The sequence below is a fragment of the Clostridium sp. 1001283B150210_160208_E6 genome (genome assembly GCF_015669365.1).
GTDB lineage: Bacteria > Bacillota > Clostridia > Clostridiales > Clostridiaceae > Clostridium > Clostridium paraputrificum.
This window is the reverse complement of sequence record NZ_JADPAA010000006.1, coordinates 96758-154428: the sequence shown is the minus strand read 5'-3', so window position 1 is coordinate 154428 and position 57671 is coordinate 96758. Positions and strand designations below refer to the sequence as shown.

The window sequence follows — 57671 nt, the reverse complement described above, 5'->3', positions numbered from 1 at the left end:
TTACTATACTGTAGTTATTGCACTTTTAGCTTCAACCATTGCTACAATAATAGGAACTATTACAGCTATAGGTATACACAATATGAAAAAAGGATTTGGTAAGAACTTCTTACTTAATATTAATTATCTACCTGTATTAAACCCTGATATAGTTACAGGTATAGCTTTAATGTCACTATTTATATTTATAAAATTAGATTTTGGATTTACAACAATGCTTTTAGCACATATTACTTTTAATATACCTTATGTAATACTTTCAGTACTTCCAAAATTAAAACAGCTTCCTGCAAATACAACAGAGGCTGCTTTGGATTTAGGAGCTACTCCTTTTTATGCTTTAAGAAAAATCATAATTCCTCAAATAAAACCTGGAATAATGGCAGGATTCTTAATGGCATTTACAATGTCTATAGATGATTTTGTAATCTCATTCTTTACTACAGGTCCTGGAGTTTCAAATCTATCTATAGAAATTTACTCTATGGCAAGAAGGGGTATTAAACCAGAAATTAATGCTTTATCTACATTAATGTTTATTACTGTTTTAGCTTTATTGCTTATAGTTAACAAAAAATCTTCTAGAGGTGATAGTATTGAAAATGCATAAAAAATTAATTGCCCTAATATCAGCTACTATTCTTATATCTAGCTCCTTAATAGGTTGTGTAGGCAGTAAAAGTGAGTCTAATAAAGTAATTAATGTATTTAACTGTGGTGACTATATAGATGAAGAATTAATTACAAAATTTGAAGAAGAAACTGGGTACAAAGTTGAATATTCTACATACGATACTAACGAAATCATGTACTCTAAGATTAAATCAGGAAGTAATAAGTACGATTTAGTTTTTCCTTCTGACTATATGATTGAAAAAATGATTAACGAAGGTATGGCAGAAAAGATTAACTTTGATAATGTACCAAATTATAAATATATAGATGAAAAATTTAAGAACCTATCATATGACCCTAATAATGAATATTCAGTTCCTTATATGTGGGGAACTATAGGAATCATATATAATCCTGAAGTTGTAAAAGAAGAAGTTAAGAGCTGGGATATACTATGGGATAAAAAATATGATAAAGAAATAATAATGTTTAACTCTGTTAGAGATACTATGGCTATTGCATTAAGTAAACTTGGTTATTCAATGAATTCAACTAATCCAGAAGAAATAAAGCAAGCTGCAGATATACTTATCGAACAAAAGCCAATAGTTAAGGCATGGTTTGTTGATCAAGTTAAAGATGCTATGATTAATGACGAAGCAGCACTTGCAACTGTATGGTCAGGTGATGCTAATTACATAATAAGTGAAAATCCAAAACTAGAATATGTTGTACCAGAAGAAGGTTCTAATAAGTGGTTTGATGCTATGGTAATTCCTAAAGATGCTCCTAATAAAGAAGGTGCTGAAGCATTTATAAACTTCTTAACTGATCCAGAAAACTCATTACAAAATGTTGATTATATTCAATACTATACTCCTAACTGGAAAACATATGAAATGTTAGATGATGAAGTTAAAGAATCTTATCCTACTGATGAAACCCTTGATAAATGTGAAGTATTTAAAGATTTAGATAGAGATTCTTTAAAGATATATGATGATGAATGGATAAGAATAGGTAGTACATCTACTAATAATAGCACTTCTCCTTCCCTATTAGGCTTTTTAGGTATGGGATTAGTTCTAGGAATATTTATATTACTTATTCTTTATCTATTAAAAAAGTTTAAGAAATAAAAGTGGTGGGGATATTTATTTTACTTGTTCATCAAAACTAATATCCTCTCACTCCTACTAAAGGAAACTATAAAAAATAAGCTGTGTAATGTTACAATATTACACAGCTTATTTTTTTATATTAACTTACTAATACGCTTTCTACAACCTCTGGAAACCATATTGCCAATTCCCTATTTGCACTTTCTACAGAATCAGATGCATGTACACAATTTTCTGATTTACTTGTAGCAAATGCCTTTCTAATAGTTCCCTCTTCTGCTTCATTAGGATTTGTTGCTCCATTGATTTTTCTAACGCTTTCTATAGCATTATCTCCTTCAACAATAAGAGCACACAAAGGACTTCTAGTTATAAACTTTATTAATCCTTCATAAAAAGGCTTTCCTTTATGTTCAGCATAATGCTTTTCTGCTAATTCTTCAGTTGCTCTTTCCATTTTTAAAGCAACAATCTTTAGCCCTGCCTTTTCATAATAACTAATTACCTCACCAATTATATCTTTCTCCACTGCATCTGGCTTAATTAAAACCAAACTCTTTTCTAACATTTTGAATTACCTCCTCATTTTCACAATACCCAAAGAAATTATATCTTGTTTTCTGAAAATTTGCAATATTTTTTGTATTTCGTTAATTTTATGTTGTATGATATAATCTTTCTAAATGAATAATTAAGATTTGGAGGATAATTTTATGATTAGATGCTTAATTATAGTTGAAGGAAGAGTACAAGGGGTAGGCTTTAGATACTTTGCTCAAAGTAATGCTATAAAATATGACCTAACTGGATTTGCAAGAAATTTAAATAATGGAATGGTTGAAATACAAGTTCAAGGCTTGGAAGAAAATATAGCTAAATTTCTATCTATCATAAAAGAAGGAAATAGATTTATTCGTGTTGATGATTACTCCCTTAAGAAAATAAGTTTGATAGAAGATGAGAATAAATTTAAAGTAAGTTATTAAATATCCATTTTTACTTTTATTACCTTTTCTTAGGTGATATAATAATATTATGGTAATCATAGAAAGGGGAATGCATATGAAAGAAGTTGTAGCTTTAACAAAGCTGGCAGAAGATGCTATAAAAAAGAATGAGTTGAAATTGGCTAAAGTTGCCCTTGTAAAAGCTATAAAACTTAACCCAACTTCAGCTCCATCTTATATGCTTTTAGGTAATGCCTACTATTTATTAGGGGACAAGCTTAATTCTATCAAGTGTTATCTAGCAGCTATACATATACAAATAAGTACTTTTACAAAAATGCAAACTGCTACCTTTTCTACTATGTTAAATATTAAGTTTAATAATGCCCCAGAAGAAATAAGAGAATTGCTACCTTGCAAAGAAGGTATGATTATATATGAGGACTCAAGTATCCCTAGTCATATAGCACATTCATTTTTTGATATAGATCCTGTTGATAAATTAGACCCTATAGTAAAAGAGTGTTCAAAGATATATAAAAAGCATTTGCTAACTAGAAAATCTATTAAAGAAATAACCTCAACTAGTAACATATGTTATGAAGATTATTTAAATTTTGATGAGAGTCATTATATAGTTTTAGGGAGAGAATTCTTAATAGACCACTTAGACTGGGATAATATTAATTCAAAAGAAGTTTTAAAATTATACTTTTCTAATAAAAATAAGCTAAGTTTATAATTACCTTTTGGTATTTATGAAATTGTACCTTTTGTTTCTTTTAAAAAAACCCCATGTATTAAATACTGGGGTTTTTTCATAGTCATTTTTATTCATTTTTAACTGCTTCACTATCAATAATCATTAAATTATTATCCTTAATCAACTCTATTAATAAATCTGCGTAAATAGCCTCTCCTTTAGAGTTCTTTTTAGTGCTATATCCTGCATCCTCTAAGGCTTGTGCTTGCTCAATATAGTTCTTCCCATCAAATAATCCATGTTTTCTATATCTACTATTTACATTTAAAAAGTTCCCAAGATCATTAACAGACTCTTCTAAGGAATCATATGCTCTAAAATTAGCTTTTATAGTATCATTGTAATTTTCTTTAGTTGAGAAAGTGGCTATTTTCCCATTCCACCCTGCACTTGCCTTTATCCCAAAATAATTATTATACTTAGCAGATAATTCAGATTTACCCCAGTTTGATTCTAAGATAGCTTGGCTAATAGTTACTGAAGGTAAAACTCCGCTTTTCTTATAATTATCTATACTTATTGATTTCATATTTTCTATCAACTTGTCCTTTTCTTTATCAGAGTCTCCCCTAATATTTCTCAAACTAACTTCACTTAAATTTTTCAAATTCTTTTCAGCCTTTTTTCTCTCTTTATCTGTAAAGTTTTGTCCTTCTATAACCTTCTCAAAATCCTTTATGTTATTATCCTCATCATAAAACCACTTACAAATTTCCTCTATCTTCTTTTTATTTATATTATTAAAATCTATGTTTTTAATGCCATCTATAGCAGCTACTTCTTTCCAGTTTAATTGCTTTCTCCATCCGCTAAAGCTATCTACATACTCTATATAATTATTTATACTTTCTGAAGATATAAATTCTTTCTTATTAGTAAGTATATATTTTAATCCTATAAAGAATGTAACTAACAAAATAAAAGCCAATACTCTTCTTATTAAAAACTTATACTTATTTCTATTTATTTTTCTTCTTTTGTATACTTTTCTTCTTCTTTTAACCATCTTACCACCTATTTATATATGTACTATTATTATACTAACATAGGTTTCTTATTTATTTCTTTATTATTTATTAATTTTCCTAAAGAACAAAAAGGTAGGGTGGATATTTATTTTGCTTGTTCCGTCGCTGCGCTCCAAGTCACATCAAGACAAATATCCACCCCACTCCTATTAAAGGTAAGGAAATTATAAAATTATTATCCTTGACTTTATATTTTATACTTTCCTAGATTTTCATTACGCCGGCAATGCCACTTCTTCTTTTAACTGTTGAAAATAATCTTCTGTTTCTTTTATAACCACTTTTCTTAGTCCAATTAATCCTATTAAATTAGGAAAAGCCATCATTCCATTAACTATATCTGCTATTATAAATATTAAATCTAATGATAAAAATGGTCCCACTGCTACAAGTGCTATAAATATTATTCTATATGGCAATATAGATTTAACACCTAATAAGTACTCAGCACATCTTTCACCATAGTAATTCCACCCTAAAATTGTTGTAAATGCAAAGAATATTAACCCTATATTTACAATATACTTACCTATTACAGCGAAAGGTAATCCAGCTTCAAAAGCTGCTGTTGTTAAAGCTGCTCCTTCTAAGGGACTTGAATATGCTCCAGTTAAAACTATTGCAAGACCAGTCATAGTACATATAACTATAGTATCAAAGAAAGTACCTGTCATTGATATTAACCCTTGTCTAACTGGGGACTTAGTTTTAGCTGCTGCTGCTGCAATAGGTGCACTTCCAAGACCTGCTTCATTTGAAAATACTCCTCTACCTACCCCTCTTTGTAATGCTATTTGAACTGTTATACCTGCTGCTCCCCCTAATGCTGCTTGAGGATTAAATGCACTTCTTATAATAATTGATAATGCTTCTGGTATAGCGCTATAATTACAAATTAATACTAATACTGCTCCTAATATATATATTCCAGCCATAAAAGGAACAACCTTTTCTGATACCCTAGATATTCTTTTTATTCCACCTAAAGTAACTAATGCTACTAATACTGTAACTATTACAGCTGTAAGTATTAAAGGAACTTTAAATGTTATTGATGCTGCGTCAGAAATTGATTTTACTTGTCCAAATGTTCCAATACCAAAAAAAGCAACACCAATTCCTAAAACTGCAAATATCTTTGCTAACCATTTTAGCCCTAGTCCATTTTGTATATAATACATTGGACCTCCTGCCATATTACCATTTTCATCCACTTCTCTATATTTAATAGCTAATACTCCTTCAGCATATTTAGTTGCCATACCAAAGAAAGCTGCTATCCACATCCAAAATAAAGCCCCTGGGCCTCCTGCTTTTACAGCTGTAGCTACACCTACAATATTACCTGTACCTATTGTAGCTGATAATGCTGTACATAAAGCACCAAAGCTTGATACATCCCCTTCTGCCCCTTCATCATTTTCTTCTTCATCTTTTCCAAATACGTATTTTAAAGCTAGTGGTAATTTGAATATTTGAAGTAGCCTTAACCTTAAGGTTAAATATACCCCTGTACCTACTAGTAAAATTAATAATGGTGGCCCCCATATGAAGTCACTAATGTTTTGTAATAAGTCTTTTAATTGCATAAAAAAATCCTCCCTAAATTATAATTTACTGGAGGAGATTATGATAAATTGCATCACAAAAAAACATGATACAATCTCATATCCCCTGTCCTTTTACCTGAGAGTTTCAGCTATTTTAGCCTTGCTCCTTCGGTGCTCTTCTAGAGTCTCTCCAGAGGCTCGTCCAATAGCGGTCCTATAACCTGAAAGATTTTCCCTCTTCGGTGGACAAAATAAATTTGTCGCTCTCCCACTATCTTCATCCGAACTTTAATATTTTATTTTATGAAATTATTATATATTAATTTGCCATATGTTGCAAGTATATAAAACACATTTGTCCTTTCATCATAGACTGCATCAAAAAATAAACGCTACTTAAAAAAGTAGCGTTTTGTTTATTACTTATAAAGTCTATTTATAGCACTGAATACAGCTTTCATTGAAGCAGTTGTAATATTAGAATCTACACCAACACCAAAGGTTTCTTCTCCATTATCAATTCTCTTCATATTTACATAAGCTGCAGCCTTCGCTTCTGACCCTTCTCCCATTGAATGCTCTGCATAATCTAAAATACTTGTGTTTATTAATTCAGATTTAATCAAGGCTTTTTTCAATGAATCTATTGGTCCATTTCCAACAGAAGTAAACTCTTTTTCTACCCCCTTATATAAGAACCTAACAGTTACATTGGAATTAGAATCCTCTTCTGACACAGAACATTTAATTAATTTGAAAGGCTCCTCTCTATTTAAGTATTCCTCTTCAAATTTTTGCATTATTACTTGTGGAGCCACTTCTCCTCTTTCTTCTGATATTTTTTGAATTACATCAGCAAATTCTTTATGCATCTTCTTTGGCATCTTATATCCAAAGTATCTATCCATAACAAAGGCTATTCCACCCTTACCAGATTGACTATTAATCCTTACTAAAGCTTCATATTCTCTACCTAAATCACTTGGATCAATTGGAAGATAAGGCACCTCCCAATATTGTCCCTCTCTTTCCCTATACTTTGCCATCCCCTTATTAATAGCATCTTGATGTGATCCTGAGAAAGCCGTGAAAACTAGTTCTCCTGCATATGGATGCCTTATATGAACTGGTATTTTGCAACATCTTTCATATACATCTATAACTTCTTGAATATTATTTAATTCTAGGCTAGGATCCACCCCTTGAGAATACATGTTAAGCGCAATATTAACTATATCAACGTTACCTGTTCTTTCACCATTCCCAAATAAAGTACCTTCAACCCTATCAGCCCCCGCTAACAAAGCTAATTCAGCAGCAGCTACGCCAGTTCCTCTATCATTATGAGGATGCACACTTACTATTACACGTTCCCTATCCTTAAAATGAGTACACATCCATTCTATTTGATCTGCAAAAACATTTGGAGTATCCATTTCAACTGTAGATGGTAAATTAATTATAACTTTTTTATCTTTTGATGCTTCCCATACATCACAAACAGCTTCACAAACATCTAATGCATATTCTACCTCTGTTCCTGTAAAACTCTCTGGAGAATATTCTAGAATAACTTCCCCATTAAACTCTTTAACATATTCTTTTACTAACTTTGTTCCCTCTACAGCTATATTTTTTATCTCCTCTTTACTCATATTAAACACAACATCTCTTTGAAGTATAGACGTTGAATTATAAATATGAACAACAGCCTTTTTCACCCCTTCTAAGGCTTCAAAAGTTCTTTTAATTAAGTGAGGTCTTGCTTGTGTTAACACTTGTACAACAACATCATCTGGAATTAAATTATTATTAACAAGTGTCCTTAAAAAATCAAATTCTATTTGTGATGCAGAAGGAAAACCTATTTCAATTTCCTTAAACCCCAATTTAGTTAATAGGTTAAACATTTCAACCTTTTCATCTACTGTCATAGGACTTATCAAAGCCTGATTACCATCTCTTAAATCTACAGAACACCATATAGGTGCCTTTGTAACCTCTTTATTCGGCCAAGTTCTTTCCTTAAAATTAATAGTTTTAAATCTCTTATATTTGTTTACATTTAACATGTTTTAAGCCCCCTTTATTAATACTTATTGCTTTTATAAAACCTATATAAAATCACAGCGATTCTATTACCCCTTTAAGCTTTAAAATCACAATAATTATTTTCTCTACTGAACTAACCCCATCTAAAATTTCACCTCTCATATAATATTAAAACCGCGTAAATTACTCCTTATTGGAGCGATTTACGCGGTACCATCCAAAATTATACTTACTTAAAATAACGGTAGATATACCGATAAGATTTAAATTAAACCTTACAACTCATGAGCAAGTTCAAAAGTTATTCCTACGAGTTTCCCAGCAAAGCACTCGCTCTCTAAAAAGAATCTTTCCTTTCTACTACTCTCAATCAACGTTTTTCTTATTATTAACTTATTTGTAATATTACTATATTATTGATTATATGTCAATATTTCCATTTGTTTCTTATTAATGTATTTATTTTTCTAGCTCTTTTACTATGGTATAATAGCTTATGAAGTACTAATGAAAATTATTCAATGAAAAGGGTGAACTATATGATAAAGTTAATTGCAACAGATATGGATGGAACATTATTAGATGAACACGGGAAGCTACCATCTAACTTTTTTGAAGTATTAGAAAAACTAAATGATAAAAATGTTAAATTTGTAGTAGCTAGCGGAAGACCTTACCCTACTTTATATGATAACTTCAAGCCTTATTCAGATCACATTTATTACATTTGTGACAATGGTGCTTATGTAGTCGAAGATGAAGGTAAGTCTTGCATAGATATCATAAAGAAAGACTCTGTAACAGCCATTATAAAAGCTTGTGAAGATATAGAAAACATAGAGTTAATTTTATGTGGTACAAAAGGTGCATATCATAAACCATGTAGTGATGATTTCTTAAAAGAAATTGATAAATACTATATAAAAAAGCATGTAATAGAAGACTTATATTCTATTGATGATGATATTTTTAAAATTACACTTTGTGACCTTTCAGGAGCTGCCAATAATTCAAATAAAGTTTTAAATCCTCTATTTGGAGATGAATTTATGGTTGTAGTTGCCGGTGAAATATGGCTTGATATTATGAATAAGAATGTTAATAAAGGAGCTGCCTTAGAAAAAATTCAAAAGGATGAAAATATTTCTTATGAAGAAACTATGGTTTTTGGCGACTTCTACAATGATATAGAAATGCTTGGTAAAGCTAAATTTAGTTTTGTTATGGAAAATGCAAATGAAGATATGAAACAATATGGTAACTATATAGCAAAGAGTAACAGAAATTATGGAGTAATTAAAGCAATTGAAGAATATGTATTAAAATAAGCCTAGTAATCCTAGGCTTATTTTTTTAAACTATTCTATTTCTAACTTCTCCTCTATAAAAAGCATGTATATTTTCTATTAAATCCTTAAATAATCTTTCTCTAGCTTCAATACTAGCCCATGCAATATGTGGAGTTAGTACTAATCTATCCTTATTTTTAACCTTTAAAAATGGGTTATCTGCTGGCATAGGTTCTACCATAAATACATCTAAAGCTGCACCAGCTATAAGCTCTTCATCAATAGCTTTAGCCAAGTCTTCATCAACTACTATAGGTCCTCTTCCCATATTAATCAGTACAGCATCCTTCTTCATTTTGCTTATATTTTCATAATTAAATAAGCTTTGAGTATTCTCATTTAAAGGAGCATGAATTGATATAATATCACATTCTCTTAATAACTCATCTAGTTCTACTCTTCTATAATCTGAACTGTTGTTTTTTCCTGATGTTGAATAGTATACCACTTCACAACCAAAGGCATCTGCAATATGAGCCACCTTTCTTCCTATAGCTCCTAATCCTACTATGCCCCATCTCTTGCCTTCTATATCATTGTAAGGCTTATCTAAGTTAGTAAATAATCCTGATGATGAGTAAGCTCCACTCTTAACGAAATTATCATAATAAGAAATCTTGTCATATAAATGCAATAATGTTGCAAATGTATGCTGAGCTACAGTTGGTGTAGAATATCCTGCAACATTAGTTACTGCAATATTTCTCTCCTTAGCATACTCTATATCAATATTATTAAATCCTGTAGCCATCTCACAAATTAATTCTAATTTACTTGCATCTTTTAAGTTTTCTCTATTTAATACAACTTTATTGGTTAGTACTATTGCTGCATCCTTTACTCTGTCAGCTACTTCATCAGCATTTGTTTTATCAAAGTATACCAATTCACCAAATTCTTTTAACTTATCAAAGTCAACATTTCCTAAAGTGATTCCATCTAAAACAACTATTTTTTTCATGTCTATCCCTCCTTAAATCCTAATCATAATTTTATCACATTCCTCCATACTTTACATAATCGTTTTCTTGTAATAATATGATATTAGCTTAAAAGAGAGGAGATTTTCTATGTTTATTATTTGTTATAATATGCCTTTAAATAAAGTAGATGAAAAAATAGAAGTACTACAAATAAACGAAATCTATAACGCATTTTATGAAAGTCCATTAGAAATAACTACTGATGAAAATGGGTATGGATATATAGAAAAGGAAGATGAATTAACCTCATTAAAAGTTGCCTTTGATGGACCAGAGGAAGACTTAGAAAGTTTTAAAAACGAGGTTTCTAATTTAATTAATGAAACACCTATTAATGTATATGAAGAAAACTATGACTATGATGATTTTTCTTTACCTGCTATAGATATAGATGATAACTGGGTCCTTGCTTCTCCTGATGAAGAAATAGAAGGTAAAAATAAAATAAACTTTATTTCTCAAGGAGCTTTTGGTACTGGTCTACATGAAACTACTCAAGATCTTCTTAGAGTAATTCTTTCAAAGGACTTTTCTAATAAAAGAGTATTAGATATAGGAACTGGATCAGGTATACTATCCATTGCAACAGCAATTAAAGGAGCTAGTGAAGTAGTTGCTTTAGACATTAGGGATGTAAAAGATGAAGTGGAACTAAATGCTTCTTTAAATAACCTAAATAACATAAAGGTCTTTGTTGGAGATGCTCTTTCTAAGGAAGTTAACATTGAGGGTAAATTTGATTGGATATATATAAACATTGGTGGAGAAGAAACTCATATGTTTATGGACTTTATTAAGTCTCATTTAAAGGACAATGGAACCCTTCTTGTTTCTGGTTTAGTTGAGTGGAGTTTTGATAACATCAAGTCTATGGTAGAGTCTAATGGATTTAATATGATAGAAAAGCATCAAAGCAACGAATGGGTAACAGCTATTTTCAACTAAAAAAGGTGGGATAGATATTTATTTTGCTTGTTCCGTCGCAAGCTCCAAGTCACAGAAAAATATTAAAATTTTATAACTTGTCTATACATAATAAAAACTAATGGTGAAGGATAAACTTTATCCTTCACCATTTTCACTATTCATTATCAGCTTGTCTATTTTTCTTCTTCTTTTTATTATTAACTTTTTTTCCGCTTCTTTCTTCAAGCCTTCTTCTTCTTTCTTCTAATTCCCTTTGCTTCTCAGCTTCAATTCTTGCATCTTGTTTATCCATTTGCTTTACAATTGCAAAACACATAAAATAAAGAGCTACAAATAATATTGCTGCACTAATACCAGATATTATTATCGCATCTTTTACTGGAGTCCCCATTAAATTCTTATAAGTAACTGAAGTAGCAAAAATTAAGAAGGCTACAATACCACTATATTTCACTGCATTAAGTTTACTTAACCTAATATCTGTAACAAATTTTCTAACTAATTTAACCATTCCCCCACCTCATTAATTAAAAGTATAGTTATTAAATTATTATATCATATTATGTATACAATTTCATTAATGTAGGATAAAAAAGATAATAGAGAGTAACCTAGCAAATTAAAATTTTCTACGACTACAAAAATAAAGACTAGAATCCTAACTATATTCTAGCCTTTAACATAATAGATTATTTTCTTTACTTAACACTTCAGCTCTTAATCTAAGTAACTCTTTTAACTCTTCTATATCTTCTAGTGTAGCTTTATTTCTTATAAAACACCTTGCACTAGTTCTATTTTTTAAATAATTTGCATGCTCTCTATTTTTTTCTCTCCATCTTTTATCTGCCTTCCTTTGCGCTTCACTTGTTTTTCTATTGTCTCTCATTTAACTCCTCCTAAGTTTAGTATATCTGAATAAAATACATTTTTTTGTTACTTTGTTACTTTTTTATAAAACAATTATTATATACCTTTAAAACTCGGTCAACACCATTTATATATTTTTTACAATTCTTTCACAACTTAGATAACTTAACAGCATCTACAAAAAATCTATGCAAAACTCTATAAATAAATATAAATGAATAGAGATGCAACCAATAAGATTACATCTCTATTACAAAGCTTATAAATATAATAAGGGAAACTGCAAGGGAAAAATTTAACCTATTCCCTTCAAACCCTTGAAATCTCTTTTTGCGAGATAAGCCATAAGCGGGGTTCTGTCTTAAGCAATCATCTATCTAGGCTTACTGTTGCCAGCAAGCTCAAGCGACACACCCAGAGGCGGGGCGGGCAACCCCTTAAATGCCTCTCTATTCGGTCTTGCTCCAGGTGGGGTTTACATAGCCGTGATGTCTCCACCACGCTGGTGAGCTCTTACCTCGCCTTTCCACCCTTACCTATAAAAATAGGCGGTATCTCTCTGTTGCACTTTCCTTCAAGTCACCTTGACTGGACGTTATCCAGCACCCTGCCCTACGGAGCCCCGACTTTCCTCTCCTAGTTCAAAGACTAGCAGCGATTGCACGTCTCACTCGCAAGGACTATAATATCATACTCCTTATATTTTTACAAGCTGAACTTTTTTACAATTAGGGAACAAATATAAATAATAGCACTAAAAGAATTATTACAATTAGACCATATAATCCAACTCCACAAAGAAGTAATGTAGCCAAAAGTCCACATAATATAATAAACTTAAAAGGGCTACAAAAATAAAATATTGGCCAGCTTCTCCATCCTCTAGAACTTCTATTCATTCCACTTTGAAAATTTTCCCTAATATTTTTAAAAGCCTTTTTAAAATCTTTCTGTGTACTAATAATAGTTCCTCCTCAAAATTGATGAGTTCTACTATTTATATATGTTTATAACTTAAAAAAATACTTATTTTATACATATTCATAAGGGTCTTTACTGCATTTAGAGTGAATGAATTCAATAGTACTAAATTTCTCTTCTATCTTTTTCATTACCTTTAAAAATACTATCCATTCTGTAGGAAAATGTCCTGGGTCTATAATTGAAACTCCCATTTCTTTATAATCAGAAGCAAAATGATATGAAGTATCACCAGTTATTATGCAATCTGCTCCCATTCCTATAGCCTTTCCAAAGAAGTCTTGACCACTTCCATTTATTATAGCTATATTTTTCACTTTTTCTTTTCCTACTACAACCCTTAAACTGCTTATTCCAAGCTTCTCTTTAACTATATTTATAAGATTATTTAATTCTATTTCACTATCTAAGTAAACAACTCTACCTAAGCCACATTCCTCAAATCCCTTAACCTTGGAGGACTCAATAAGTTTCCCATGAGAAAAACCTAATACCTTAACAATTTCCTCATTTATCCCATCCTTAGTTGAATCTAAATTAGTATGACTTGAATATAAAGATATATCATTCTTTATAAATTCTATTATCTTCCATCCCTGAAGATCATCATTTACAATTCTACTTGGTTTTCTAAATATTAATGGATGATGAGTTATAATAAGGTCTACCCCTTCCCTTTTTCCCTCTTCAACAACATCTTTAGTACAATCTAAAGCTAACAGAACTTTTTTCACTTCCTTATCCTTAGATCCAACCATAAGTCCCACATTATCAAAGTCTTCTTTTAAGAATATTGGTGCTAACTTTTCCATTTCTTTTGATATATCTTTTACTGTTATGGTCATTTATTTCACCTCTTCAATAAATCTTTTTATTTCATTCAATTTATCTTGGACTTCTTTTTTTCTTCTTATTGCACTTTCACTATCTTCTTTTATAAAGCTTAATATTCTATTATATTTTTCTTCTTTTTCTTTTAGATACCCTATCATTAAAGGGTGCTTATCTTTTAATAGTATAGGTGAAAACTCATAATATATAGGGTCTAACTTCATATTTTCCTTACTTTTTTTCCTTACTTTAAATAGTTCATAGTAAATTCCCTCATCAAAACATAAATCCTCTTCTAAAACTTCATATCCGTTGTTATACAAGTATTCTCTAAGAACTTCTGGGTTTTGAGCTGGTTGTAATATTAAAAATTTATAAAAAGGTAACTTCTTTTTATCATGCTCTAGTATATCCCTAATTAAGTTTCCTCCCATACCTGCAATTACAACACCTTCTACCTCTTTTATATCAACTGTTTGTAATCCTCCCCCTAGCCTAACATCTATTTTCTTCGATAATCCTTCTATAGCTACATTTAATTGTGCTTTTTTAACAGGATCCTTATTTATATCAGATGCTATAGCCTTATTACAAAGCCCTTTTTTCACTGCATATATTGGGATGTATCCATGATCTGTACCAACATCTATAATACTTTCACATTTATCTATATGATTTGCTATAAACTCTAATCTTTTACTAATGTCCATGTTAAACCTCTTTCTAATAGAATATAAGTATATTTTACCCTAGGTATTAAAAAACATCTGTTTTTCAACAGATGTTTTTTTAGTATATATTAATCTAAATAATCCTTAAGCTTTTTGCTTCTTGATGGATGTCTAAGTTTTCTTAAAGCCTTAGCTTCTATCTGTCTTATTCTTTCTCTTGTTACATTAAACTCTTTACCTACTTCTTCAAGAGTTCTTGCTCTACCATCATCAAGACCAAATCTTAATCTTAATACTTTTTCTTCTCTTGGAGTTAAAGTATCTAGAACATTTATTAATTGTTCTTTTAGCATAGTAAATGCTGCAGCTTCTGCTGGTGCTGGAGCTTCATCATCAGGAATAAAATCACCTAAATGGCTATCTTCTTCTTCACCGATTGGAGTTTCTAAAGAAACTGGCTCTTGTGCTATTTTTTGAATTTCTCTTACTTTTTCAACTGGTAAATCCATAACCTTTGAAATTTCTTCTGGGAATGGATCTCTTCCTAACTCTTGAAGTAATTGTCTTTGTACTCTTATAAGCTTATTTATAGTTTCAACCATATGAACTGGTATTCTAATTGTTCTTGCTTGGTCTGCTATAGCTCTTGTAATCGCCTGTCTTATCCACCATGTAGCATATGTAGAGAATTTGAACCCTTTTCTATAATCAAACTTTTCAACAGCTTTAATAAGTCCTAAGTTACCTTCTTGAATAAGGTCTAGGAATAGCATACCTCTACCAACATATCTCTTAGCTATACTTACAACAAGTCTTAAGTTAGCTTCAGCTAACTTCTTCTTAGCATATTGATCCCCTTGTTCAATTCTTAAAGCAAGTTCTATTTCTTCTTCTGAAGATAATAGTGGCACCTTACCTATTTCTTTTAAGTACATTCTAACAGGGTCATCAATAGCAATACCTTCTGGTATTGAAAGATCTACTTCTTCTTCAACCTCTTCAGCACCATTAATATCACCTATTACTTCTATTCCCATAGATTCAAGTACCTCATAAATCTTTTCTATTTGTTCTGGTCCTAAATCTATGTTCTCTATGTCATCCATAATTTCTTTATAAGTTAATGAACCATTCTTCTTACCTTTTTCTATTAAATTCTTAACAATGGCCATCTTGTTATTTCTATCTTTTTTATCATTACCAGTCTTTTTGCTTTTTGCTTTAGTTTCTTCTGCCATTTCTTTCTTACCTCCTTTCGCCATGACCAATAACCCCTTTCTCCCTCTTAAGCTCCTCATTTAATTTGTTGAGCTCTATTGCGAGTTTTATTGATTCTTCAATCCTTCCCTTTTGTTCCAAGTCTTTTTGCTCCTTTTTTAAACATTCAATTTTTGAAGTTAATTTAAATGTTTTTATCCTATTTATATAATCTCTAATTAGCTTTCTCTCATCACTAGCTTCTAATACCCTAAGTTCCTTAATTTTCACAAACTCTTTAGATGATTCAACATCATCACAACCACTTTCTACATATGCTAATAAATTTTCAGCACCTTCTTCTTTCCCTTTAGAAATTAAAGAGAAGATTTTTTTATGAGCCCCTAGGTTAAAATCATCACTAGAAATTTGTTTTTCAATTTCTTCATAATAACCTTCCTTAAACATAAGTTTTATAAGACTTCTTTCAGCTTTTAAATAAGCAGGCTCTACATATAATTTTGTTCCAATTTCTTCCTTTTTATTCATAAAAGGCTCTTCTTTTCTGTTTTGTGCCATAGATAACAAATCATAGAGTGATTGTTCCTTCAATCCAGTGTCCTCAGATATCCTTTTTATATAAACATCCTTTTCAACTGGATTCAAATCTGCTAGTATTTCTGTAACTCTCTCCCCATATTTAATTAAAGATTGTTCATTTTTAAAATCAATTCCCTCTTCTGCCCTTTTTAGACGATAGCCTATTAATGGTGTTGCAGAATTAATCAATTTTAAGAAAGCCTCTTTCCCATTTGATCTAATAAATTCATCAGGATCCTTACCCTGTGGTATTGTAAGTACTCTAACATCAAAGCCTGCATCTCTTAAAATTTCTAACCCTCTAAGAGTTGCTGTTTGACCTGCAACATCAGCATCATATGAAATAATTACTTTGTCTGCATATCTCTTTAATAACCTTGCCTGATTAGTAGTCAATGCTGTTCCAAGTGATGCAACTACGTTAGTAATCCCATACTGATGTAGTGAAATACAATCCATATACCCTTCTACTATGATGAAGTATCTATCCTCCATCCTCTCTTTAATAGCAAAATTTAATCCATATAGATTAGTACCCTTTTGGAAAACTAAAGTTTCTGGTGAGTTTAAATACTTTGGTTTAGAATCATCTAAAACTCTACCACCAAAGCCAATTACCCTTCCCTTGATATCAAAAACCGGGAACATAACTCTATTTCTAAATCTATCATAAAAGGTACCTTTCTTTTCGCTTTTAAGAACTAATCCAGCTTCTTGCAAAGCATCTTCTTTTAAGCCCATTCTCCTTAAATGATAAATTAAGCTATTCCAGCTATCTTTAGAATACCCTAATCCAAATTTTCTTATAGTGGATTCTTTTATTCCTCTATTTAAGAAATATTCTTTTGCTTTCTTATCTTGAGATAAGTTTTTAAAAAAGAATCTCCCTGCTTCAATATTTGCTTTGTAAAGCACTTCCTTCTTTTTTGTTATTTTGCTAGGCTCTCCATCACCTAAATCTAAAGGTATATTTACCTTTTCAGCCAAATACTTTGCTGCTTCTAAAAAGTTTAGGTTTTTTTGTTTCATGACAAAAGTAAAAACATTTCCTGCCTCTCCACATGAAAAACATTTATATATTTGCTTATCTTGCGAAACTGAAAAAGATGGAGAATGGTCATTGTGAAATGGGCAAAGCCCCATATAATTACGTCCTGACCTCTTTAACCTAACAGTTTCTGAAATTATATCTACTATGTCATTTTCTTGTTTGATTCTTTCAATTAATTCTTCTGATATACGCAAGGAAGCTTTCCCCCTCCTTACAAAATTTTTTTCAACAATTTATATATTATTCGACACATTGCTTACTATTCCTTCTGATTTTAAAATTATTTTCTAACTTTTTGACTTACTTATCTTTCCTTAAATCTCAAAAAATATACTCCACTTTAATATATTACCAATTTAGGGACAAATATTTTATTAAACTGACTAAGACAATAATCATCGCTCATCCCAGCAATATAATCTGCTACCCCTCTTTTAGGCCCCTCACATTCTGCAATATTTCTATACAACTCTGGCATTTCTTCTATATGTTTCATATAATGATTTATTAATTCATTTAGAATAAACTTCGCCTTACTTCTCTCTTCTTTAAGTTCCTCAGATAAATATATATTCTTAAACATAAATGCCCTAAGCTCTCTCATAGCTTCTTCAATTTCTTTACTTAATCCAACTGAGTTAATTCCTTCTTCCAAATTCTTATTTGATGTATTAATAAAATCTAACACCAAGGTTTCAATTCTTTCAGAATGAGTTTTTCCAAGGGTTTTAAGTAATTCTTTTGGGATATCATTTTCCCACAACAAACCAGCTCTTATAGAGTCATCTATATCATGATTTATATATGCTATCTTATCACTTACCTGAACAACTCTTCCCTCCAAGGTTAATGCCCCTTTATCATCAGATGCACTTCTTAAGCCACTATGATGTAGTATACCATCTATAACCTCTTTAGTAAGGTTTAATCCCTTACCTTCATTCTCTAATTTTGTTACTACTCTTACACTTTGCTCATTGTGTCTAAATCCATTTGGCAAAAACTCATTTAAAACTTCTTCCCCATTATGGGCAAATGCTACATGACCTAAATCATGACCTAATGCAATAGCTTCTATTAAGGTTTCATTCAATCTAATTCCAACCCCTATAGTTCTAGCAATCTGAGCCACCTCTAATGTATGGGTCAATCTTGTTCTATAATGATCTCCGAAGGTTTTTATATAAACTTGAGTCTTATGCTTTAAACGTCTAAATGATTTACAATGAATAATTCTATCGCGGTCCACCATAAAACATGTTCTAACAACATCATCGCTCTCAACTTTTTCGCGACCTAATGATTTATCAGAGAAAGTTGCTTTATCAATAAATGTCAACCTTTCAAAAGTCTCGATTTTTTCCCTTATGTCCATATAAAATCACCTCCTATATATCATTCTATATTTATCTCTTAAATCCTTTATTTATTACCTGTAAATATTATTTCTTATAAGTTTTAATAATATCCAGTATTTTTATATTTTAAAAAAATATCATTAGTATATTTATAAAATCCAATTAATATGATAATAATGAGTAATTTTTAAAGGAGTGTCTCAATGAGTGATTTTGCAACCAACTTAGATGAATCTATTTTTTCAAATAGTAATATAGCTCAAAATATACTTCCATATTATGATCTTGGATATGCTGATGTAAATATGGTTAAGTTTAAAGATACAGAAAAACAAAGAGCAGTTTATAAGGTAGACGGAAAGCATGATAGTTATTGTTTAAAGAAAGTATATTTTGCAGAGGACGAGCTACTTTATGTATATTCCGCTTTAGAATGGTTACATAGGCATAACATTAATGTTCCTAATCTTTTACCTACAGTTAATAAGGGAAGATTTGTAAGATATGATGGTATGCTATTTATCCTAACTCCTTGGATTAATGGTGTGAAATGTGATTTTGATAATTTGAATCATGTCATTTCTTCAGCTGTTAAACTTGCTGAAATGCACAAGTCATCATTTGATTTTACACCAATTAAAGGAAGTGCTAACAGAATAGGATTTGATAACATTTATGTATCTACAGCAAAACATTTTGAACAATTATTACAAACATCTAATTTAGCATTTCAATATAAAGACAAGTTTTCTAGGGAGTTCTTAGAAAAATTTGATAAAAATTTAGAGCTTGCAAAGCTCTCCTTAGAAGTTTCATCTTTAATAGATGAAAAAGAACTAAGCAGATCACTATGTCATGGTGATTATGTTAATAAGAATATAATATTTGAAGAAGATGATTCTATTTGGATTATTGATTTTGATAAATGTAAGTATGATTATTGTGCTCATGATTTATCATACTTTTTAAGAAGGCTCTTAAAAAGAGATAATACAAAATGGGATTTAGAGCTAGCAACCTCTATTATAAAGGCTTATAATTCCCATAACCACCTATCTCCATCGGATTTAAAGTATATTGTTTCATATATATGCTTTCCACAAAAGTACTGGAAAATATCTAGAGATTATTATAAAAATATAAAAAAATGCAATAAAAACTCATTCTTCACATTATTACTTAAATCAAGTTCTAAAATTGATCATCATCTTGAATTCACCATGTCTATTATAAATAAAATGCAAGAAGCAGATTGGAATGCAGATAAATTAATATAATTTCCTAAATAATAAATAAGAGGATGATCAAATCATCCTCTTATATTTTTAATATCTTATTATCTTGGATTTTTAACTTGTGCTTGAGCTGCAGCTAATCTAGCTAATGGTACTCTAAATGGTGAACATGAAACATAGTTTAATCCAACATTATGGCAGAATTCTACTGATGATGGATCTCCACCATGTTCTCCACAGATTCCAAGCTTAATATCAGGTCTTGTTGCTCTACCCTTTTCAGCAGCTATCTTAACTAATTGACCTACACCTGTTTGGTCTAACTTAGCAAATGGATCTTGTTCATAGATTTTCTTATCATAGTAAGAACCTAAGAACTTAGCAGCATCGTCTCTTGAGAATCCAAATGTCATTTGAGTTAAATCATTTGTACCAAATGAGAAGAAATCTGCTTCCTTAGCTATTTCATCAGCTGTTAAAGCTGCTCTTGGAATTTCTATCATTGTACCAACATGGTAATCAATCTTAATTCCTCTTTCCTCCATAACAGCTTCTGCAGTCTTAACAACTACATCCTTAACATATTTTAATTCCTTAATTTCTCCAACTAATGGAATCATTATTTCTGGAACTATATCATAACCTTTATTTGCCTTAACATCTAAAGCAGCTTCAATTACAGCTCTTGTTTGCATTTCAGCAATTTCAGGATAAGATACTGCTAATCTACATCCTCTATGACCCATCATTGGGTTGAATTCGTGTAAATCTTCAACAGTAGCCTTTAACTCTTCAAAAGTTAATCCCATTTCCTTTGATAATTCAGCAATTTCTTCATCACTGTGAGGAACGAATTCATGTAGTGGTGGATCTAAGAATCTAATTGTTGCTGGCATTCCTTCTAATGCTTCATAGATTTCAGTGAAATCTTGTCTTTGCATTGGAAGAATCTTATCTAATGCCTTTCTTCTTTGTTCTTCGTTCTTTGCAACTATCATTTCTCTAACAGCCATAATTCTATCTTCAGCGAAGAACATATGCTCTGTTCTACATAAACCAATACCTTCTGCTCCAAATTCAACAGCTTGTACAGTATCTCTTGGAGTATCTGCATTAGTTCTAACCTTTAACTTTCTAATTTCATCTGCCCATCCCATAAATGTAGCAAAATGTCCAGTTATTTCAGGTGAAACAGTCTTAACAGCTTGAGCATAGATATTACCAGTAGAACCATCTATTGAAATATAATCATCTACTCCGTAAGTCTTATCTCCTATTGTAACAGTCTTAGCTTTTTCATCAACTTTAATTTCTCCACATCCTGCTACACAGCAAGTTCCCATACCTCTAGCAACAACTGCAGCGTGAGAAGTCATACCACCTCTTACAGTTAATATACCTTCTGCAGCAATCATACCTTCAATATCTTCTGGAGAAGTTTCAAGTCTAACTAAAACAACCTTTTCTCCCTTTTCAGCTCTTTCCTTAGATTCATCTGCAGTAAATGCTATCTTACCACAAGCTGCTCCTGGAGAAGCTGGAAGTCCTTTAGCAACTACATCTGCCTTCTTTAATTCTTCAACATCAAATGCTGGGTGAAGTAATGTATCTAATTGTTTTGGTTCAACCTTTAATATAGCTTCTTCCTTAGTTAAAGTACCATCTTCAACTAAATCAACAGCTATCTTTAAAGCAGCTTGAGCTGTTCTCTTACCATTTCTAGTTTGTAAGAAATATAATGTTCCTTCTTCAATTGTTATTTCCATATCTTGCATATCTTTATAGTGAGCTTCTAGTGTAGCAATTATATCTGTTAATTGCTTATAAATTGCTGGATCTTGCTCTTCTAATTGAGATATTGGTTGAGGTGTTCTAATTCCTGCAACAACGTCTTCACCTTGTGCATTCATTAAGTACTCACCATATATTTTATTTTCACCAGTAGCAGGGTTTCTTGAGAATATAACACCTGTTCCTGAAGTTTCTCCCTTATTACCAAATACCATTTGTTGAACGTTAACTGCTGTTCCCCAATCACCAGGTATATCATTTAATCTTCTATATACTATAGCTCTTGGATTGTCCCATGACCTAAATACAGCAGTAATTGATTCAATTAATTGAACCTTTGGATCTTGTGGGAATTCTTCTCCCTTTTCTTTCTTATATAACTCTTTGAATTGACCAACTAACTCTTTTAAATCATCTGCATTTAAATCTGTATCTAATTTTACCCCTCTTGCTTCTTTCATAGCTTCTAACTTATCTTCAAATAGTCTCTTTTCAATACCCATAACAACATCAGAGAACATTTGAATAAATCTTCTGTATGAATCATAAGCAAATCTTGGATTATTAGTTTTATTAGCTACAACCTCTACAGCTGAGTCATTTAATCCTAAGTTTAATATTGTATCCATCATACCTGGCATAGATACTCTTGCACCAGATCTAACTGATACTAATAGCGGATCCTCTTCACTACCGAATTCTTTTCCGGCTACCTTCTCTAATTCCTTAATACTTGCATAAATTTGTTCCATTACCTCTGATGAAATAACCTTTCCATCTTCGTAATATTTGTTACAAGCTTCAGTTGTAACAGTAAATCCTGTTGGAACTGGAATTCCTAGTGTAGTCATTTCTGCTAAATTAGCTCCCTTACCCCCTAGTAAGTTCTTCATTGATGCATTTCCTTCACTAAAAAGGTAAACGTACTTTTTCTCCATCTCAATACTCCTCCGTTCAATACAATTTATCTATATACTAACGGAACCTTAAATGGCCCGATAGTTGCTTATTTATTTATTCGCTCTTACCCATTTGAACGAATAATCTGGTAATATTAGTTTTTGATACTTTACCTATAATTTTGTATTGTTCTTTACCCTGCTCTACTCTAACCTTTTCAACTATTGGTATGCTGTCTATTTCATGTTCTATTATTTTTTTTGCCATATCATATGCACTATCTTCTGATGCTCCACAAACGATATTAGGCATTCTTGTCATAATTACCCCTACAGGTACCTTATGTATATCAGTACCTCCAATTGCAATCTTTAAAAAGTCTTTTCTCGACACTGCACCTACAAGGTATCCATTATTTTCTACAAATACTGTGCCTATATCATTTAAGAATAGGTATACGATTGCATCATACACCATCATAGCCTCATTAACTGTAGATGGTTTTGACATAATCTGACCTGCTTTTATATTACTTATGTAATCTAATAACAGACTACTCTTAGGCTTATCTGAATAAATATATCCTACCTTTGGCCTAGCGTCCAATATTCCTATCATAGTTAAAATTGCAAGATCTGCTCTTAATGCTGCTCTTGTAACTCCTAACTTTTCAGCTAAAGCTTCACTTGTAATAGGCTGTCCTTCTTTTACAAGCTTGATTATTTCCTCTTGCCTATCTGACAACTTCATTACAATCCCTCTTTCTGATTTAAAGGAATATATAGAGTCTTTTATGTCGACTTTTTATTTACAGTATAATTATACCACGTAATTATAGTTTGACTATACTTAATTTTCAGAAAAATCACATAAATTATTCTAATATTCCTTATTTATCATTTATTTTTTTAAAATATATCTTATTTTCTATATTTTTCTAATTATTTTTCTTCCTTTTCCTCGTCAAAATTAACTGTATAACTATAAACAGTTTCATCATCTTTATATACATTTTCCTTATAACGAGCATTATCGGAAGCATCTTCTTTAACTTCTTTTATCTTAGTTTTGATTTGATCTGCAAATACTAAGGCCTTACCCTTAACTTCATTTGCAGCCTTTGCCACATATTTATTTACAACCTCTACAGAACCATCAACCTTAGTAATTTCTATAGTTAACTTAGTTGCTACTGCTGCAATTACCCCAAAAGCAAGAATTGGAGGAATTATTACTGCTATAACTGTGGCTGCTATGCCTGCATTTACAGGAACATCAACTAATATAGTTTCATCCTTTTTCACTTTAATTCTTGAAACATTTCCCTTTTTTATAGTTTCCTTTAACCATACCTTAAAGTCTTCTATTGTCTCACTATTATTTTCTTTGTAGGCATTATCTTCTGGATTTTTCATATTTGAATTTTCATTTTGACCTTCTATATAAATTATAGCTTCTAATACATCTCCGCCACAAATTTCTAAAGCTTCTTTTGCTTCTTTATAAGTACTTCCAGTTCTCTCTTTTACTTGATCAACCTTTTCTAATGAAATTTCCATATTATTCTCACTCCTTAATATAATTTAACATCTCTAAACTTTTAGGTTTCTTAGCATAACTAGAAGAAATAATAAAAGTGGTCACCTTTTCCATTTCCTTTTTTATCTCATCTGTAAGATTTAATCTATAAACTTTATCTGATGAAACATTGGATAAATATTTAAGAGCATTATATGCCCCTTTAGATATGTACAACCCATGTGTTTTGTTACACTCTTCACAAACCCCTCCAAAATAGGAAAGACTTATATAATTAGATACTGCTAACTTCTTCTTACATATGCTACAACTTTCTAGATTTAATCCATATCCAGTTGCCTTTAAAAGTTTTAATTCAAAAGCTCTTATTAGAAGTTCATAATCTAAAGCATCTGTATTTAATAAATACAAAGTAGTTATAAACTCTTTAAATAGAGGTTGATTTACTTCTCCTTCTAATACAGCAATATCTATTAGTTCACATATATATGATGAATATGTCAATTTATCTAGATTATTCATTAAACCTTGAAAAGAATTGATTATTTTCCCCTCTTGTAAATTATACAGTGTTTTCCCCTTAAATACCATATATTCACAGTAACATAAAGGTAGAGTCACAGAAAAAAGTTTGTTCTTACTTTTTTTTGCACCTCTAGCCACTGTTGTAATCTTCCCATAGTTATCAGTATATAACCAAACTAGTTTATCATTTTCTTTATAATCTAGGGCCTTTATTACTACCCCATTACACTTAACAAGTGACAGAATAACCATCCCCTAATAATCTATTTTACTTTTTTATATCCTAATTCCTTTAGTAAGTTTTGATTGTCTCTCCACTCTTTTCTTACTTTAACCCATATTTTTATATTTACCTTGGTATGCAAGAATCTTTCTAACTCATATCTAGCCGTTTCTCCAATTCTCTTTAAGGACTGACCGTTTTTTCCTATTATTATTCCTTTGTGAGAATCCTTTTCACATATTAAATCTACTTCTATATGATAAGTACCATTTTCACTTTGTTTCATTTGAATAACATCTACAGCTATACCATGAGGAACTTCATCCCTTAAACATCTTAAAGCTTTTTCTCTTACAATTTCAGATACTACAAATCTTTCTTGAACATCTGTTATCATATCCTCTGGATAATACATAGGTCCTTCTGGTAACTCATTAACCATAAGTTCTAATAATGTATCAACATTTTTTCCCTTAAGAGCTGATATAGGTACTATCTCTTTAAAGTTAAATTCCTTTGATAAATCCATCAGTGATTTAGCTACTCTATCTTGAGTAGATTCATCCACCTTATTTAATACAAGAAAAACAGGTGCTTTACTATTTTTTAGAGACTCTAGTATAAACTTATCACCTCTACCTATTTCATCATCAGGATTAGTTAAAAATAGTACTAAATCTACATCCTTCATTGAATCCTTTGCTGAATTTACCATATACTCACCTAACTTATGCTTAGGCTTATGTATTCCTGGTGTATCAACGAATACAATTTGATACTCCTTAGTTGTTAATATGGTTTGAATATTATTTCTTGTTGTTTGTGGTTTATTAGAAACTATTGATAACTTTTCCCCCATTAAATAATTCATTAAAGTTGACTTTCCAACATTGGGTCTCCCTACAATAGTTACAAATCCTGATTTAAACATTCTTCCTCCTATTTCTCCAAGTCCTTCTTAGTAAAAGTACCTGGCATAACTTCATCTAAAGTTGTTTCTAAAACTTCATTTTCATTTTTTATTATATAAATTTTCATATCTCCACTTTCTGCAAACTCAGTTATTACTTGCCTACAGATTCCACAAGGATATGTAAATGCTTTAACATCTCCTATTAATGCTAATTCTTTTAACTTTCTATTTCCATTTGCAACCCCACTAAATATAGCTGTTCTTTCAGCACAGTTAGTTGCTCCAAAAGATGCATTTTCAACATTGCATCCTACATATATATTTCCATCTTCAAATAAAGCTGCTGCTCCCACCTTAAAATTAGAATATGGACAGTATGCATTCTCTCTTGCTTCTATAGCTTTTAATATTAACTCTTTATTCACTTTATTTCCTCCAAGATACACAATAATTTTATATACTCATATTATGTGTATTTTTCATTATATCATTATAATTATAATTTGAATATGGTAAAAATCAATAAGGTTATAAGCATACCAAATATAGCTCCCACAATAACTTCAGATAATGTATGAACCTCAGAATCCACCCTACTTTGTGCTGTAATAAAGGCCATTAAATAGCTTAACATTATACATGTTGGTTCTTCAGTAATTAAAGCTATTGCTGTAGCTATAGAAAAGGCTAACGCACTATGTCCACTAGGCATTCCTCCTTTAAGAGGAGTTCCTTCTCCAAATATAGCTTTTACTATTATAGTTGCAAAGCTCACTATAACTAAGACAATAAATATTGTGTATGGCTCATTGTTTTTAACTTTATGTATTACCTCATAAGATATATTAGATAGTTTATCCCAAAAGATAACATAACCCACCACTATAGCATTTATGGCAGTTATTAACACAGCCCCTGCTGCTGCATTTTTAGCTATCTTAGCTAATGGATGATAATAATTAGTAGTCATATCAATAGCTGCTTCTATAGCGGTATTTATTAGTTCAGCAGCAATTACTATAGCCACAGTTATTGCAATTATCAAAAATTCTATCTTAGATATATCAAAACAAAAACAAGCTATTAAAACCCCTATAGCAGCTACAAGATGTATTTTCATATTTCTTTGAGTTCTAACTGTATCAATAATACCATTTATGGCATGATTGAAGCTATCTACTACTTTTTTTAACTTCACTTTTCATCATCACCCACTCATATTTTATCTTTTAATATCTAATTCACCTAAGATCTCTTCTTCTCTTTTTCTCATAACTTTTTTCTCATCCTCTTCCATATGGTCATACCCCAATAAATGTAGCACTGAATGAACTACTAAATATGAGGCTTCTCTTTTAAAGGAATGATTATATTCTTTGCTCTGTTCTAAAGCTTTTTCTAAAGATAATACTATATCTCCTAAAACTAGTTCTTCTCCATCCATATAAGTTTCATCAAATTCATAATTCTTATACACATCTTTAAAGACCTTATCTTTTGGGTAATCTAGCATAGGAAAAGATAGCACATCTGTTTCTTTATCTATATTCCTAGTTTCATTGTTTATTTCTCTAATTTCATCATTGTCTACAAATAATAATGAAATTTCAAATGGTATATTCACTTCTTCTTCCTTTAAAGCAAATTCTATTGTATGTTCTAATTCCTTTACTAATTCTTCTGTTACCTCTATTTTTTCTTGTCTGTTATCTGTATATATCATTTAGTTTCTCCCCTTTTCATATTTTTTAAAGGGGTGAGTTAAAAACTCATCCCCTTTATTTTAAGCTTTTGCTTTTTTCTGTTGGATATTCTATCCTTTGATGATATATTCCATTTAAAGTCTTTAAGAAACACTTTCTAATTGTTTCTAAATCCTTTAATGTTAAATCACAATCATTAAGTTGACCAGAATGAAGTTTATCTTTAATAATATTATTGACCATTTCTTCTATTTTACCCTTAGTAGGCTCATTTATTGATCTTACTGCAGCTTCAACAGAATCTGCTAACATTATTATCCCAGCTTCCTTAGTACTTGGTATAGGGCCTGGATATCTAAAATCTTCTTCTCTAACTTCATCAGGATTTTCAGAATTATTTTTTACAGTATAATAGAAATATTTAACCAATGTTGTACCATGGTGCTGTGCTATTATATCTTGTATTACTTCTGGTATATTGTATTCCTTAGCTAATTCTAGCCCTTCCTTAACATGAGATATTATTATTAAAGTACTTAAATTAGCAGTTATCTTATCATGAGGATTTTCTTTACTAATTTGATTTTCCTTAAAGAAATATGGTCTAGTAGTTTTACCGACATCATGATAATAAGCTCCTATTCTTGCTATTACTGGATTAGCTTTAACCTCTTCTGCTGCAAGTTCTGCTAAATTAGCAACTAACATGCTGTGATGGTATGTCCCAGGAGCTTCCATTAGCAATTTCTTTAAAAGAGGGCTATTAGGATTACTTAGCTCTAACAATTTTAATGTAGTTACTATATTAAATGTAGACTCTAAAAAAGGTAATAACCCTGTAGCTAAAACTCCTGCAAACACAGTCCCTATTATAGAAAAAGCACTATTTAAAAATATATCTTTTAAATTGCTTGATAAAATCACACCTGTTGCAAATGTTATAACTCCAGATAAAACTGCAATATATAACGTTGAATAAAGTATATCATTTCTTTGTTGCATCTTCCTTAGTATAGTAGCACCTACTAATGCATTTACAATTGCAATTATTATCACCTGAGAGTTAAACCCTGTTAATGCAGCAACTATAATAACATTCATTGAGTTAACAAATAGTGATATCTTATAATTAATAAGCATAGTCATAAGTAATGGTGCTAACGCTAATGGTATCATAAAAGGAGATGCAAAACTTACACATCTAACTAATATTAATGAAAATACATTTATCAAATTAATTAAGACCAACTTTTTAAAATCTAAATAAACACTTCTGTAATTCTTGTAAATGTAGAAGAATTGAATCCCCATAACAGAACTTAAAAGTATTGCTAAAACAATATATAGAAGTATTACTCCTTCTCCAGCAGAATCTCCTATTAACCCTAATTCAGTCAAAATTTCTATTTGTCTTGACGTAACAGGTTCACCTTTTTGCACTATTATTTGGTTCTTCTTTATTACTACCTTTTCTGTATTTTTTTGAACTTCTTTAATCTTTTCTTCTGTTTTTTCTTTATCATAATAAAAGTTTGGTTTTATTTGTTCTAATATAATGTTATTTAATACATTACTTATATTTGAATTTAAGTTAAGAGCCTTTACCTTTTCAGTTGCCAAGCTTCTAGCATCAGATAAGCTTTCACTATCCTCATCTTCAATATTTTTTACATATACAGAATCTATTATTTCTAAAGCTTCAGATTTTAATTTAACTAATGTGTCTTTTGGTATTGATAATAAGAACTTGCAGGCACTTTCCTCTAAGGTAATCCCCTCAATTTTTCTTAGTTCTACTATCTTTTCCTTCTCATCTAATTCTGTAGCACTTAAACTTATTAACTTTTCAAACAATGTATTTATATTATTCTCTGCAGCAATTTTCACTTCTGCTTTTAATGTATATTGCTTATCTACTTTAGATAAAGCTTCTTTTAGTTTTTCTTCTGAAGCTTGTTCATCTACAGTTTCTCTTTGGGCTACTATATCTTCTCTTGCTATATCTCCTTCCTGTAACTCATACTTAGTTGGAGCAACAGCTGTTATCAATAAAAAATAAGTTACCACAAAACTTATGGTAAATAATAAAATTCTCTTAGTTTTATAATTGCCCTTTTTCGTTTCCCTTCTTTTTAAACTCATGTTCATCACCTTCTTACTTGTACATCACTTATATTATGATACACTGGCTATATCCTGTTCAACTACAAACGTCACCTTAACACGCAACTTACCTTCACCTATGTCTTCTGTATACACGTCTTTATTAGCAATCTTGTAATCATTGCTCAAAGTTCTTACAAATGATTCTGTTAATTGTTCAGTTGCAGTTTTAATTGCTTCTTCCTTATCTAAATTTACCTCTTTCTCTGCTCTCTCAAAATAAGTTGTAGTTTTAATAAAACCTTTTTCATCTTCTATTTTATCATAATACTTAAAGTTATTTATAGCTTTTTTCAAGTAAATTTTCCTGCCAAAGAAAGATAAGTAAATATCTCTACCTCTTTTACCTGTCTTCTCAAGCTTAGAACCACTCACCTGTACTTCCATTTCTTTCTCATAGAATGTATTAGCTATAACTATTCCCTTTGCAGGAACTTCATATTCCTCTCCTTCTTTTCCTTGCATTCCTTTTATTAAAACATCTCCCTCATTAACAAAATCGCCTGGGCTTACATTGCTAGTACCAGAGGATACAAAAACTCTTTTTACCTCTCCACCGATTTTTGCTACACAATCTCCAGATGTATCACTAACTGGTTTTGGAGGATTAACCTTTTCTTCAATAACTATTTTTAATGTAGCCCCTTCCACTCTTGCTCTTATCCATAATATATCACTATTTATATCTTCAGCTTTATCTTCTATATCATAAACATCAATCTTACTTTTCTTTATGCCTGGCTCAATACCAATTTTCTTTAATTCTTTTCTAACCTGATAAGGTGATAAGTTATTTCCTGTTTGTATATCTATAGCCCATATATAAGTTGACAGATAAAATATCCCTATTATAAATATCAACAAACCTAACACCAATGATATTTGTCTCTTTAGTCTAGATATTAAAAACACCCAACCATTTTTACTTATTATCTTTATTTTACCGCCACATCTTTTAACTGCACCCACTACTTCATTATAGTCATTATATTCAATTTCTAACCTAATTGTAGTTATATCAATCTTAACAATATTCTTAGATTTTATCCCGCTGTTCCATAGAAGGTTAAGTATTCTTTCAGGTGATTTTGCACTTATTTCAACTATTATATTTCCAACTTTCAACTTATCTAATATCATTTTTGTTTATCCTCATAGATAATTGCTTTAAATTTTCCGGTTATACTTATAGTCGATCCCCCTATGTACAAAATTTCAAAATCACTTCCCTCTATATTTATATTGCCAACTTTTGAGTTTACTTTAATTAGATTTTTCTCAAAATTAGATATCCCCTTATGATTTTCTATAGTTATTTCTTTATTCCCTGTAATAATTATCTTAGGAATATCCATTACTATTTCTGCTGGCAAATCGAATTTATCTACTAACATTTCTCTACCTTTATTTATTTTTTCCTCCACCTTTAATCCCCCGTTTTTATATTTCTATCATTGTAATTTATGATTAAAATATAAAAAAAAGAACAATTAGAATATGTTAATCCATATAGTAGGAATAAAAATGTAGGGGGGATATTTATTTTGCTCGTTCCGTCGCAAGCTTCAAGTCACATCAAGACAAATATCCCCCCACTCCTACTAAAGGTAATCAAATAAAAAAATAGAGTTTAAAGCTAATATTAGCCTTAAACTCTATTTTAATGACTCATACAAAACAATAAAAAGAACTCGAAGAGTTCTTCTTATTATTTATTAGTTAAATATTCTTTTACTATTTGACTAACAAGCTTGCCATCTGCTCTACCTAATGTCTTAGGTCTAACAATTGACATAACTTTTCCCATGTCTTTAATGCTACTAGCGCCCGCTTCTATAGCTGATTCTTCAATAATTTGCCTTATTTCCCCTTCACTTAACTGCTGAGGAAGGTAATTTAACAAAATTTCTATCTCAGCTTTTGACTGATCAACCAAATCCTGTCTATTTCCCTTTTCAAACTCAAGCATCGCTTCTCTTCTTTGCTTGACTTCTTTAGCTAATATTTCTATAGCTAGCGCATCATCTGCTGTTATTCCATCAGTCTTTTCAACTAATAAAATCGCAGACTTTGCTGTACTTATAACGTTAGCTTTAAATTTATCTTTAGCCTTTAAAGCAGTTTTCCAATCTTCTTGAAGTCTTTCTTTTACTGTTGGCATATACACATACCTTCTTTCAAAAAGAACGTTCTATTTGAACTTTCTCTTTCTAGCAGCTTCTGATTTCTTCTTTTTCTTAACGCTTGGCTTTTCGTAGTGTTCTCTCTTTCTTACTTCTGAAAGAACTCCAGCTCTTGCACATTTTCTCTTAAATCTTCTTAACGCATTTTCAAGAGTTTCGTTTTCTCCAACTTTGATTTCTGACATTAATTATCCCTCCCTCCGCTAGCTAAAATTCTAAATTCAACTCAGCTACGGGCTTAATAACACATGCTATATTATACAATAGTAAGGCAGCTCGTGTCAATAATTCTTAAAAATTTAACTATTAGCCTGGAGGCCAATTTAAACTTCTTCCTCCAAGAACATGAAAATGCATATGATGTACAGTTTGACCTCCATCATTACCTGTATTATTTACAATTCTGTAGCCTTTTTCAGCAATACCTAGCTCACTAACTAGTTTATTAATTACTAAGAAAATATGTGCGACCACAGATGCATTTTCTTCATTTAAGGCATTAGCACTTTCTATATGCTCCTTAGGTATTACTAAGAAGTGTATAGGTGCTTCTGGACTTATATCATAAAAAGCATATACCTTTTCATCTTCATATACTTTTTTACTTGGTATTTCACCCTTTATGATTTTACAAAAAATACAATTTTCCATAAATTCACCCCCTTCTAATAGTAACTTTTTTTATTTCACAAGAGTAGCTACAGCATAATCTCCTAAAGCTTCTTCTATCTTGCAATTTACTATTCGACCTTTTAAGTTTTCTTCTATACCTTTAACTTCAACCTTAACATAGTTTCTAGTATATCCTTCATATACATCATCTTTCCCTTTTACTGGCTGTTCTATAAGTACATCCATAACTCTACCAACAATAGATTTAGTAAAGTCACCTTCATTTTTATTATTTAATTCTATAAGAGCTTTACTTCTTTTATCCTTAACTGTTCCATCTAATTGATTTGGCATAGTTGCTGCCTTTGTACCTTCTCTTGGGCTATATTTAAACACATGAGTTTTTGTAAGCTTTATTCTCTTTAAGAACTCATAAGTTTCATTAAATTCTTCTTCTGTTTCTCCAGGGAATCCAACTATAACATCAGTTGTAATAGAAACATCTTTAATATTTTCTCTTAAAATATTAACTATTCTTTCATACTCCTCAGCTGTGTACCTTCTATTCATTCTCTTTAATGTAGCATTACATCCACTTTGAAGAGAAAGGTGGAACTGAGGACATAGCTTCTTCATATTCTTAATTTTTTCAACCACTTCTGGAGTAAAGAAAGCTGGTTCTATAGATCCTATTCTTACTCTTTCAATACCATCTAGTTTTTCTATTTCTTCTAATAAATCAACTAAAGTGATTTCACCATCTAAATCTAGCCCATATGATGCAGTATGAATTCCTGATAATATTATTTCCTTAAATCCATGTTCTGATAACTTATTTATTTCATCAAGAACTTGTCTTGGTTCCTTTGAACATACTGATCCCCTAGAATAAGGTATTATACAGTACGCACAGAATCTATTACATCCATCTTGGATTTTTAAGAATGCTCTTGTCTTATCTTGGTATTCTTCTATATTTAATGCTTCAAATTTCTTATTTCTTAATACACTTTCAACGTATATTTGTGCTGCTTGTTCATCTCTAGATTTATTTACATAATAAACTACATCACCCTTATTTCTAGTTCCAAGAACAACATCAACACCATCTATAGCTGAAACTTCCTTTGGTGCTATTTGTGAATAACACCCTACAACAGCTATTATAGCATCTGGATTAAGTCTTCTAGCTCTGCTTATAATTTGTCTAGATTTCTTATCTCCCATATTTGTTACTGTACATGTATTTATAACATAGACATCAGCAACTTCTGTAAACTCTGTCACCTCATATCCTTCTCTTATAAACTTTTCTGCCATAGCTTCTGATTCATAATGATTAACTCTACATCCTAATGTAGAAAATGCAACCTTCATTAAACATTTCCTCCTAAATCACCTAACTCATATTGCACTAGAGCAGTTGCTGTAAATCCAGCCGTTTCCGTTCTTAGAATTCTACTTCCTAGCGTAATAATATAGGCACCTTTTTCTTTCAGTCTTTCAATTTCTTCTTCCTCAAAACCGCCTTCTGGTCCAACCATTATACCGATTTTTTTAACATTATCTAATCTTCCACTATCCCTTAAATCCTTTATTACACCTTTAATTCCAAAGTTTTCAGCGTTCTCATAAGGAACTAAGAACAAATCTAATCCCTCTAATTCCCCTAAAACATCATCAAATGATATTGGCTCATCTACCGTTGGAATAAGGCTTCTCTTACTTTGCTTTGCAGCTTCAAGAGCTATTCTATTAAGTCTATCAAGCTTCTTAAACTCTCCCTTAAGTTTAACATCTACTCTATCAGTAATAGTTGGTATAAACTTTGATATTCCAAGTTCAGTACCCTTTTGAACTATAAGGTCCATCTTTTGTGACTTAGGAAGACCTTGATATAAATAGATTTCTATTGGACTTTCATTATTTACATCTAACTTTTCTAGTATATCTATAATAACTTCAGTCTTTGAAATACTTTTTATTTTCCCAAGGAATTCATCACCTATGCAGTTATTTAAAACTACTTCTTCCCCCTCACTTAATCTTAAAACCTTATATATATGTTTAACATCATCACCTAATATTTTTCCTTCATTAGAATTAATATTTTCAGCAGGTGTGAAAAACTTATGCATATACTTCTCTCCTTAACTACTTAAGTTTTGCTATTATGCAGTTCCATTCCCCATCCTTGTTAACTTTAACAACTTCAAAACCGCATTCTTCTAACTTATTAGTAACCATTTCCACTCTATCATGGATAATTCCTGATGTTATAAAGTATCCATTTGGCTTAATTACTCTACTTACATCTTCAGTTAAGATACAAATAATTTCTGCTATAATGTTAGCTACAACTATATCAGCCTTACCATCAATAACTTCAATTAAGTTTCCATGTAAAATTTCTATATTATCTATATTGTTGAATCCTACATTTTCCTTAGCTGATTCTACTGCTACTGGATCTAAATCAACCCCTACTGCAAGTTTTGCACCAAGCTTAGCTGCTGCAATTGCAAGTATTCCAGAACCACAACCAACATCAAATACAGTACTGTCCTTTTGAACATACTTTTCTAAAGCTTGAATACACATTCTTGTAGTTTCATGTTCACCTGTTCCAAATGCCATTCCTGGATCTAATTCAACTACTAATTCTTCATCTTTTGCCTCATATTCTTCCCATATTGGTTTAACAACTATTTTCTCTCCTACCTTTGAAGGCTTATAGTACTTCTTCCAGTTGTTTGCCCAATCTTCTTCATACATTTTTTCGAACTCTACTTTACCTTCACCTACATCAATTCCTAATGCTTTAATTTCTTCAACCTTTTCATTAATATAAGCTATTATTTCATCTATATTATCTTCTTCTGAAAAATACCCTTTAACAACTGCAAATTTACCCTTGTGTTCTAGTACATTTATATCTGCAAAGTCCCATGTTAACGGTCCTTGTTCTCTACCTAATATATCTTCTGGATCCTCTATAGCAACACCCTTACAATCTAGTCCGTAGAATATACCAGAAATCGGCTCTAAAGCCTCACTTTTGGTAATTACTCTAACCTCTATCCAAGTTCCTTCCAAAAAAATCAATCCTTTCACTTATTCTTTGACTAATATAATATTTTACACTTTACATTTAAGTTATGTCAAGGAATGCCTTATATTAACAAAGGGTTGTATCAACTTGGATACAACCCTTATATTTTATACTGAATATTTATTTACTAAGTTCATAAATTCATCTTCTTTTATATAATCTTCAAACTTAATATTACCCTCTTCAAGTTTCATAGCTAATTCATATAAGAACTCTGGTATTCTTTCAGGTAACATATCTCCCTTAAATTCACCTAACCTTACATTTTCCACTGTAAAATCTCCGTTTATAAACAATCCAAAAACATCTTTTACAGCATCATCTACTCTCTTCTTCTTACCTGTAAAACCTATCTTTCCTATTTCATGTACTCCACATGAATTTGTACATCCAGAAATATGTACTCTTGGCATTAAATCTGAAGAATAATCTTTTTCCTTAAAGTAGTCCATTATATCAAACAATAACCCTTGGCTATTACCTATTCCTATTTGACATGTTGGAACACCTATACAAGCAACACTATGATATATTTCAGCTTCTCCACCCATCTTCTTAGTAATATCTAATAAGATTTCTGCCTCTTTACCATTTAAGTTTCTAAAGTACACTCCTTCAGTCATTGCAAGTCTTACTTCTACATCCTCAAAGTTACCTATAGTATCTAAAATCTCTTTAAGATCCTCTAATTTTAATTGTCCTCCTACTGGATGTAAATACACTGTATAAAGCCCCTCTTGCTTTTGCTCTATTAATCTCTTATCCTTAATTTCTGTCTTTATACCTTCTTTTTTTATTTCAGTAAGATGAAGATTTAATTCTAATCCACCTTTTTCTTTTTCAGCTTTTGTATAAAGTTTAAATTGACTAACAAATTCTTCATCGCCCATTCTATCAGCTATATATCTAATTCTAGCTTTAGCCCTATTTTTATAGTCACCTTCTGCTATAAAAAGATTAGTCATTCCTTCAATATAATAAAGAACATCCTTAGCTTCTATCAATTCATCTACTTCTATAGCTTTTCTTGGATTATTTCCAAGTCCACCACCTATATAAACTTTAAAATATTCTTTTCCATCCTTCTTTACAGCAACAAAACCTAAATCTTGTACAGTGCAATGAGCTGTATCCTTATCAGAATTAGAAAAAGATACTTTTAACTTTCTAGGCAACTTATATGTATAAATCTTCTTTAGAAAGTGATTCCCCACAGCTAATGCATATGGAGTTGGATCAAACTCTTCTTCCTTATCAACACCTGCTAATGGTGAAAGAGCCACATTTCTTGGAAAGTTACCTCCAGCTCCTCTAGTAAATAAATTAACTTCTAATCCTTCCTTCATTAAATCACAGGCACCATCTAATGTTAATCCATGTAACTGTATTGCTTGACGTGTTGTAAAGTGAATTCCACCAAGATTATGTTTCTTAGCATATTCATAAATTAACTTTAATTCATCTGAATGAGTTACCCCTGAAGGTATTCTAAATCTTATCATAAACTCTTTTCCACCACGGTGTGCATACATCCCCATACCACCTGATTCATGTTTAAATTGCATAAGATTCAATTCCCCATTTAAGAATTGATGTCCAACCTTTCTAAATTCTTCAATTTCATCTAGAAGTATTTCCTTTAAACTATTCACTTCTCCACCTCATATCATATTTTTTTCTTCATGTTTCTATATAATCTATTCTATATTCATAGTTTTTCCAAGTCCAATAGGAATTATTTATACTATATATAGGAAAATTATTATAAGAAAAAAAGACTGTGAAAAAATATTATTTTTTCACAGTCTTTTCTTTATTTATTAAATAAATTAAATCCTTTTTTGTGAGACTTATGCTCGCCTTCAACAGCTTCACCAGTCGCTTCCATAAATGCAACTAAAGCTTCTTTGGCTTTATCACTTAAATTCTTAGGAATATCAACTACAACCTTAACGTATTGATCTCCTCTACCTGATGAATTAACTCTAGGAACACCTTTTCCTTTAAGTCTAAATAGAGTTCCTGATTGTGTTCCTGACGGAACTGTGTACTTAACGTCTCCATCAACAGTTGGAACCTTTATTTCTGTTCCAAGTGCAGCTTTGGCCATAGATATGTGAGTATCTACATATATATCATTACCCTTTCTAGTAAATTGCTTAGAAGGAGCAACTCTTATCTTAATATATAAATCTCCTGGTGAACCACCATTTTCACCATGCTCACCTTGCCCTCTAAGTGGCATTACATTACCTGTATCTACACCTGCTGGTATCTTAACGGTAATCTTTCTATTCTTTCTAACATGACCTTTTCCATGACATGTATGACATGGAGTATCTATAACTTTACCTTTTCCTCCACACTTATCACATGTAGTAGTACTTACAAAGCTTCCTAGTGGAGTTTGTCTTTGTACTCTTACTTGACCTGAACCGCCACAAGTTGGACATGTATTAGCACTTGTTCCAGGTTCAGCACCTGATCCATGGCATTCCTCACAGTTTTCATTTCTTGTTATAGATATCTCTTTTTCTGTACCAAATACAGCTTCTTCAAACGTTAAGCTTAAAGTATATTCAATATCATTTCCTCTTACTGGACCATTTCTTCTTCTACCTGATCCACCACCACCAAAGAATGTATCAAATATATCTCCAAAGCCTCCCATATCAGAGAAATCAAAGCCACCAAATCCACCTGCACCGAATCCTGCTCCTGGGTCAACTGTTCCAAATTGATCATATTGAGCTTTCTTTTCAGGATCTGAAAGCACTTGATAAGCTTCGTTTATTTCTTTAAACTTTTGTTCAGCTTCCTTATCCCCTTGATTTTTGTCAGGATGGTATTTTATAGCTAGCTTTCTAAAGGCTCTTTTTATTTCATCATCACTAGCGCCTTTTTGAATCCCTAGGACTTCGTAGTAGTCTCTGCTTGCCATCTATTTTTTCACCCACCTAATTTTTATTGACTTTAGAAAAGGGAAGACGACTTTTGCCTTCCCTCTCCTATTATATAAGATTCATATTAATTGTGACAACTATTTATCTTCATCAACTTTAAAATCTGCATCTACAACATTGTCATCATGTGGAGCTGATCCTGCACCTGGGTTTCCTCCCATGTTGTTTGGATCAAAACCTGCACCAGCTGCTCCATTTGCATTAGCATCTGCATAAATCTTAGAAGATACAGCATAGAATTCTTGAGTTAATTCATCCATTGCCTTCTTGATAGCTTCTAAATCTTCACCATCTTTAATCTTCTTAACTTCTTCTAATTTAGCTTCAATCTTAGCCTTATCTTCAGCTGATACCTTATCTCCAAGTTCATTTAATGTCTTTTCAGTTTGGTAAACAACTTGATCTGCATTGTTATGAACTTCTATTTTTTCTTTTCTCTTCTTATCTTCTTCAGCGAACTTTTCAGCTTCTTTAACAGCTGCTTCTACATCTGCGTCACTTAAGTTAGTTGAAGCTGTAATAGTAACATTTGCTTCCTTACCAGTTCCCTTATCTACAGCTGATACCTTAACAATACCATTTGCATCTATATCAAAAGTAACTTCGATTTGAGGGATTCCTCTTGGAGCTGGAGCAATTCCTGATAGAGTAAATCTACCTAAAGTCTTGTTATCAGCTGCCATTTGTCTTTCACCTTGAACGATGTGAATTTCAACTGAAGTTTGACCATCTGCTGCTGTTGAGAACACTTGGCTCTTTCTTGCAGGGATAGTTGTATTTCTTTCTATTAATGGAGTAGCAACTCCTCCTAAAGTTTCAATACCTAAAGTTAATGGAGTAACGTCTAATAATAATACATCCTTAACTTCACCAGTTAAAACACCTGCTTGAATAGCTGCACCTATAGCAACACATTCATCTGGGTTAACTCCCTTTGAAGGATCTTTTCCTGTAAAGCTCTTAACTGCTTCTTGAACAGCTGGAATTCTTGTAGAACCACCAACTAAAATTACTTTATCAACTTGGTTCATTGAAAGACCTGCATCAGATAATGCTTTCTTCATTGGCTCAATTGATCTTTGAACTAGGTCATGAGTTAATTCATTGAATTTAGCTCTAGTTAAGTTCATATCTATATGCTTTGGACCAGTTGCATCAGCAGTTATGAATGGTAAGTTAATGTTTGTTTGAGTTGAAGATGATAATTCAATCTTAGCTTTTTCAGCTGCTTCTTTTAATCTTTGAAGAGCCATCTTATCATTTCTTAAATCTATACCATTTTCAGCCTTGAATGTTTCAGCAATGTAGTCCATAACCTTGTTATCAAAGTCATCTCCACCTAGCTTAGTATCACCATTTGTTGATAATACTTCGAAAACTCCATCTCCAAGTTCTAGGATAGATACATCGAAAGTACCTCCACCTAGGTCATAAACTAATATCTTTTCACTCTTATCAGTCTTATCTAAACCATATGCTAATGATGCAGCAGTTGGTTCGTTTATGATTCTTAATACTTCAAGACCTGCTATCTTACCAGCATCCTTTGTCGCTTGTCTTTCAGCATCATTGAAGTAAGCAGGTACTGTAATAACTGCTTGAGAAACAGTTTCACCTAAGTAAGCTTCTGCATCAGCTTTTATTTTTTGAAGAATCATAGCTGAAATTTCTTGTGGTGAATAATCTTTACCATCTATATTAGTTTTATGATTAGTTCCCATTTCTCTCTTAATTGATATTATTGTTTTATCTGGGTTTGTAATCGCTTGTCTTTTAGCTACTTGCCCAACTAATCTTTCTCCATTTGCTTGGAATGAAACTACTGATGGAGTAGTTCTAGCTCCTTCTGAGTTAGCGATAACGACTGGTTCTCCACCTTCCATTACTGCTACACATGAGTTTGTAGTACCTAAGTCAATACCTATAATTTTTCCCATAATTTATTCCTCCTCAAACATAGATAAAATCTAGTTTTTATTTCTTATATATTAAAAATTTTTAAATTAGTTAGCTACTTTAACTACAGTATGTCTAATTACCTTGTCGCCTCTTTTGTATCCTTTCATAAATACTTCAGCAACTACATTTTTTTCTAAAGATTCATCTTCAATATGCATTACTGCTTGATGCATATTAGGATCAAATTCTCCTGAGGCATCTATTTCTTCTACACCTAATTTATCAAATGAACTTTGAAGACCTTTTATTGTCATTTCAATACCTTTTTTAAGATCTTCTACACTTCCATCAGCTGCTAATGCTCTTTCTAAGTTATCAACAACTGGTAGTATTTCTTTTATTACATCTGCACAAGAATCTGTGTAAATACCTTCTTTTTCTTTAGTAGTTCTTTTTCTATAATTTTCATATTCAGCAGTAACTCTAAGAAGTCTTTCTTTTAAAGCTTCTACTTCATTATTAAGTCTTTTAACTTCATCCTTATTTTTTCTAAGCATAGCTAATTCATCCTCTTCACTTTCTCCATTAGTGCTTTCTTCTTGAGCTGCTTCTTCATTTTCTAATATTTCTTCAACAACATCTTCTTGAACTACTTCTTCATTCATTTCCTCAGTAGTTTCTTTTAAATCTTCTTGAACATTCTTATTTGTTTCTTCCATTATAAACTCTACACCTCTTCTCGTTATTTTTAATCTAAACCTTGGCCTTTTAACATATCATTAAGTTCTTTCATTACTTGAGCCATTATTGAAATCACCCTTGAATAGTTAATCCTTTGTGGACCTATAAGTCCTATTGTACCAATTGGTCTATCTCCTAAAGAGTATTCTGCTGATATTACACTACAATTTTTGGCTCCTGGTATATAATTTTCATCACCGATTTTTATTGTAATATCCCCTTTTGGTTCAATAAGCTCAATTACATAATCTTTATTATAAAGAAGATTTAATATCTCCTTAGCACTTTCTATATCATTGTATTCTTGATAGTTAAATATATTTGTTGTTCCTTCCATGAATATTTCAGATGAACTTTCCTCTTTTAAACTATCATATAATGCTGTTACTATTGCATTAAATAAATCATCATATCCAACAAAATCTCTTTTTAAGTTATTTATTACTTCTAAGTTAATTTCGTCTATTGTAAGATTTTGCAATCTTGAATTTATGACTTTATTTATGGTTTGTAACTCTTCAACTGAAGGAACTTTAGCTACCTTTATTCTATGATTTTTAATTACTCCACTATCAGTTACAATAACAGAAACTAAATTAAACTCATCTACCATTAATAATTGAACTGACTTAATATAGCTTTGTCTAACGGATGGTGTTTGTACTACACAGGTAAGATTAGTCAATTCAGAAAGTAAAGTACTTGCTTGTTTTACAATTTTGTCTACTTCTAACATTGCACAATCAATAAGATATTTTTTAATCCTTAATTCTTCATCAATGGAAAGCTTTGACCTTTGCATTAAGTTATCAACATATAATCTATAACCTTTGCTAGATGGCACTCTCCCTGCTGATGTATGAGGTTGCTCTAAATATCCCATATCCTCTAAATCTGACATTTCATTTCTTATTGTTGCTGAACCAACACCTAAATCATACCTTTTTGCTATTGTTCTAGATCCCACTGGCTCACCAGTATTAATATAATCATTTATAATGGCTTCTAAAATTCTAATCTTTCTATCATCAATAGCCATAACCTCACCTCGTATTGTTAGCACTCACTAACTTTGAGTGCTAATGACTATATTTAAAATATATTATTTCTTCATTCCTTTGTCAATTTTAAATACTTCTCGCCTTTTTCTATTTTCTTCAAAAAACCATGATTATTTCACTTTATTTCTATTTTTCTTTAGTTTTCTAAATATTACAATATCATATCACTCATGACCATATTAGAAAGTTCTATACCTTTATCAGTCAAATATATTCTTCCTCTTTTTCTTTCTAATAATCCCTTGTTTATATTCCCTTCAATAACATCTTTATAGACATTATCTATATCTGTATGAAATCTTCTTTTAAACTCTTCCTCTTTAATACCACAATTCATCCTTAATCCCATAAACATAAATTCCTCTATGTCATCATTTTTAGTATTTATAATCTCTTCATCTACTATACTTTCACTAATACCTATTCTTTTTATATACTCTCGTAAATCATCTATATTCTTTATTCTCTTTCCATCTATATATGAACTAGAAGATGCTCCCACTCCAATATATTCATCGCACATCCAATACACTTCATTATGTAAACATTCTTTACCTTCCTTTGCATAATTAGAAATTTCATATTGGTGATACCCATTTTCTATAAGGATATCTTTGCATTTCTTATACATCTCTCTCTCTTCTTCCTCTGATGGAAGCTTCAATTTATCTTCATTATATAATTTATAAAAAGGTGTTCCTTCTTCAATAATTAAACTATAGGCTGATATATGTTCTGGATTTAACTTTGCCACTTCTTCTAAACTATCAGTCCAATCCTTAACACTTTGATTTGGCAATCCAAACATCATATCTATATTTATATTATTAAAACCTACACTTCTTGCTAAATTATAATTATCTTTAAAAGCTTCAAAAGTATGTATTCTTCCAATTCCTTTTAACAAATTATTTTTTGTAGTTTGTAGCCCAAAACTTAATCTGTTAATTCCTCCCTCCTTCATAATATTAAACTTTTCTTCTGATACAGTACCTGGATTACATTCTATTGTTTTTTCTGCATCTTCAATAAAATTTATATTTTTTATTACCTTCATTAGCTTTCTTAAATTTTCTTCATTTAAATATGAAGGTGTTCCTCCTCCAATAAATAAACTTCTTACTTTATAGGCTTTTATTTTCTCTTTTAATTCAATTAATAGAGCCTCTATATAGTCACTCATCAAATCATCTTTTCTTGCATATGATGGAAAATCACAATAAAAGCACTTTTGCTTGCAAAAAGGTATATGAATATATAATGCTACTTCCTTCATAAATTAATTCCTCCCAAAAACAAAAAGAGGCACTTTAATAGCACCCCTTAAATTTATTATAGTAACGCTTCTGCTTCCTCTTTTAACAATTCTATTTTACTTTCAGCTTCTACAACCGAAAAATCATAAATTTCTTTAAAGTTAAAGAAATAATTTGCAAAGGCTATTTTTTTATCTCTTCTAATATCTAAGCTAACAGCTATCTTATCAAGAAAATCTATTTCCTTATCTCCATATTCTCCATCAACTAAAGCTAGCCCAACTAATTCAAAATAAACTATAGACTTAATTCTATTTTTAGATTTTTTTAATACATTAATAATCTCTTCATAAGATAAATCTTTAATATCTTTTTCCTTTAAATTTAATTCATCTAAGTAATCATTTATTAATCTTTTTTCTTCCTTAGCAAATGTTTCATCCACTTTAGCAAATTGAGTTACTAAACTTAAAAAAGCACTAGCTTCTTCTTTATTTAATTCAGTTAAAAACATAATAATCCTCCTATTAACTTCTCATTATTATCTTAAATCTATTTTATAGGATAATTACTTTATTTGCAAAAATAATTATAGCTTTATTTTTCCTTTAGATCTATATCAATAGTATTGTGCATTAAAACATCTCTATAAACATTTATTATTTCAGTATTTATTTCTTCATCGCCTAACTTAATATCCATCCATGAATGATCACCATGAATTGCTAAATAACTATCAACCACTCTACCAATTAAAATTACCGGCATAACATCTCCATTTTTTCTTCTTACAGTTCCTGTAGCATAACCTTCTCTTCTTAGCTTCTTTGGTTTTATCTTAGTGTCTCTCATTAACGCATCTAACATTATCATCCCTCCAATAAATTTTATTTCTTTAAATTATATTGAGAAGATAATATTTTAATTACAAAAGCAATCCAGACAAAATGAAATTATTTTTTCTAACACCTCATTATATTTTTTATATTATTTTTATTATTTATATTATTTTTATTTTAAAAGAATATATATTCTTTTAAAAAATATATTTTGGGTAAAGAAAAAAGGCTCAAGCTTAAATCGCTTGAGCCTTCATTATTAATCAACTTTTAATACAGCCATGAATGCTTCTTGTGGAACTTCAACAGATCCAACCTGTCTCATTCTCTTCTTACCTTCTTTTTGCTTTTCAAGAAGTTTCTTCTTTCTTGAGATATCTCCACCATAACACTTAGCCAATACGTCTTTTCTCATTGCCTTTACAGTTTCCCTAGCAATAATCTTAGAACCTACAGCTGCTTGTATTGGAACCTCAAACATTTGTCTTGGAATTATTTCTTTAAGCTTTTCTGCAATTCCTCTTCCCTTATGATAAGCTCTTTCCTTTGGAACTATCATTGATAAAGCATCAACAACATCTCCATTTAATAATATATCAAGCTTAACAAGTTCTGTTTGAACATATCCCTTAAATTCATAATCAAGAGAAGCATAACCCCTTGTTCTTGATTTTAATGTATCAAAGAAATCATACACTATTTCATTTAGAGGCATATCATAAGTTATTACCGCTCTTGTTTCCTCCATATATTGCATATCAATATATGTTCCTCTTCTTTCTTGGCAAAGTTCCATAACTGCACCTACATAATCTGTTGGTGTAATAATAGAAGCCTTTACTACTGGTTCTTCCATATAATCAATTTCAGTTGGTTCAGGAAGATTTGTAGGGTTTGTAATATCTAAAACTTCTCCGTCAGTCTTTATTACCTTATAAATAACTGATGGTGCTGTTGTAATAATATCTAAATTAAATTCTCTTTCTATTCTTTCTTGAATTATTTCCATGTGTAGTAATCCAAGGAAACCACATCTAAAACCAAATCCAAGTGCTATAGAAGTTTCTGGTTCAAAGTTTAATGCAGCATCATTTATTTGAAGCTTTTCTAATGCTTCCTTTAATTCATCATATTTAGCTCCATCAACAGGGTATATTCCTGAGTAAACCATTGGTACTGCTGGTTTATATCCTGGTAATGCTTCAGCTGTTGGTCTATCTGCATAAGTTATAGTGTCACCAACTCTAGCGTCTCTAACATTTTTAATAGAAGCCGTAACATATCCAACATCGCCAGCTCTTAATTCTCCAATTGGGAATAGTCTTGGAGTGAATACACCTACCTCAACTACATCATACACCTTATCTGTAGCCATTAACTTAATTTTAGTTCCAGGCTTAACAACTCCATCAAGAATTCTTACATAACAAACTACACCTTTATAGCTATCATAGTAAGAGTCAAATATAAGTGCTTTTAAAGGAGCATCTTCATCCCCTTCTGGTGCTGGTAATCTTTCAACAATCTCTTCTAAAACCTGATCAATATTTAATCCAGTTTTAGCTGATATCATTGGAGCATTTTCTGCTTCAATTCCTATTACATCTTCAATTTCTTGTTTAACTTCATCAGCTCTTGATGAAGGTAAATCTATCTTATTAATTACTGGTGCTATTTCTAAATCATTATCTAATGCTAAATAACAGTTAGCTAATGTTTGTGCTTGTATCCCTTGCGTTGCATCTACCACTAACAAGGCACCTTCACAAGCTGCTAAGCTTCTAGATACTTCATATGTAAAGTCTACGTGACCTGGAGTATCTATAAGATTTAAGATATACTCATGTCCATCATCTCTTCTATAAACAAGTCTTGCTGCTTGTGATTTAATTGTAATTCCTCTTTCTCTTTCAAGTTCCATATTATCAAGAACTTGAGCTTCCATCTCCCTTTGTGTAAGAGTTCCTGTAGCTTCTAAAAGTCTATCTGCTAAAGTAGACTTACCGTGGTCTATATGGGCTACTATTGAAAAGTTTCTTATATATTGTTTTCTATCATTATTCATATATTAAAACTGTCTTATATAGACAGTCACTTCACCCCCATTATAAGAATCAGCTAAATTATAACATACACCACTTACTGTGTGTCAATAAAAATAGAATTTATGGGGTTTATCCATTATTTGCTTACTAATTAAACAAATCTTCTACTTTAGAAAAAACTCCTTTAGCAAAGTTTATTAAATTTGATTCCGATTTTATAATAAAATCCTTTTCTCCTAATCTAACCATTGTTTCTTCATCTTCTTCAACATATATTTTTACAGGTGATTTATCTTGAATAAAATTAGAAAAATCCTCACCAAATTCTTCACTAACTAATTTGTAGTTATCGTTTGTGTTTCCTAAAGGAGATAAAGCTTTTGTGTTTAATATATTAACCTTTATTAAACCTATTAAAGTAACACAAAATAATACTATTAAAAATATTGTTTTAAAAATTTTATTTTTACGCAAAAGAGCACCCCCAAAGATAATTTTATATCTTAAAGGATGCTCATTAAGAACATTTTTATACATCTATTTCCCATTTAAATGTTCAGCTATTAATCTTGCAATATATTTAGCCGTATTCATTGCTTCTCGTGTGGTATTAACGTTACCTCCACATTCTATTAGCAAGGATCCATCTGACAAGCCAAGATTAGGGCCACATTTTGCTTTTTTATAATCTGTCCTTTGTCTTAATAAGCCCGGAAATAATTCATTAGCCTTTCCTTCAAACTCGTCTACTAACGCTTTATTAGCAGCATATCTACCACTATTTTGTCCTAACACAAACATTATCTTAGCAACATCTTCATTATTAATATTTGCAGTTACTGTCTTTTTCTGTGGACCACCATCTCTATGCAAATCTATAACCAAATCAAAATCTCCATACTTTTTCAAATATGATTTAACTGTATTTCCTGATACCTCGTAACAAGTTGTAAAGGATAAATAATGATTAGTTTTATCATGTATTACTGAAATACCATAATCATTTTCTAAAATCCTAGTTAATTCTTCTCCAATCCCTACTACATTCTTACTATTATCCACTGTATCACTAGGTCCATCTGAATAACCTTCTGTAGTATGGGTATGGTATATTAAAACTCGAGGTTTTGAATGATCTATATTTGTTTTTAAACTTTCATCATAAACCCCGCTCACCTTTGACTCAGTGGGCTCTACCTTTGAAACTGATTCATCATTTAAGAAAAATGGATTTACTGTTATAGATGCAATACTTGCATCTTGTTCACTAAAGCCTTGCTTAAAAAAGCTTATTTCATTATTTATTATTCCAAAATGGCTTAAATTATTGAGCCCTAAGGCTTCCAAGCATACATTTTTTAAAGTCATACTACTCTCATGATAATCCGATTCGTCATAAGCCTGTTCTTCAAATAGGGGTAATCCAAAATTTAGCATTTGCACATATGCATAGCCCCCTCTTTCACTACTAGATATTAGAACCTTATATACTCTAAATGCAAATAAGGTAATACAAGCTAATAAAACTACTATACCAATATTTATTTTAGGCCCTATTCCTGGTTTCTTTATTCCTTTTTTATACATATCTTTCTAACCCCCTAGCCTTAAATATTATTACTTTAATATTTATATGAGGGTTTTACATAATTATTATTGTTTTATTCTAATTTAAAAATTTATTTATATCTTCCATTGTCATATTAGGTTGCAGTGCTATATTAATTCCATTAGATATAATTTTTGATAAAGACTCTATCATTAAATCAATCTCTTTTGGTGTAACAACTAAATCTCCTACAAAAGGTTCTAATACTTCTCTTATTAATGCCCCTTTTTCATTTCTATCAATGTTTTTAAGCATATTAAAGAACTCTTTTCCCTCTTCTGCTTGATTTATAAAGCTATCTAACACCAAATCTATAGTATCATTAGCTATAGTTGATGCATGCACCACTGTAGGAACACCTATTGCTATTACCTTAACACCTAAAGTTTCTTCATTTATTTTCATTCTATTATTTCCAACCCCAGCTCCTGGAGATATTCCTGCATCACTTATTTGTATGGTCTTATTTACTCTTTCTACCTTTCTTGAAGCTAGTGCATCAATACAAAGTACTAAATCTGGCTTTATCTTTTCCACCAAAGACTTAATTATTTCTCCTGTTTCAATACCTGTCACTCCTAACACACCAGGTGCTATAGCTGCTACAGGAATAACACTATCATCAATAGCCTCTGGCATAACTGCCTTCAAATGCCTTGTTACCATAATTCCTTCTACAACCTTTGGCCCTAAAGCATCAGGTGTTACCTGCCAATTCCCAAGGCCTACAACTAATGCTGTTTCATTCTCCTTTATTCCTGCTAGATTTTTCAAAGTTACTCCAAGCACCTTTGAAACACCATCCATAAGCTCTCCATCATAAGCTGTATATTCTGGAATATCTAAGGTTATATAAGTTCCTATAGGTTTGCCCATCTTATTTGCTCCGTCTTCATTGGTAATTTCCACCGTAGTCACTATAGTTCCTTCTATGTCTTCTTCTGTTACAATAACACCATCAATATTCGATTTATTCTGTTCTTTATAAAAATCTCTAGATTCAATAGCTAAGTCTGTTCTTACATTTATCATTACTCCACCTCATCACAATAATAGTCTCATTTGTATTTTTCCGTTTTACATAAATTTAATACTTGAATATAGAAACTTTCAATGCTATAATATGGTGTGTTGAATATGACTCGTACGCAGATTTCCCCAAAAACTGCAGAGGCCCTATAAAATTTAGAGGGGGTGAATTAAGAATGGCAAACATTAAATCAGCAAAGAAGAGAATTAAAGTTACTCAAACTAAGACTTTACAAAACAGAATGGTTAAGTCAGCGTTAAAGACTACTATAAAGAAGTTCGAAGCTGCTGTTCAAGCTAACAACGCTGAAGAAGCTAAAACTTCATTTGTAGGTGTTACTAAGGCTATCGATATGGCTGCTCAAAAGGGAGTTATCCATAAGAACATGGCTGCTAGAAAGAAGTCAAGATTAGCTGCAAAGTTAAACGCTATGGCGTAATTGTATAAACCGACCTAATTTAGGTCGGTTATTTACTTTTTATAAGAAAAAAGTATTGTATAAATCCATACAATACTTTTATTTTTTTACCATTAATGTATTTAATAATAGTAGTTCAAGTTCCATAGTCTTATCTATTCCACTACTTTTTAATCTATTTTCAGTTTCTATACACAATTTAAGTAGTCCTTCTAACTGTCTTATTGAAAACTTAGAACTCAAATTAATAAGCTTCTCACATACAAATGCAGGAACCCTTAGTTCAGACATGAAATCTTCAACTCTTTTTCCTTGAGATAACCCAACCTTTATTCCATATAGTTTTTTAAACTGTAATTCAATAGATGTTATAATAAGCATATGTTGATCTGCCTTAAATAAAAGGTCATCCATAATATCTATGGCTCTTTCTATTTTTCTTTGGGATATTAAATCTACAAGATCAAATATATCCTCTTCACTTTTTGAAGGAAGTAACTTATCTATATCTTCTTTTTTTATATCTCTTCCATTTGCATAATTAACCAACTTATCTACTTCTCTTTTTATTATATCGAAGTTATTTTGCACCTTTTCAGCAAAGTATCTTACTTCAATCTTACCAATCCTTGCTCCAGACTCTATAAATATATCTTCTATTTTTTTATAGTATCTATCCCTTTTTAACTTATCAAATTGAACTATTGTAGTTATTTTATCTAAAGCCATTAACTTTTTATTTTTTTTAGCAGTTTCTCTCTTATCTCCAAAAACATAGTACATTACTAATAAAGTATGAGGAGGAACATCCTTTAAATAATCTTTAATGGCATTATACATCTTTGTACCACTACTATCTGTCTTATCCTTTAAAAAATTAGCTCTATACACTAATACAACTTTCTTTTCACTCATGAAAGGCATTGTTTCACAGGCATTTAAAATATCATCCATTGTGGTAGTTAAACCATCTAACTTTATATAATTAAGATCTCCAAATCCATCTTCTAAAAAAGGTTTAGTTAATAAATTTACCCCATCTTTTATTAATTCTTCATCTAAGCCACAAAATACATAAGAATTTTTAATGGAGTTCTGTTTAACTTCCTTTTCAAATATATCATAAGTAATCAAAGTAATCCGCCTTTCCGACTTATATATTAATATGTAAATATTTTATTATCCAAAATAATAATCCCTCGTACATTTCCTTCTACGAAATCTATTATATCACAATTTTCTTCTATCTTTGACCTATTATTAATCCTAAGCAAATACTCATCCTCATTAAGTTTAAGAATAAAATTCTTGTTATTACTTTTTAACTTTATATTATCAGATATTCTTATATTTTTTCCTTCTAAAATACTACTTTGAGCCAAGTTTTCTTTTTTAAGCTTCCCTATATCTATGTTTCTTTTATTAGTTACTATTGTCCTCTCTCCTCTATAGGACAACAATAAACCACCCTCTCTTAAATAATCAAACTTTAAAAATGGACTATATATGAAAATTGAAACGCAGAAAAAAGAAATAATAGGAAATGCAATAAACTTTTTATGTCCTTTACATATAAAATAAAAGCTTATTAACATTGACATGTAAACAATGGCCAAACTTTTATGGGAAATAAAACTTGTATTGCTGAAAGCATATAACTCTTCTATAAGATAATCTAATAAATCTATACTCTTTAATAGTACAAAACTAAAGAAATCAAATATAGATGGAATAAAAGAAATAACCATGCCTAAATTCCCCAATATTATTATGAAGTTTAATATAGGTATAACTAGAATATTTCCTATTAAAAACCACATGGAAAATTCTCTAAAGGCTATAATCATTACAGGTAAAGTAAAGGCTTGTGCCCCAATTGACAAAGCTATAGTATTAGCAATATATTTAGGTAACTTATATAAATATCTACTTATTTTATTAGAAAATAATATTATCCCTAAAGTTGCTCCAAAGGATAAAATAAATCCTAACTGAAATATTGCATAGGGTTTTAATAGAATTATAATTAATGCACTTAAGGATAATCCCCCTAAAGGATTATAGCTTTTCCTTAAAGATATTGCTGAAGATGAGCATACTATCATTATTAATGCTCTTAAAGAAGAAAAGGGAATACCAGTTAAAATAACATAAAGACAGCTTAAAACTATAGCAAACTTATTACCAAAAAGCTTTTTTAGAGATAAAAATATAATACTAACATGAAGACCAGATACACTTATTGCGTGAATTATCCCTAAATTCCTCATATCTTCCTTATCTTCAGTATCTAAAAACTCAGAATATCCAAAGGATAAGGATGATACTAAAGCAGCTTTTCTTTGCCCTAGATTTTCTTTAAGTTTGTTGTAAACTTTTTTTCTTATAGAATAGATATTTCCTAAAATATCTTTGTTCAATACTTTTTGATTTTCTATTTCTAAAGTTCCAACTGTACCATCTTCTTTATTTATGTCCTTCTTAAAAACTCCAGAAATCTTAGCTCTATCTCCTAATTCTAAATTTTCTTTACTGTTTACTTTAACTCTCTTCCCCCTGTATTCCACAATGTTATAGTAGCTTTTTTCCTCTACAACCCTTATGGTTCCTATAAACTTCTCTTGTAAATTTACCCTATAAAAATTAGAATTAATAACTATACCAATTAGGAATAAAACAAATATTACCACAAAAAATTCTTTATTAGTATTTAAAACAATGAATATAAAAAAGAGGCTAGCTGAAAAAAATGCTAACCATCTATATTCATCAAAAATTCCATAAAAAACAGAACTCACCATAAAAGATAGAGTTATATAAATAATGGGGCTTTTCACTTTTTCTATATTCTCAATAAACATAGACTTTTCACCTCATTAATTTATACTTGCCACCTTTTTTACAATTAATTCAATTATTAAGTATGTAACTAATATAATTACTAAGCTTATCACTTCATATAAAGTAAATGAGACACCATTAATTATTCCCAATATACCTATTGATAAAATCCATATAAAAATAGATGAATAGAGTAAAATACTACCTATATTAATATCAAATAATTTTGTTTTTAAATTTACAATAATATTTATTAATAAGCTCCCTGTAAAGACTATTAAAAATACAATCTCACATTGTCCCTTTATAATATAGGATGCCAAAAATGTTAACACACTACATGCTAATATTTTAACTATACTAAGACCTATACCCTCACTCTTAAGGCCATATTTTAAAACTCCAACTGTTAAAATTGAAAAAATAACCAAGTTAGTAATAAGTACAGGAATGAAATCTCCCCCAACTTTATAATCAATTAATGATATTAGATTTAATGATATTAGCTGAGACAATAAAAACATTAATGTTATTTTTTTACATGAATATAGGTTCTTCATAAAACTTTGTGATACATCAAAAAGATTTAAAAATTTATTCAAGTAATTATCTTTTATAAATAAGTCAGAAACTTTTTTTACTATCTCTGGTGCTTTACCTTTGCTTATCCCTACTTTAGCTATACCTAAAGAAGATAAATCCCCTAAGGTTTCACCTGCAACCCCTACCTTATAACCATCCTGATTAAATAACCCTACTATTTTACTTTTTATTTCAGGATTTACCCTTGAAAATATTTTAGCTTTAGACAGAACTCCAATTAGCTCTTCTTTAGATAAATAGTCTAATTCTATTCCCGAAATAACTAATGATGGGTCTGATATTAGTCTAGTTTTTTGTCCTATAGCAGTTGCTGCTATTTTATTGTCATCTGTAAACAGTATAGGTATTATTCCTCTTTGCTTTATATTAAGAATTTGCTTGTCTACATCATCAATAATAGGATTTTCTAATGCAACTATTCCAACAAACACTAAATTACTTTCAACATTTTCTGAAAGTGATGGTTGATAATTAAAACTTCTATAAGCAACTCCCTGTGTTTTAAGACCTTCTACAGAATAATTAAAATCTAAGGCTTTTATCATCTTAATATCTTCATTTGTAATTTCTTTTTCTAAACCATCTATCATTATATGAGTACATCTCTCAAGTACTTTGTCTACATCTCCCCTTATATTTGCTCTATATCCCTTTTTAGATTTATTTAAAGTTGTTAACATTCTTTTATCAGAATCCATAGGTACTTCAAATATTCTTTTATGCTTACTATCTAATAAAGATTTATATATTCTATTATTAGAAGCAAAACGTATGTATGCAATTTCACTTAAATCGCCACTACCATCATCTGTTTCAATGTTATAAGTAGAGTTATTACATAATAAAAGAATATCCATAAGTCTATTAATATTAATATCTTTTTTATAATCTATTTTATCAATATCATATAACTTATTATTTGATACGATTCCCTTAACAACCATCTTATTTAAAGTTATTGAACCAACCTTATCTAAAAATAATATCTCTAAATCTTTTACTAACTCTAAGGTAGATGTATTAATAAGTTCAATTCCATCATTATTAAGATCTTTTTTCAAGATATAAATATATGCATTTAATATTAATTCTACAGGTATAATTCCTAATAAGAATAATGAAACAGATATAAGTTCTTTATTTAATAGATAAATTATAATATTTACACCGGAAATTAATAGATATAATTTATTAATATTCTTATCCAACATAGATCTAAGAGTGTTCTTATTACTATTAGCATAATTCATTACAGTTAAAAGTTTACCAAGCTGAGTATTATTCCCTGTAGATATTACTATACCTGCACCTTCACCTTCTTTTATAACTGTTCCCTTAAACAGGATATTTTTCATCTCACTAATAGATGATACTTCTCCACCTATCTTACTCTCATACTTGTCCTTTAGAAAGTGCTCTCCAGTTACATTCTTCTCATCAACTTTAATATCATGAGCCCTAATGACTCTCATATCAGCTGCTATAAGTGATCCTTTTCTTACATAAACTATATCTCCAACAACCAAATCTTCTGCTTTAACAATTTTCTCAACACCATCTCTAAGTACAGAAACAGTTGTGTAATTTATATTTTGTAAAAATTCCACTTGCTTCTTCTTCTGGTAAATATTTAACCACCTTAAGAAAATATTTGAGAACAATATAATAGTAACAAATAATGCTAGTACATAACTTTTGTTCACTAAAAGAAATATATCTATAAATAAACAAATAAATAAATATATACTTATTAGTTCTTTTATGTATGAAAAAATCCCACCGCTTCCAAGTGGTAACTTTATTTTATTATCTCCATATGCTTCTCTTCTTTTAGGAACTGATTCCTCTGACAATCCTTTATGTATATCACTACTTAATTTTTCAATAATAAACTTCCATGTATTGTTATAATAGAAATTCAAGTTTCCTCCCCCAATCCCTAGAAAATTAACTTTTTTAGTAAGCTATAATATAACTATACACATAAATAAAAGACGAGGATAGTCTTTTTCCCTCATCTTTTGTCATTTTATTTTTTAGTTTTAGGGTTAAATATAAGTGCCATTATATATCCAAAGAAGATTGCAGCTGTTATTCCTCCTGCAGTGCCTGTTATTCCTCCAGTAAATGCTCCTAATAATCCAGATTCATCTACTGCTTTCATAGCAGACTTTGCTAAAGTATTTCCAAATCCAGGTAATGGAATAGTTGCCCCAGCTCCTCCAAAATCAATTAACTTATCATATATTCCAAAGGCACCAAGTATAGTACCTAAAGTTACAAATATAACTAAAATTCTAGCTGGAGTAAGCTTTGTAGTGTCCATTAATATTTGAGCTACAACGCATATTAATCCTCCAACAACAAACGCCTTGATAAATTCCAAAGAAAACCATCTCCTTATTGATTCATTTCAATAGCAACAGCATGAGCAATTCCTGGAATACTTTCTCCTTGAAGAGAAGAAGTTGTGCTCATTAACGCTCCTGTTGATACTAATAAAACACTCTTTATTTCTTTTCTCATTAATTTCTTATATAAATATCCTGAAGCAACTACAGCAGAACATCCACATCCACTTCCACCTGCATCAGTATTTTGTGCTTCACTATTAAATATAATATCTCCACAATCAATATGGTTATCTCTCATATCATATCCGTATTCCAACAAAAGCTTATCAGTCATTTGTTTTCCTACTCTTCCAAGGTCACCAGTTGCAATGATATCATAATCCTTTGGTGTTCTTCCTGTATCTTTAAAGTGCTTATAAATTGTATCTACTGCTGCTGGTGTCATTGCAGCTCCCATATTGTTAGCATCCATAACACCATAATCTTTTACAAGACCAGTTGTAACATATCTTACCTCTGGAAAATCTCCTTCTTTTCCTAGAACCATAGCTCCTGCACCTGTTACAGTCCACTGAGCTGTTTGAGATCTCTGAGCTCCATACTCTAAAGGAAATCTAAATTGTCTTTCAGCTGCACTAAAATGTGAAGATGTTGCTGCTATAACATAATCTGCAAAACCTCCATCCATAATTAATGATGCCAAACTTAAAGATTCTGACATTGTTGAACAGGCTCCATAAAGGCCAAAGAAAGGTATTTCAAATTCTCTTGCAGCAAAGCTTGATGATATTATTTGATTTAATAAATCTCCTGCAAATAAATAATTTATATCACTCTGTTGTAATCCTGCTCTTTTTATAGATTCTTTTATTGCATTAAACATCATATCACTTTCTGCTTTTTCATAACTATCTTTTCCACATGTATCATCATTTAATACTTCATCAAAGTATGTCTTTAATGGTCCTTGCCCTTCCTTAGGTCCTACCACAGAATAAGTTGAAATTATTTTAGGAGGATGAGATAACTCTATAGTTTGTGTCCCTCTTCTCTTAATTGATTGCATACCCATTTCAATACCTCCTCTTTAAAGTTTAGTAATTATATAATAAACAATTCCTACAATAACCGATGATCCAACTCCATAAACCAGAACCGGTCCAGCAATGGTAAACATTTTTGCAGCAACTCCAAAAACAAAACCTTCCTTTTTGAATTCAATGGCCGGTGCTACTATAGCATTAGAAAATCCAGTTATAGGCACTACTGTTCCAGCACCAGCATAAGCTGCAATTTTATCGTATATTCCAACACCTGTAAGTAATGCTCCTAAGAAAACCATGCAAATTGATGTTATAGCTCCTATCTCATCCTTTGAAAAATCATAATTCTTTAAAACAGTCATTATAACTTGACCTAAATCACATATTAATCCTCCAACTAAAAATGCTCTTATGCAATTTTTTACTATCTGTGGTTTAGGCTCTACTTCCTTCTCTAAGGTCTGAAACCTTTGAATAATACTTCTTTCTCTGACCATAAATTGTCACACTCCTTTTAGAATTGCTACTCATAGTATTTGTAAAAAATCCATTCTAAATCAGAAAGTTTATGGTAAAATAACCACTATTACTAACCTTTGTCCTTTTTTTGTGAATATGTTATCATAAAAATAATATAATAAGCTTATTTGCTTTAATATTGAAAATCTAAATTTTAAAGGAGATAGTTATGAAGAAAAAAGTCTTTACTTTATTTTTGAGTATATTTTTTGTATTTAGTATATCTTCAAGAGCTTTTGCTACAAAAGAATTAGATCAAAACAGAAGTGATTTTAATGAAATTTCATCTTCTCTAAAAGATATAGATAATGAAATTTCAACTCTAAATGATGAAATATATAGCATTGAAAAAGATATAAAGAATAACGAACTTGAAATACAAAAGACTAAAAAAGAAATAGAAACTATTGAAGATAAAATAGAGGGTTTAAAAATTGAAATATCAGAAAATGAGGAGATTCTTTCTCATAGAATAAGAGAAATGTATAAGAGCGGTAGTACTGGAAATATTACAGTTTTACTATCTTTACTAGAATCTAATAGTTTTTCCGAAATGTCAGACAGGCTTTATGCTTACCAATCTATAATTAAAATGGACAAAAAACTTATAGAAGATAATAAAACAAAAATGTCAGAACTAGAAGAGTCTTCAGAAGC

56 protein-coding genes, 1 other RNA gene, 1 riboswitch and 1 other annotated feature (2 of these 59 running past the window's edge) are annotated in these 57671 nt (G+C 30.6%); of the genes, 9 read left to right on the top strand and 48 right to left on the bottom strand.

The annotated features are described in order from the left end of the window. Together I4V16_RS08815 and I4V16_RS08810 are read left to right on the top strand one after the other, a co-directional pair. Positions 1-610, top strand: the 3' portion of a protein-coding gene (locus I4V16_RS08815; protein WP_111937111.1) for an ABC transporter permease. It extends 188 nt beyond the left edge of the window; only the last 610 of its 798 coding nucleotides appear in the window; its start codon lies beyond the left edge, outside the window; it ends in the stop codon at positions 608-610. Continuing rightward, positions 597-1754: a spermidine/putrescine ABC transporter substrate-binding protein gene (locus I4V16_RS08810; protein ID WP_242979698.1), complete on the top strand. Its 1158-nt coding sequence runs from the start codon at positions 597-599 to the stop codon at positions 1752-1754. The genes I4V16_RS08815 and I4V16_RS08810 overlap by 14 nt, the downstream gene beginning before the upstream one ends. 121 nt (positions 1755-1875) lie before the next feature. Here I4V16_RS08810 and ndk read toward each other — a convergent pair whose 3' ends face one another. Next, positions 1876-2304: a nucleoside-diphosphate kinase gene (gene ndk / locus I4V16_RS08805; RefSeq protein WP_195541997.1), complete on the bottom strand. Its 429-nt coding sequence runs from the start codon at positions 2302-2304 to the stop codon at positions 1876-1878. Positions 2305-2449: 145 nt separating this feature from the next. On the opposite strand from ndk, the gene I4V16_RS08800 reads away from it, so the two are divergent. Next, entirely contained in the window at positions 2450-2722 is a 273-nt protein-coding gene (locus I4V16_RS08800) for an acylphosphatase (RefSeq protein ID WP_111937109.1), read from the top strand. 76 nt (positions 2723-2798) lie between these two features. Further along, complete coding sequence (locus I4V16_RS08795) at positions 2799-3425, top strand: tetratricopeptide repeat protein (RefSeq protein WP_161954361.1); 627 nt, start codon at positions 2799-2801, stop codon at positions 3423-3425. A gap of 88 nt (positions 3426-3513) precedes the next feature. Here the strand turns inward: I4V16_RS08795 and I4V16_RS08790 are convergent, their stop codons facing one another. The 3 genes from I4V16_RS08790 to leuA form a co-directional block, all read right to left on the bottom strand. Next, on the bottom strand, positions 3514-4452 hold the full coding sequence (locus tag I4V16_RS08790) for a glucosaminidase domain-containing protein (RefSeq protein WP_111937107.1): 939 nt from the start codon (positions 4450-4452) through the stop codon (positions 3514-3516). Positions 4453-4689: 237 nt separating this feature from the next. Next, positions 4690-6063 (bottom strand): sodium:alanine symporter family protein, encoded by a 1374-nt coding sequence (locus tag I4V16_RS08785; protein ID WP_049177201.1) that lies wholly within the window; start codon positions 6061-6063, stop codon positions 4690-4692. Between the two features lie 75 nt (positions 6064-6138). Next, a riboswitch (glycine riboswitch) is annotated at positions 6139-6228 on the bottom strand. 215 nt (positions 6229-6443) lie between these two features. Continuing rightward, entirely contained in the window at positions 6444-8096 is a 1653-nt protein-coding gene (leuA, locus tag I4V16_RS08780) for a 2-isopropylmalate synthase (RefSeq protein WP_049177202.1), read from the bottom strand. A 171-nt stretch (positions 8097-8267) separates the two neighbouring features. After that, positions 8268-8459, bottom strand: a binding site (T-box leader). Positions 8460-8615: 156 nt separating this feature from the next. Between leuA and I4V16_RS08775 the strand changes: the two genes are divergently transcribed. Further along, entirely contained in the window at positions 8616-9404 is a 789-nt protein-coding gene (locus I4V16_RS08775; RefSeq protein WP_049177203.1) for an HAD family hydrolase, read from the top strand. A gap of 25 nt (positions 9405-9429) precedes the next feature. Here the strand turns inward: I4V16_RS08775 and I4V16_RS08770 are convergent, their stop codons facing one another. Beyond that, entirely contained in the window at positions 9430-10386 is a 957-nt protein-coding gene (locus I4V16_RS08770; protein ID WP_195618097.1) for a D-2-hydroxyacid dehydrogenase, read from the bottom strand. A gap of 109 nt (positions 10387-10495) precedes the next feature. Here I4V16_RS08770 and I4V16_RS08765 point away from each other — a divergent pair, with 109 nt between their 5' ends. Further along, positions 10496-11353, top strand: coding sequence for a 50S ribosomal protein L11 methyltransferase (locus I4V16_RS08765; protein WP_195618099.1), 858 nt, complete (start codon positions 10496-10498; stop codon positions 11351-11353). Positions 11354-11489: 136 nt separating this feature from the next. On the opposite strand, the gene I4V16_RS08760 is transcribed toward I4V16_RS08765, so the two are convergent. The 8 genes from I4V16_RS08760 to I4V16_RS08725 form a co-directional block, all read right to left on the bottom strand. Further along, positions 11490-11846, bottom strand: a complete 357-nt coding sequence (locus I4V16_RS08760) for a hypothetical protein (protein WP_049177207.1) — start codon at positions 11844-11846, stop codon at positions 11490-11492. A gap of 165 nt (positions 11847-12011) precedes the next feature. Continuing rightward, positions 12012-12224 carry a hypothetical protein gene (locus I4V16_RS08755; protein ID WP_049177208.1) on the bottom strand — a complete coding sequence of 71 codons (213 nt, stop codon included), beginning with the start codon at positions 12222-12224 and terminating at the stop codon, positions 12012-12014. Positions 12225-12534: 310 nt separating this feature from the next. Next, positions 12535-12879: RNase P RNA component class A (rnpB, locus tag I4V16_RS08750), an RNA gene on the bottom strand. A 357-nt stretch (positions 12880-13236) separates the two neighbouring features. Beyond that, positions 13237-14031 (bottom strand): Nif3-like dinuclear metal center hexameric protein, encoded by a 795-nt coding sequence (locus I4V16_RS08745; protein WP_195966634.1) that lies wholly within the window; start codon positions 14029-14031, stop codon positions 13237-13239. Continuing rightward, on the bottom strand, positions 14032-14727 hold the full coding sequence (locus I4V16_RS08740) for a class I SAM-dependent methyltransferase (protein WP_195572240.1): 696 nt from the start codon (positions 14725-14727) through the stop codon (positions 14032-14034). It abuts the gene before it with no gap. A gap of 89 nt (positions 14728-14816) precedes the next feature. Further along, positions 14817-15950, bottom strand: a complete 1134-nt coding sequence (rpoD, locus tag I4V16_RS08735) for an RNA polymerase sigma factor RpoD (protein WP_049177211.1) — start codon at positions 15948-15950, stop codon at positions 14817-14819. Continuing rightward, the gene (dnaG, locus tag I4V16_RS08730) at positions 15934-17730 is read right to left on the bottom strand and encodes a DNA primase (RefSeq protein WP_049177212.1); all 1797 of its coding nucleotides are present in this window, start codon (positions 17728-17730) and stop codon (positions 15934-15936) included. Before dnaG ends, rpoD begins: the two co-directional genes overlap by 17 nt. A 146-nt stretch (positions 17731-17876) precedes the next feature. After that, positions 17877-18911: a deoxyguanosinetriphosphate triphosphohydrolase gene (locus tag I4V16_RS08725; RefSeq protein ID WP_049177214.1), complete on the bottom strand. Its 1035-nt coding sequence runs from the start codon at positions 18909-18911 to the stop codon at positions 17877-17879. A 186-nt stretch (positions 18912-19097) separates the two neighbouring features. Here I4V16_RS08725 and I4V16_RS08720 point away from each other — a divergent pair, with 186 nt between their 5' ends. Continuing rightward, a complete protein-coding gene (locus tag I4V16_RS08720; protein WP_049177215.1) occupies positions 19098-20171 on the top strand; it encodes a CotS family spore coat protein in 1074 nt (357 codons plus the stop codon). Positions 20172-20230: 59 nt separating this feature from the next. Here I4V16_RS08720 and ppdK read toward each other — a convergent pair whose 3' ends face one another. The 29 genes from ppdK to gpr all read right to left on the bottom strand — a co-directional run bounded on the left by ppdK (position 20231) and on the right by gpr (position 49238). Beyond that, entirely contained in the window at positions 20231-22858 is a 2628-nt protein-coding gene (ppdK, locus tag I4V16_RS08715; RefSeq protein ID WP_049177216.1) for a pyruvate, phosphate dikinase, read from the bottom strand. Between the two features lie 76 nt (positions 22859-22934). Further along, positions 22935-23570 (bottom strand): helix-turn-helix transcriptional regulator, encoded by a 636-nt coding sequence (locus I4V16_RS08710; RefSeq protein WP_049177217.1) that lies wholly within the window; start codon positions 23568-23570, stop codon positions 22935-22937. A gap of 191 nt (positions 23571-23761) precedes the next feature. After that, the gene (locus tag I4V16_RS08705) at positions 23762-24379 is read right to left on the bottom strand and encodes a DUF4342 domain-containing protein (protein ID WP_049177219.1); all 618 of its coding nucleotides are present in this window, start codon (positions 24377-24379) and stop codon (positions 23762-23764) included. A gap of 7 nt (positions 24380-24386) precedes the next feature. Continuing rightward, positions 24387-25136, bottom strand: coding sequence for a DNA repair protein RecO (recO, locus tag I4V16_RS08700; protein ID WP_049177220.1), 750 nt, complete (start codon positions 25134-25136; stop codon positions 24387-24389). 11 nt (positions 25137-25147) lie between these two features. Then, entirely contained in the window at positions 25148-26038 is an 891-nt protein-coding gene (era, locus tag I4V16_RS08695) for a GTPase Era (protein ID WP_049177221.1), read from the bottom strand. Between the two features lie 8 nt (positions 26039-26046). Continuing rightward, positions 26047-26445: a cytidine deaminase gene (locus tag I4V16_RS08690; protein ID WP_049177222.1), complete on the bottom strand. Its 399-nt coding sequence runs from the start codon at positions 26443-26445 to the stop codon at positions 26047-26049. 71 nt (positions 26446-26516) lie between these two features. Then, the gene (locus I4V16_RS08685; protein WP_049177223.1) at positions 26517-27218 is read right to left on the bottom strand and encodes a diacylglycerol kinase; all 702 of its coding nucleotides are present in this window, start codon (positions 27216-27218) and stop codon (positions 26517-26519) included. 24 nt (positions 27219-27242) lie between these two features. Beyond that, entirely contained in the window at positions 27243-27743 is a 501-nt protein-coding gene (gene ybeY / locus I4V16_RS08680; RefSeq protein ID WP_049177224.1) for an rRNA maturation RNase YbeY, read from the bottom strand. A 55-nt stretch (positions 27744-27798) separates the two neighbouring features. After that, positions 27799-29865 (bottom strand): HDIG domain-containing metalloprotein, encoded by a 2067-nt coding sequence (locus I4V16_RS08675; protein WP_111937105.1) that lies wholly within the window; start codon positions 29863-29865, stop codon positions 27799-27801. A 33-nt stretch (positions 29866-29898) separates the two neighbouring features. Beyond that, entirely contained in the window at positions 29899-31026 is a 1128-nt protein-coding gene (gene yqfD / locus I4V16_RS08670) for a sporulation protein YqfD (RefSeq protein WP_049177226.1), read from the bottom strand. After that, the gene (gene yqfC, locus I4V16_RS08665; RefSeq protein ID WP_111937104.1) at positions 31023-31310 is read right to left on the bottom strand and encodes a sporulation protein YqfC; all 288 of its coding nucleotides are present in this window, start codon (positions 31308-31310) and stop codon (positions 31023-31025) included. Before yqfC ends, yqfD begins: the two co-directional genes overlap by 4 nt. A 284-nt stretch (positions 31311-31594) precedes the next feature. Beyond that, on the bottom strand, positions 31595-32047 hold the full coding sequence (locus tag I4V16_RS08660; protein ID WP_049177228.1) for a GatB/YqeY domain-containing protein: 453 nt from the start codon (positions 32045-32047) through the stop codon (positions 31595-31597). 30 nt (positions 32048-32077) lie between these two features. Then, entirely contained in the window at positions 32078-32254 is a 177-nt protein-coding gene (gene rpsU / locus I4V16_RS08655; protein ID WP_027099580.1) for a 30S ribosomal protein S21, read from the bottom strand. A gap of 121 nt (positions 32255-32375) precedes the next feature. Then, entirely contained in the window at positions 32376-32720 is a 345-nt protein-coding gene (locus tag I4V16_RS08650; protein WP_111937103.1) for a histidine triad nucleotide-binding protein, read from the bottom strand. Positions 32721-32750: 30 nt separating this feature from the next. Beyond that, on the bottom strand, positions 32751-34058 hold the full coding sequence (mtaB, locus tag I4V16_RS08645; protein ID WP_111938040.1) for a tRNA (N(6)-L-threonylcarbamoyladenosine(37)-C(2))-methylthiotransferase MtaB: 1308 nt from the start codon (positions 34056-34058) through the stop codon (positions 32751-32753). Next, positions 34058-34819 carry an RsmE family RNA methyltransferase gene (locus tag I4V16_RS08640; protein WP_049177231.1) on the bottom strand — a complete coding sequence of 254 codons (762 nt, stop codon included), beginning with the start codon at positions 34817-34819 and terminating at the stop codon, positions 34058-34060. The genes mtaB and I4V16_RS08640 overlap by 1 nt, the downstream gene beginning before the upstream one ends. 16 nt (positions 34820-34835) lie before the next feature. Beyond that, entirely contained in the window at positions 34836-35777 is a 942-nt protein-coding gene (prmA, locus tag I4V16_RS08635) for a 50S ribosomal protein L11 methyltransferase (protein WP_111938041.1), read from the bottom strand. Between the two features lie 123 nt (positions 35778-35900). Then, entirely contained in the window at positions 35901-37445 is a 1545-nt protein-coding gene (locus I4V16_RS08630) for a nitrite/sulfite reductase (protein ID WP_111938042.1), read from the bottom strand. Positions 37446-37606: 161 nt separating this feature from the next. Beyond that, a complete protein-coding gene (gene dnaJ / locus I4V16_RS08625; protein ID WP_049177234.1) occupies positions 37607-38734 on the bottom strand; it encodes a molecular chaperone DnaJ in 1128 nt (375 codons plus the stop codon). Positions 38735-38833: 99 nt separating this feature from the next. Continuing rightward, the gene (gene dnaK, locus I4V16_RS08620; RefSeq protein WP_049177235.1) at positions 38834-40693 is read right to left on the bottom strand and encodes a molecular chaperone DnaK; all 1860 of its coding nucleotides are present in this window, start codon (positions 40691-40693) and stop codon (positions 38834-38836) included. A gap of 66 nt (positions 40694-40759) precedes the next feature. Next, positions 40760-41374 (bottom strand): nucleotide exchange factor GrpE, encoded by a 615-nt coding sequence (gene grpE / locus I4V16_RS08615; RefSeq protein WP_049177236.1) that lies wholly within the window; start codon positions 41372-41374, stop codon positions 40760-40762. A gap of 29 nt (positions 41375-41403) precedes the next feature. After that, on the bottom strand, positions 41404-42435 hold the full coding sequence (gene hrcA / locus I4V16_RS08610; RefSeq protein WP_049177238.1) for a heat-inducible transcriptional repressor HrcA: 1032 nt from the start codon (positions 42433-42435) through the stop codon (positions 41404-41406). A 173-nt stretch (positions 42436-42608) separates the two neighbouring features. Further along, positions 42609-43733 carry a radical SAM family heme chaperone HemW gene (gene hemW, locus I4V16_RS08605; protein WP_049177239.1) on the bottom strand — a complete coding sequence of 375 codons (1125 nt, stop codon included), beginning with the start codon at positions 43731-43733 and terminating at the stop codon, positions 42609-42611. A 56-nt stretch (positions 43734-43789) separates the two neighbouring features. Beyond that, positions 43790-44227: a hypothetical protein gene (locus tag I4V16_RS08600; protein ID WP_111938043.1), complete on the bottom strand. Its 438-nt coding sequence runs from the start codon at positions 44225-44227 to the stop codon at positions 43790-43792. 83 nt (positions 44228-44310) lie between these two features. Continuing rightward, positions 44311-44580 carry a hypothetical protein gene (locus I4V16_RS08595; RefSeq protein ID WP_049177242.1) on the bottom strand — a complete coding sequence of 90 codons (270 nt, stop codon included), beginning with the start codon at positions 44578-44580 and terminating at the stop codon, positions 44311-44313. A gap of 231 nt (positions 44581-44811) precedes the next feature. After that, positions 44812-46617, bottom strand: a complete 1806-nt coding sequence (gene lepA, locus I4V16_RS08590; RefSeq protein ID WP_049177243.1) for a translation elongation factor 4 — start codon at positions 46615-46617, stop codon at positions 44812-44814. Positions 46618-46744: 127 nt separating this feature from the next. Then, complete coding sequence (locus I4V16_RS08585) at positions 46745-47071, bottom strand: hypothetical protein (RefSeq protein WP_049177319.1); 327 nt, start codon at positions 47069-47071, stop codon at positions 46745-46747. Between the two features lie 63 nt (positions 47072-47134). Next, complete coding sequence (locus tag I4V16_RS08580) at positions 47135-48184, bottom strand: stage II sporulation protein P (protein ID WP_111938044.1); 1050 nt, start codon at positions 48182-48184, stop codon at positions 47135-47137. 79 nt (positions 48185-48263) lie between these two features. Further along, complete coding sequence (gene gpr, locus I4V16_RS08575; protein ID WP_111938045.1) at positions 48264-49238, bottom strand: GPR endopeptidase; 975 nt, start codon at positions 49236-49238, stop codon at positions 48264-48266. 173 nt (positions 49239-49411) lie between these two features. On the opposite strand from gpr, the gene rpsT reads away from it, so the two are divergent. After that, complete coding sequence (gene rpsT, locus I4V16_RS08570) at positions 49412-49675, top strand: 30S ribosomal protein S20 (protein ID WP_027099563.1); 264 nt, start codon at positions 49412-49414, stop codon at positions 49673-49675. 78 nt (positions 49676-49753) lie between these two features. Here the strand turns inward: rpsT and holA are convergent, their stop codons facing one another. The 6 genes from holA to spoVAC form a co-directional block, all read right to left on the bottom strand. Further along, positions 49754-50788: a DNA polymerase III subunit delta gene (gene holA / locus I4V16_RS08565; RefSeq protein ID WP_049177246.1), complete on the bottom strand. Its 1035-nt coding sequence runs from the start codon at positions 50786-50788 to the stop codon at positions 49754-49756. Positions 50789-50814: 26 nt separating this feature from the next. Beyond that, the gene (locus tag I4V16_RS08560; protein WP_207745421.1) at positions 50815-52455 is read right to left on the bottom strand and encodes a ComEC/Rec2 family competence protein; all 1641 of its coding nucleotides are present in this window, start codon (positions 52453-52455) and stop codon (positions 50815-50817) included. Positions 52456-52530: 75 nt separating this feature from the next. Next, positions 52531-55020, bottom strand: coding sequence for an HAD-IC family P-type ATPase (locus tag I4V16_RS08555; protein WP_195572249.1), 2490 nt, complete (start codon positions 55018-55020; stop codon positions 52531-52533). 107 nt (positions 55021-55127) lie between these two features. Then, positions 55128-55484 carry a stage V sporulation protein AE gene (gene spoVAE / locus I4V16_RS08550; RefSeq protein WP_049177249.1) on the bottom strand — a complete coding sequence of 119 codons (357 nt, stop codon included), beginning with the start codon at positions 55482-55484 and terminating at the stop codon, positions 55128-55130. Positions 55485-55498: 14 nt separating this feature from the next. Next, on the bottom strand, positions 55499-56524 hold the full coding sequence (gene spoVAD, locus I4V16_RS08545) for a stage V sporulation protein AD (protein ID WP_049177251.1): 1026 nt from the start codon (positions 56522-56524) through the stop codon (positions 55499-55501). A gap of 15 nt (positions 56525-56539) precedes the next feature. After that, positions 56540-56992: a stage V sporulation protein AC gene (spoVAC, locus tag I4V16_RS08540; protein WP_049177252.1), complete on the bottom strand. Its 453-nt coding sequence runs from the start codon at positions 56990-56992 to the stop codon at positions 56540-56542. Positions 56993-57183: 191 nt separating this feature from the next. Between spoVAC and I4V16_RS08535 the strand changes: the two genes are divergently transcribed. Beyond that, on the top strand, positions 57184-57671 hold the 5' portion of the coding sequence (locus I4V16_RS08535) for a 3D domain-containing protein (RefSeq protein WP_049177253.1). It continues 667 nt past the right edge of the window; the window shows 488 of its 1155 coding nt (coding positions 1-488); it begins with the start codon at positions 57184-57186; its stop codon lies beyond the right edge, outside the window.

Bases quoted from the DNA above. Each gene is read 5' to 3' on its own strand.
- ndk (WP_195541997.1), bottom strand. From the start codon at position 2,304: ATGTTAGAAAAGAGTTTGGTTTTAATTAAGCCAGATGCAGTGGAGAAA.
- I4V16_RS08800 (WP_111937109.1), top strand. From the start codon at position 2,450: ATGATTAGATGCTTAATTATAGTTGAAGGAAGAGTACAAGGGGTAGGC.
- I4V16_RS08795 (WP_161954361.1), top strand. From the start codon at position 2,799: ATGAAAGAAGTTGTAGCTTTAACAAAGCTGGCAGAAGATGCTATAAAA.
- I4V16_RS08790 (WP_111937107.1), bottom strand. From the start codon at position 4,452: ATGGTTAAAAGAAGAAGAAAAGTATACAAAAGAAGAAAAATAAATAGA.
- I4V16_RS08785 (WP_049177201.1), bottom strand. From the start codon at position 6,063: ATGCAATTAAAAGACTTATTACAAAACATTAGTGACTTCATATGGGGG.
- leuA (WP_049177202.1), bottom strand. From the start codon at position 8,096: ATGTTAAATGTAAACAAATATAAGAGATTTAAAACTATTAATTTTAAG.
- I4V16_RS08775 (WP_049177203.1), top strand. From the start codon at position 8,616: ATGATAAAGTTAATTGCAACAGATATGGATGGAACATTATTAGATGAA.
- I4V16_RS08770 (WP_195618097.1), bottom strand. From the start codon at position 10,386: ATGAAAAAAATAGTTGTTTTAGATGGAATCACTTTAGGAAATGTTGAC.
- I4V16_RS08765 (WP_195618099.1), top strand. From the start codon at position 10,496: ATGTTTATTATTTGTTATAATATGCCTTTAAATAAAGTAGATGAAAAA.
- I4V16_RS08760 (WP_049177207.1), bottom strand. From the start codon at position 11,846: ATGGTTAAATTAGTTAGAAAATTTGTTACAGATATTAGGTTAAGTAAA.
- I4V16_RS08755 (WP_049177208.1), bottom strand. From the start codon at position 12,224: ATGAGAGACAATAGAAAAACAAGTGAAGCGCAAAGGAAGGCAGATAAA.
- I4V16_RS08745 (WP_195966634.1), bottom strand. From the start codon at position 14,031: ATGACCATAACAGTAAAAGATATATCAAAAGAAATGGAAAAGTTAGCA.
- I4V16_RS08740 (WP_195572240.1), bottom strand. From the start codon at position 14,727: ATGGACATTAGTAAAAGATTAGAGTTTATAGCAAATCATATAGATAAA.
- rpoD (WP_049177211.1), bottom strand. From the start codon at position 15,950: ATGGCGAAAGGAGGTAAGAAAGAAATGGCAGAAGAAACTAAAGCAAAA.
- I4V16_RS08725 (WP_049177214.1), bottom strand. From the start codon at position 18,911: ATGGACATAAGGGAAAAAATCGAGACTTTTGAAAGGTTGACATTTATT.
- I4V16_RS08720 (WP_049177215.1), top strand. From the start codon at position 19,098: ATGAGTGATTTTGCAACCAACTTAGATGAATCTATTTTTTCAAATAGT.
- ppdK (WP_049177216.1), bottom strand. From the start codon at position 22,858: ATGGAGAAAAAGTACGTTTACCTTTTTAGTGAAGGAAATGCATCAATG.
- I4V16_RS08710 (WP_049177217.1), bottom strand. From the start codon at position 23,570: ATGAAGTTGTCAGATAGGCAAGAGGAAATAATCAAGCTTGTAAAAGAA.
- I4V16_RS08705 (WP_049177219.1), bottom strand. From the start codon at position 24,379: ATGGAAATTTCATTAGAAAAGGTTGATCAAGTAAAAGAGAGAACTGGA.
- recO (WP_049177220.1), bottom strand. From the start codon at position 25,136: ATGGTTATTCTGTCACTTGTTAAGTGTAATGGGGTAGTAATAAAGGCC.
- era (WP_049177221.1), bottom strand. From the start codon at position 26,038: ATGTTTAAATCAGGATTTGTAACTATTGTAGGGAGACCCAATGTTGGA.
- ybeY (WP_049177224.1), bottom strand. From the start codon at position 27,743: ATGATATATACAGATAACAGACAAGAAAAAATAGAGGTAACAGAAGAA.
- I4V16_RS08675 (WP_111937105.1), bottom strand. From the start codon at position 29,865: ATGAGTTTAAAAAGAAGGGAAACGAAAAAGGGCAATTATAAAACTAAG.
- yqfD (WP_049177226.1), bottom strand. From the start codon at position 31,026: ATGATATTAGATAAGTTGAAAGTTGGAAATATAATAGTTGAAATAAGT.
- I4V16_RS08660 (WP_049177228.1), bottom strand. From the start codon at position 32,047: ATGCCAACAGTAAAAGAAAGACTTCAAGAAGATTGGAAAACTGCTTTA.
- rpsU (WP_027099580.1), bottom strand. From the start codon at position 32,254: ATGTCAGAAATCAAAGTTGGAGAAAACGAAACTCTTGAAAATGCGTTA.
- I4V16_RS08650 (WP_111937103.1), bottom strand. From the start codon at position 32,720: ATGGAAAATTGTATTTTTTGTAAAATCATAAAGGGTGAAATACCAAGT.
- mtaB (WP_111938040.1), bottom strand. From the start codon at position 34,058: ATGAAGGTTGCATTTTCTACATTAGGATGTAGAGTTAATCATTATGAA.
- I4V16_RS08640 (WP_049177231.1), bottom strand. From the start codon at position 34,819: ATGCATAAGTTTTTCACACCTGCTGAAAATATTAATTCTAATGAAGGA.
- dnaJ (WP_049177234.1), bottom strand. From the start codon at position 38,734: ATGGCAAGCAGAGACTACTACGAAGTCCTAGGGATTCAAAAAGGCGCT.
- dnaK (WP_049177235.1), bottom strand. From the start codon at position 40,693: ATGGGAAAAATTATAGGTATTGACTTAGGTACTACAAACTCATGTGTA.
- grpE (WP_049177236.1), bottom strand. From the start codon at position 41,374: ATGGAAGAAACAAATAAGAATGTTCAAGAAGATTTAAAAGAAACTACT.
- hrcA (WP_049177238.1), bottom strand. From the start codon at position 42,435: ATGGCTATTGATGATAGAAAGATTAGAATTTTAGAAGCCATTATAAAT.
- hemW (WP_049177239.1), bottom strand. From the start codon at position 43,733: ATGAAGGAAGTAGCATTATATATTCATATACCTTTTTGCAAGCAAAAG.
- I4V16_RS08600 (WP_111938043.1), bottom strand. From the start codon at position 44,227: ATGTTTTTAACTGAATTAAATAAAGAAGAAGCTAGTGCTTTTTTAAGT.
- I4V16_RS08595 (WP_049177242.1), bottom strand. From the start codon at position 44,580: ATGTTAGATGCGTTAATGAGAGACACTAAGATAAAACCAAAGAAGCTA.
- lepA (WP_049177243.1), bottom strand. From the start codon at position 46,617: ATGAATAATGATAGAAAACAATATATAAGAAACTTTTCAATAGTAGCC.
- I4V16_RS08580 (WP_111938044.1), bottom strand. From the start codon at position 48,184: ATGTATAAAAAAGGAATAAAGAAACCAGGAATAGGGCCTAAAATAAAT.
- gpr (WP_111938045.1), bottom strand. From the start codon at position 49,238: ATGATAAATGTAAGAACAGACTTAGCTATTGAATCTAGAGATTTTTAT.
- rpsT (WP_027099563.1), top strand. From the start codon at position 49,412: ATGGCAAACATTAAATCAGCAAAGAAGAGAATTAAAGTTACTCAAACT.
- I4V16_RS08560 (WP_207745421.1), bottom strand. From the start codon at position 52,455: ATGGTGAGTTCTGTTTTTTATGGAATTTTTGATGAATATAGATGGTTA.
- spoVAD (WP_049177251.1), bottom strand. From the start codon at position 56,524: ATGGGTATGCAATCAATTAAGAGAAGAGGGACACAAACTATAGAGTTA.
- spoVAC (WP_049177252.1), bottom strand. From the start codon at position 56,992: ATGGTCAGAGAAAGAAGTATTATTCAAAGGTTTCAGACCTTAGAGAAG.